Annotated in this window: 25 protein-coding genes and 2 pseudogenes (2 of these 27 cut by a window edge); 14 read left to right on the top strand and 13 right to left on the bottom strand. The window is 71.7% G+C overall.

Annotation, left to right across the window (positions count from 1 at the left end; all coding sequences use genetic code 11):
- Positions 1 to 1,218: part of an ATP-binding protein coding region (locus CAP_RS24705; protein ID WP_044245274.1), annotated on the top strand (this coding region is incomplete at its 5' end). 1,433 nt of the annotated region lie to the left of the window's left edge; the window shows 1,218 of its 2,651 annotated nt.
- Here CAP_RS24705 and CAP_RS24700 read toward each other — a convergent pair.
- On the bottom strand, positions 1,219 to 2,889 hold the full coding sequence (locus tag CAP_RS24700) for a M14 family zinc carboxypeptidase (RefSeq protein ID WP_044245232.1): 1,671 nt from the start codon (positions 2,887 to 2,889) through the stop codon (positions 1,219 to 1,221).
- An 83-nt stretch (positions 2,890 to 2,972) separates the two neighbouring features.
- Here CAP_RS24700 and CAP_RS24695 point away from each other — a divergent pair, with 83 nt between their 5' ends.
- Positions 2,973 to 4,550, top strand: coding sequence for a lamin tail domain-containing protein (locus CAP_RS24695; protein WP_081865225.1), 1,578 nt, complete (start codon positions 2,973 to 2,975; stop codon positions 4,548 to 4,550).
- A 142-nt stretch (positions 4,551 to 4,692) separates the two neighbouring features.
- Positions 4,693 to 5,268, top strand: coding sequence for a hypothetical protein (locus CAP_RS24690; protein WP_044245227.1), 576 nt, complete (start codon positions 4,693 to 4,695; stop codon positions 5,266 to 5,268).
- A 150-nt stretch (positions 5,269 to 5,418) separates the two neighbouring features.
- On the opposite strand, the gene CAP_RS24685 is transcribed toward CAP_RS24690, so the two are convergent.
- From CAP_RS24685 to CAP_RS24670, 4 genes are all read right to left on the bottom strand, one after another.
- Entirely contained in the window at positions 5,419 to 5,628 is a 210-nt protein-coding gene (locus CAP_RS24685; protein WP_044245226.1) for a hypothetical protein, read from the bottom strand.
- A 68-nt stretch (positions 5,629 to 5,696) separates the two neighbouring features.
- Positions 5,697 to 5,894, bottom strand: a complete 198-nt coding sequence (locus tag CAP_RS24680) for a hypothetical protein (RefSeq protein WP_044245225.1) — start codon at positions 5,892 to 5,894, stop codon at positions 5,697 to 5,699.
- Between the two features lie 259 nt (positions 5,895 to 6,153).
- Complete coding sequence (locus CAP_RS45490) at positions 6,154 to 7,092, bottom strand: GAF domain-containing protein (RefSeq protein WP_052375856.1); 939 nt, start codon at positions 7,090 to 7,092, stop codon at positions 6,154 to 6,156.
- Positions 7,093 to 7,193: 101 nt separating this feature from the next.
- A complete protein-coding gene (locus CAP_RS24670) occupies positions 7,194 to 8,528 on the bottom strand; it encodes a serpin family protein (RefSeq protein WP_044245223.1) in 1,335 nt (444 codons plus the stop codon).
- A 200-nt stretch (positions 8,529 to 8,728) separates the two neighbouring features.
- Between CAP_RS24670 and CAP_RS24665 the strand changes: the two genes are divergently transcribed.
- Positions 8,729 to 11,527, top strand: a complete 2,799-nt coding sequence (locus tag CAP_RS24665) for a DUF2169 family type VI secretion system accessory protein (protein ID WP_044245222.1) — start codon at positions 8,729 to 8,731, stop codon at positions 11,525 to 11,527.
- 76 nt (positions 11,528 to 11,603) lie between these two features.
- On the opposite strand, the gene CAP_RS24660 is transcribed toward CAP_RS24665, so the two are convergent.
- A complete protein-coding gene (locus tag CAP_RS24660) occupies positions 11,604 to 33,341 on the bottom strand; it encodes a non-ribosomal peptide synthetase/type I polyketide synthase (RefSeq protein WP_197041339.1) in 21,738 nt (7,245 codons plus the stop codon).
- Between the two features lie 1,568 nt (positions 33,342 to 34,909).
- Here CAP_RS24660 and CAP_RS24655 point away from each other — a divergent pair.
- Both CAP_RS24655 and CAP_RS24650 read left to right on the top strand, forming a co-directional pair.
- Positions 34,910 to 35,794, top strand: coding sequence for a hypothetical protein (locus CAP_RS24655; RefSeq protein ID WP_197041338.1), 885 nt, complete (start codon positions 34,910 to 34,912; stop codon positions 35,792 to 35,794).
- A 150-nt stretch (positions 35,795 to 35,944) separates the two neighbouring features.
- The gene (locus CAP_RS24650) at positions 35,945 to 36,190 is read left to right on the top strand and encodes an AbrB/MazE/SpoVT family DNA-binding domain-containing protein (RefSeq protein WP_044245215.1); all 246 of its coding nucleotides are present in this window, start codon (positions 35,945 to 35,947) and stop codon (positions 36,188 to 36,190) included.
- A gap of 337 nt (positions 36,191 to 36,527) precedes the next feature.
- On the opposite strand, the gene CAP_RS55835 is transcribed toward CAP_RS24650, so the two are convergent.
- The 3 genes from CAP_RS55835 to CAP_RS24640 all read right to left on the bottom strand — a co-directional run bounded on the left by CAP_RS55835 (position 36,528) and on the right by CAP_RS24640 (position 38,537).
- Positions 36,528 to 36,662: a tail fiber protein gene (locus tag CAP_RS55835; RefSeq protein WP_197041341.1), complete on the bottom strand. Its 135-nt coding sequence runs from the start codon at positions 36,660 to 36,662 to the stop codon at positions 36,528 to 36,530.
- A 235-nt stretch (positions 36,663 to 36,897) separates the two neighbouring features.
- Positions 36,898 to 37,779, bottom strand: coding sequence for a class I SAM-dependent methyltransferase (locus CAP_RS24645; RefSeq protein ID WP_156041113.1), 882 nt, complete (start codon positions 37,777 to 37,779; stop codon positions 36,898 to 36,900).
- Positions 37,776 to 38,537 (bottom strand): sugar transferase, encoded by a 762-nt coding sequence (locus tag CAP_RS24640; RefSeq protein WP_052375854.1) that lies wholly within the window; start codon positions 38,535 to 38,537, stop codon positions 37,776 to 37,778. Before CAP_RS24640 ends, CAP_RS24645 begins: the two co-directional genes overlap by 4 nt.
- A gap of 240 nt (positions 38,538 to 38,777) precedes the next feature.
- Between CAP_RS24640 and CAP_RS45485 the strand changes: the two genes are divergently transcribed.
- Together CAP_RS45485 and CAP_RS45480 are read left to right on the top strand one after the other, a co-directional pair.
- Positions 38,778 to 39,968: a glycosyltransferase family 4 protein gene (locus CAP_RS45485; RefSeq protein WP_052375852.1), complete on the top strand. Its 1,191-nt coding sequence runs from the start codon at positions 38,778 to 38,780 to the stop codon at positions 39,966 to 39,968.
- Positions 39,969 to 39,980: 12 nt separating this feature from the next.
- Positions 39,981 to 41,714, top strand: a complete 1,734-nt coding sequence (locus CAP_RS45480) for a carbamoyltransferase family protein (protein WP_052375850.1) — start codon at positions 39,981 to 39,983, stop codon at positions 41,712 to 41,714.
- 61 nt (positions 41,715 to 41,775) lie between these two features.
- Here the strand turns inward: CAP_RS45480 and CAP_RS24625 are convergent, their stop codons facing one another.
- Positions 41,776 to 43,659, bottom strand: a complete 1,884-nt coding sequence (locus tag CAP_RS24625; protein ID WP_044245210.1) for a hypothetical protein — start codon at positions 43,657 to 43,659, stop codon at positions 41,776 to 41,778.
- A gap of 158 nt (positions 43,660 to 43,817) precedes the next feature.
- Here CAP_RS24625 and CAP_RS24620 point away from each other — a divergent pair, with 158 nt between their 5' ends.
- The 6 genes and pseudogenes from CAP_RS24620 to CAP_RS24605 all read left to right on the top strand — a co-directional run bounded on the left by CAP_RS24620 (position 43,818) and on the right by CAP_RS24605 (position 52,632).
- A complete protein-coding gene (locus CAP_RS24620; RefSeq protein WP_231511670.1) occupies positions 43,818 to 44,435 on the top strand; it encodes a YqaA family protein in 618 nt (205 codons plus the stop codon).
- Between the two features lie 767 nt (positions 44,436 to 45,202).
- Positions 45,203 to 45,481, top strand: a pseudogene (locus CAP_RS55830) (SpvB/TcaC N-terminal domain-containing protein); the annotation flags it as partial.
- Positions 45,420 to 46,586: pseudogene (locus CAP_RS55825) on the top strand (FG-GAP repeat domain-containing protein); the annotation flags it as partial. The pseudogenes CAP_RS55830 and CAP_RS55825, both read left to right, overlap by 62 nt.
- Before the next feature lie 97 nt (positions 46,587 to 46,683).
- Complete coding sequence (locus tag CAP_RS24615; protein ID WP_081865223.1) at positions 46,684 to 51,720, top strand: toxin TcdB middle/N-terminal domain-containing protein; 5,037 nt, start codon at positions 46,684 to 46,686, stop codon at positions 51,718 to 51,720.
- The gene (locus CAP_RS24610; protein ID WP_156041112.1) at positions 51,681 to 51,974 is read left to right on the top strand and encodes a hypothetical protein; all 294 of its coding nucleotides are present in this window, start codon (positions 51,681 to 51,683) and stop codon (positions 51,972 to 51,974) included. The genes CAP_RS24615 and CAP_RS24610 overlap by 40 nt, the downstream gene beginning before the upstream one ends.
- Before the next feature lie 49 nt (positions 51,975 to 52,023).
- The gene (locus tag CAP_RS24605) at positions 52,024 to 52,632 is read left to right on the top strand and encodes a hypothetical protein (RefSeq protein ID WP_044245206.1); all 609 of its coding nucleotides are present in this window, start codon (positions 52,024 to 52,026) and stop codon (positions 52,630 to 52,632) included.
- A 43-nt stretch (positions 52,633 to 52,675) separates the two neighbouring features.
- Here CAP_RS24605 and CAP_RS24600 read toward each other — a convergent pair whose 3' ends face one another.
- The 3 genes in view from CAP_RS24600 to asnB are tightly spaced (at most 9 nt apart) and all read right to left on the bottom strand, a layout consistent with a single transcriptional unit that may run on beyond the window.
- Entirely contained in the window at positions 52,676 to 53,809 is a 1,134-nt protein-coding gene (locus CAP_RS24600; protein WP_231511669.1) for a DegT/DnrJ/EryC1/StrS family aminotransferase, read from the bottom strand.
- Positions 53,806 to 55,068 carry a glycosyltransferase family 4 protein gene (locus CAP_RS24595; RefSeq protein ID WP_044245205.1) on the bottom strand — a complete coding sequence of 421 codons (1,263 nt, stop codon included), beginning with the start codon at positions 55,066 to 55,068 and terminating at the stop codon, positions 53,806 to 53,808. The genes CAP_RS24600 and CAP_RS24595 overlap by 4 nt, the downstream gene beginning before the upstream one ends.
- Positions 55,069 to 55,077: 9 nt before the next feature.
- Positions 55,078 to 57,671, bottom strand: the 3' portion of a protein-coding gene (asnB, locus tag CAP_RS24590) for an asparagine synthase (glutamine-hydrolyzing) (RefSeq protein ID WP_044245203.1). 1,675 nt of this gene lie beyond the right edge of the window; the window shows 2,594 of its 4,269 coding nt (coding positions 1,676-4,269); its start codon lies beyond the right edge, outside the window — the gene reads right to left on this strand; the stop codon is at positions 55,078 to 55,080.

The following is a 57,671-nucleotide window of genomic DNA, read 5'->3' as shown; positions in this document are numbered from 1 at the left end:
CGCGCGGAGCGGGGCGTCGCGTGCGGGGCCTCGGGGGGCGAGCTGGGCGCGCTGCGCCTCGTCGAGGTGGAGGCGCACCTGTGGCGCGGAGAGCTGACCCGGGCCGAGACGCGCGCGGGCGAGGTGGCGAGGCTCCTCCGCCCGGGGACGTCGGGGTGGTACCGGGCGCTCCGGGAGGCGAGCCTCGCCGCCCAGCAGCTCGGCGCGGTGGACAGGATGGAAGAGTGGGTGGGGCTCGCGTGCAGCGCCGAGCCGGCGACGGACGCGGAGAGCGCGCTGCTCGTCTACCTGGCCAGCTCGGCGGCGACGCTCGCGCAGGTGGGCTGCTCGGCCGCCGCCGAGGAGCTGCTCTTGCGCGCCCAGCAGCTCGCGCGGCGGACGCCGGACGTGGACGACCAGGCGCGGGCGCTCCTCTCCGAGAGCGAGGCGCTGCGGGCGGCGAGCAACGGAGACCCGGCGGCGAGCCTGGAGATGTTCCAGGCGGCCCTCAAGGCGTTCGAGCTGGCGGGGGACCGCCGGTACGCCTGCTCGACGCGGAGCAACATCGGCTACCTGCTCACGGAGCTGGGCGACCCTGTGGGGGCCGAGGCGTCGCTGCGGCGGGCGCTGGAGGACGCCGAGCAGATGGGGCTCCACCAGATCGTGCCGACGGTGCAGGAGAACCTGGGCTACGTGCTGGCCCAGGTGGGGAGGCTCGACGAGGCGCGGTCGCTGGTGGAGACCGCGATCGCCGCCCTCAGCGAGCAGGGCAGCCAGCGGCTGGAGGGCATCGCCCGCACGTACCTGGCGCGCATCGCGCTCGCCTCGGGGGATGTGGAGGGCGCCGAGCGCGAGGCGCGGGTGGCTGCCGCCCTCCTGGAGGTGGCGCCTCCGGTGCGCGCCGCGGCCTTCGCGCTGCTCTCGCGCTCCCTCCTCGCCCAGGGGCGCACCCAGGAGGCGCTGGGGCCTGCCGAGGAGGGAAGCGCGCTGCTCACCGCGCTGGGATCGCTGGAGGAAGGAGAGGCGCTGGTGGGGCTGGTGCACGCCGAGGCGCTGGCGGCCGCAGGGCGCACGAGGGAGGCCGAAGAGGCCCTGGAGGCGGCGCGGGAGCGGCTCTACACGCGCGCCGAGAGCATCCGCGATCCGGCGCGGCGGGCGCAGTTCCTCACCCGGGTCCCCGACCACGCCGCGCTGCTCGCGGGCCCGGCCTCGGAAGAGACGCCTGCCGCGGCCGAGTGATCACTCGGGGCGAGGGCGCACGGCTTGCTCGGCGAGGAGGCGGTGGACGGGGTGGAGCGACCCGACCTTGATCAGCGCATCGAGCAGCTCCCAGCGGGTGAACCCATCGTCCGAGCACGGTTCGAGGAGGTAGACGGCCAGGGTCCCCGCGCGCTGGGCCGTGCGGACGAGCAGCGTCCCCTTGGGGAATGAAACGGTGCGGCGCTCGGGCCGCACCGTGACCACCGTCTCGAAGCGGCGAGGCGGCGGCGAGGCGCTCAGGGGAATCTCCGCCTGGCCGGGGGGAGGCACCAGGGCCGCAACATCGGGGCTGAAGGTCTTGTCCTGGGCGAGGACGAGGTAGCTCTCGACGTCGTACGCGGAGTCCTCGTCGAGGCGCTCGAAGGCGATGCCGTGACCTTCCAGGGCCTGGGCCAGCTCCGGGGGCGCGAGGTACGCGAGCGGGGTGCTGACGCTGGTCCTCGGGATGAAGGTCCGGAGGTGCGGCACGTGGTAGGTGACCGCCTTCTGGCCGGGGTAGCTGCGGGCGCCGAGGCTCTCCCGGTCGAAGGAGTGGATGGCGATGGTCTCGCCACGGCGGGCGTGCGCCGGATAGGAGAAGCGCAGCTCTCCCGCGGCGTCGCGGCCGGCGACCCCGTAATCGATGCCGACCTGGGGCCGGAGATCGAGGCGCTCGCCGCGGGCGATGATCCGCGCCTCCTCGGCCGCGGTGGCGCGGGCGATGCGGCGGCGGTGCCTGGCGCAGTAGCGGAGCAGCTCCAGGAGCCAGGCGTAGATGACGGCGCAGCGGCGCGGGAAGCTGATGTAGCTGTAGGTCTCGAGCAGCACGTCGACGCGGCCGAGGAGGCCCCGGTAGTGGCTGCCGAAGCGGGGGAGCGCGGGGTAGGTCTGCCACCCCGTCGAGGGGTCGTCCTCCTGGACGAAGTTGCCATACCACTGGCTGCGGAAGCCGTGGCGGGACGAGACCTTCGCGGCCACGTCCTCGAGAAGGCGGCGGGAGGTGCCGAGCAGCCCCCGGAAGAGGCGCTGGTTGCTGTGGGAGGTGTCGAAGGTGAGATCGTAGCTGTGGAGGCTGCCGTCGGTGGTGTGGCAGTCGATGAACACCTCGGGCCACCACGCCTGGTGAAAGCGGGCGAGGTTGCGGGTCTCGATGGCCTCCTGCTTCACGTTGTCGCGGTTCAGGTTCCAGCCCTCGCCCGTGTAGCGGGTGCCCACGCCCCCCTCCGGGTTGACCTGGCCTTCGAGGTTGGCGAGGTCGAGCCGGCGGTTGTCGCGGCTGATGCGGTCGTTCCCGTCGGGGTTGAAGTCCGGCACCACGACGATGCACAGGCGCGAGAGCAGGCGGCGGTGCCGGTCACCCAGGGTGAGGTCACGGACGAGGGCGAGCACGCTCTCCTTCCCCTCCACCTCGCCGGCGTGGATGTTCGCCTCGATCATGACCACGAGCCGGCCCTGACGGCGCGCCTCCTCCGGCGTGAAGCAGTGCCCATCGCTGACGATGAGCGCCGCGATGTCCTGGCCCTCGCCGCTCTTGCCGATGTTGACGCGGCGCACGCGATCGGTGCGGCTCGCGAGAGCGTCAATGAAGCGAAGGACATCATCGTGGGTGGAAGTCTCGCGGTAATCGGTGCGCTCGGCGCGGGTGCGGAGAGCCTCGTCGTGGTTGGCCATGGGGCGCGCATCATGCCACTTTTTTCGCCTCGGCCTGGCGTGATGTGGTCGGATTCGGCTCCCGAAACGACCTGGAGGCTCTCATGGTTGAACGTTCGATGCCCCGTCGCTTGCCGCTCCTGCTGGTCTCCGCGATCTTCGCGCTGATACCCGCAGGCCTCGCGCTCGGCGGCGTGGGCTGCGCGCCGGAGGAAGAAGACATCGCCGACGAGGTGCTGTCCGCCGAAGCGCCCCTGGCATCGCTGGCATCCCCGCTGCGGCTCCGCCTGATGGCGGCGAACCTCACCAGCGGCACTGGCCAGAGCTACGACCCTGGCCACGCCATGCGCATCTTCCAGGGCAGCGATCCTGACATCGTGATGATCCAGGAGCTGAACTACGGCGACGATTCGACGGCCGACATCCGCGATTTCGTCGACGAGGCCTTCGGTCCCCAGTTCTCCTACTACCGCGAGGGAAGCGCCCAGATCCCGAACGGCATCATCAGCCGCTACCCCATCGTCCAGTCGGGGGAGTGGAACGACAGCGCCGTCTCCAACCGCGACTTCGCGTGGGCGCGCATCGACATCCCCGGCTCGAAGGACCTGTGGGCCGTGAGCGTGCACCTGCTCACCACCAGTTCGGGAGAGCGCTCCACCGAGGCGCAGCAGCTTGTGAACTACATCAAGCAATACGTGCCCACGGGCGATTACCTGGTGATCGGCGGCGACCTCAACACCGGGAGCCGGACCGAGGCCTGCATCTCGAAGCTCGGGCAGGTGGTCGTCACCAGCGGCTCGTTCCCTGCCGACAAGAACGGCAACACCAACACCAACCGGAACCGCTCCGAGCCGTACGACTGGGTCCTCGTCGACACCGACCTTTCGGCCTACAAGACGGCGGTCACCCTCGGGTCGAGCACCTTCGCGAATGGCCTCGTCCTCGACACCCGGGTGTTCTCCCCCATCTCGGCGATCAGCCCTGCCCTCACCTCGGACAGCGGCGCGACCGGCATGCAGCACATGGGCGTCATCCGCGACTTCCTGATCCCCGGAGACGACATCCCTGGCAGCACGAGCAGCACCACCAGCGCCGTCAGCACCAGCGCCACCACCAGCGCCAGCAGCAGCGGCGGAGGCGGCGGCAGCGGCGGCTCGGGAGGCTCGGGAGGCTCGGGCGGCGCGGGCGGCGCGGGCGGCGGCTCGGGAGGCGCGGCCGCGGTGTTCATCAACGAGGTCCTGGCGAATGAGTCCGGGAGCGACACGGCCGGCGAGTTCGTGGAGATCGTCAATGCCGGGTCGGGCTCGGTAGCCCTCGGGGGGTGGACGGTCTCCGATAGCTCCAGCACCCGGCACACCTTCGCCGCCGGGACGACGCTCGCTCCGGGAGCCGCGGTGGTGGTGTTCGGCAGCGCCTCGGGCATCCCGGCCGGGACACCTTCGGCGGTGGGCGCGTCCACGGGCACGCTGGGGCTCGCCAACGGCGGCGACACCGTGATCCTGCGGGACGGAGGGGCCGCAGTGGTCGACAGCACCACCTACCCCTCGTCGCTGGCGAGCACGGACGGCGTGTCGATGAACCGCAGCCCGGACGCCACCCAGGGAGGCACGTTCGTGCTGCACACGACCCTGAACGTCAGCGCCTCGTCCCCGGGGAAGCGGGCCGGCGGCTCGACCTTCTGATCCCGCAAATCCGGCTCCCGCTGCGCGGGACGGGGCCCGTGACCGTCCTCGTGCACATTTCGCGGTCTCCCCGGGGGGCATCGTGCATCTAACCGGGAAAGCTGCCCACCTCACACCGGGTGGGCCTCCCGTGGAGACCTCCATGCCCCGTGTCGCCCTCGCCACCCCGCTCGCTGTCGCCCTGATGCTGGTCACCTCGGTGGCCAGCGCGGACATCGTCATCGGTGCCGAAGCAGACCTGGCCATCCCGGTCGGGGACAGCTCGGACGATCTCTCGGTGGGGTATGGCTTCCTGGGGAGGTTCGGGATCGCGCTCGGGGTGGGGCCGATCGAGATCACCCCGGAGATCGGCGGCGGTTACCAGGCCTTCCCGGTCGACGAGCTGGCGGTGTACACCGGGGCGCACCTGGAGTCCGCGCGCGAAGGGACCGCGGGCCTCGGCCGGGCCTTCGTGGGCGGTCGGGTGGCCCTCGACAAGGACATCTCCCCGGCCGTCTACGCGCGCGTGGGGCTCGGGTACATGTCCACCCCCGGCGACGATTACTTCGGACCGACCCTCGGCGGCGGCCTGGCGCTGGAATTCCGCTACATCCCGCTGCTGAACCTCGGGGTCCACGTGGGCTACGATTCCCTGATACTGGGAGAGAACGAGGCGGGCGTGGACGTGCCCCCCGTGCAATGGGTGGCCCTCGGCGCCCACGTTGCCCTCCAGTTTTGAGGCACCGCGCAGCGGCGCGCCCGCGTCCGCGCCCGCGCCCGCGCCCCTCGGACAAAACGCGAAGAGGCCGCGTCGAGACGCAGCCTCTTCGGCACCGATCCGGGAACCGATGATGAGCAGAAGAGCCGCGATCACGCAGCTCTCACCGGTTCACGGCATCGCTGCCAGCTTGCAGACGTTGCTCTGCCCGTCGCAGTAATAGATCTCGTTGGCGTACGGGATGATGAAGAAGCGGGTCTTCGTGTACCAGGCTTCGCCGGTCACGGTGGGGGTGCTCGGCTGGCCCGAGGTGATGAACGAGCAGCCAGAGAGCATCGCAATGCTGACAGCGCTGAGCAGAAGCACACCGATGGACTTCATGACGTAATTCCTCCTGAGTCTCGAGTTCATTCACGATCGCGCCGAGGCGTCTCAGCGCCTCGCGATCGTCACTCCTGCTCTTCCAGCTCCTTGCACACCGGCTTCCCGGACGTGGCGTCGCAGAGGAACATCGTCTGGTCGAAGATGCCGCTGCCCTTCACGAAGGCCTTCCCCTGCACCGAGGTGACTGCCGTGCTGTAGGTGGAGCATGCGGTGGTGCCGAGGGCGACCAGTGCGCAGGCCGCAAGCATGATGTTCTTGGTCATGGTCTTCGTCTCCCCACGAGATCCAGCAATGCCCACGGCAGCGCAAAAGAAGGGGTGTCCCGTGGAGATCGGGACGGGGCGCGCGCGCCGGCCTGGCTCGTGGTGAGAACGGTAGGTCAGCCCATTACAATGGGCCAACAACGTGCAGCGTGGAATTCCTCGGCGCCGGAAGCGGCGAGGTGCAGCGCCGGGGTGCGGTGGTGAGACTCAGCGCCGGGGTGCGGTGGTGAGGCTCAGCGCCGGGGTGCGGTGGTGAGGCTCAGCGCCGGGGTGCGGTGGTGAGGCTCAGCGCCGGGGGTGCGGCGAGCAGGGAGAGGGCTTCGCGCAAGGTGCGGGTCGCGCGGAGGCGGTGCTCGCTGCCGAGCAGGGCGACCGCATCGCGCGCGAGGGCGGGTGACATGCCGCAGACGACGCACCGGCTGCCCAGCAGCGACGTGGCGGCGGCGATGCGCGCGAGGGAAGCGATGGCCTCCGCATCGAGGGAGCCGAGGCCGGTCAGATCCAGGACCACGCCCTGGGCCCCGCGCGCGGTCACCTCGGCGAGGAGGCGCTCGGTGAGGCGGGAGGCCCGCTCCGGGTCGAGGCGGCCGGTGATGGGCACGAGGAGCAGGTCGGCGTCGAGGGCGATGACGGGGGCCGAGAGGGCGAGCAGCTCGTGCTGCTGGGCGCGGATGGTGGCGAGCTGCTCGTCGAGCTGCTTGAAGCGGGCGATGTTGACGTAGGCGACGGCGCCGAGGCGCGCGATGAGCAGGAGCGACTCGAGGTGCGCCTCGTTGAAGGCGTGAGGCCGCGACGAGGCGATGCCCAGGGTGCCGACGCAGCCCTCGTCCGTGAGGACCGGGACGAACATGCGGGCGCGCACCCTCACGGACCGCGGGCTGTCGCTGGTGAGGTGCTCCGGGTCCTGGTCCACGTCGGGCACGTGGAGCACCTGCCGGTTGCGGATCACCCAGCCGGGGTGCCGGTCCATGGCGGTGCGCTCGGCGGCCTCGCGCTCCTCGCGGGAGAAGCCCGTCGCCACCAGCATGCACAGCTTGCCGGTGCAGGGGTCGTTGAGGAAGAAGCCTGCGTACTCCACCGGCACCAGGCCGTGGAGGAGGGCCTCGAGCGCTGACGAGAGGGACGCGAGATCACCGGCGGCAGCGAGGTTCGAGGCGGATTGCGCGAGAAAGGAGATCAGCTCCAGGCCGATCTGCATCGGGGCACCCTAGCAGAGAGACGCGGATGACCGACGCGCGTTCGGCGCAGCGCGTCACCCGGCCCACACGGACCCCCCGTGAAGAGAGCGGACGGGACGGCTCAGGGAGCGGTGGGATCGCTGACGCGGCCCACGAAGAGGACGGTGCTGGTCTCGATGTCGCGGATGAGGAAGAGGAAGGGCCGGTCGAGCTTGATCTCCTTGAACTCGGGCGCCGCGCCATCCCCGACGATCACGGCGGTCGCCGCCGCGGCCTCGGTGCCTGCCTCGTTCACGCCGATGAAGGCCTCGTGGATGACGTCGGAGATCCTGAGATCCCCCTCAGGGCGGATGCCGTCGAAGTCGGCGCCATCCGAGAAGGCGACGCCCATGCCCAGGCTGGAGAGCGCGTCCTTCAGGCCGAACCGCGACTTGAACTTGAACCTGGGGAGGTACGTGTCCACGGAGGCCAGCTCCAGACCGTGGACGACCTCGTCGAGGCGGGCAGCGTCGAGGCCCTCCTCGAAGTCGGCGAGGTCCTCGGGCAGGATGATCACCATCCCCAGCTCGTTGCCGTCGTAGGGCAGCTCCACCGCCTTGTACCCGGAGCCCTCGCCGTAAGGCATGGTCGCGGAGCCGCGCATCGTCGGCACCTGGACCACGGTCCCCGCCTGCGTGGTGAAGGCGGCGTTCTGGGTCGACGACTCCTCGAAGGGGTTCTCCCAGGCCGCGTTGAAGTACACGGCGTTGGTGAGGACCAGCTTGGTGGAGGGATTGATGTTCTCGGGGGAGAGCAGCTTCTCGATCTTGCCCTCGGTGGCGTCGGAGACCCAGCCGTTGATGAGATCCAGGGACTGTGCCGGGGCGCCGGCGAAGTCGACGACGTGCATCCCCGCGCCGTAGCTCTCGGCGAGCACGTCGAGGAAGGGGGCCTGCAGCGCGTAGTTGATCTGCCCCCAGAGCGCGTTGGCGACGTTGAGCCGGAAGCCCTGACCATCGGTGCCCGCGGCCCCCTGGCCCCGGCTCTCCAGCGCCAGGTCGACCGCGTTGAACGCCGGGTGGAGGCGGTCCTGCGGGAGGGTGAAGTGCAGCGCTGCCGCCATGTCCTGCTCGGTCTGGGTGCGCGCGCCGGCCCACGTCATCGCCAGGGCCGAGGAGATGCTGTACGGCGAGTAGAAGAAGTTTCCAGGAGCCGCGCGGAGCTGCTTGTAGAGGTCGAGGGCGAGCCGGGTGTTGCCCTCGGCGACGGCTGCCACGTCGGGCTGGGCGACCGAGGGGCTCGTATCCCGCGAGAGCTCGGAGCTGACCATGCAGCCCGGGGTGGAGGCGTCGTAGCACTCCTCGACCGGAGGGTCGTTGGGGTCGGTGGGATCTTCGGGCCCTCCGGAGCTGGTGCAACCGATCGCGGCCAGGGAGGAGACTGCCAGGAGCAAGGAAAGGGTGCGGCGAGCGAACATGGGCGCCTGAATCGCAAGGAGCGTGCCGCGCGGAGATCAGGCGGCGGCGTCGGCGGCGGGACCGCAGGAGGACCGCAGGAGGACCGCAGGAGCGGTGCCCGACGCAGGCGGGGGAGACAGAGGGGTCGGCGCAGGCTGGCACAGCGCGTCGTGAGGAGTCACCACGTGGACCGCCTGGCGCGGGTATATGCTCCGCGCCCATGGAGGCAGTCTCCCTCTCGCCGCTCCCCGTCGCGTCGCTGCTCTGGCAATCCCGGCCTGGCACCTGGGTGCTGACGGTGGTCTGCAAGGCCACCTTCGAGTTGCAGCCCATGGAGTCGCGGCTGGCTCCCGAGCAGGAGCCCATCCACGTCACCGACCGGCACTGGAGCGATGACACCTCGTGGAGCCTCTACGCGCCCACCGACCTCGTTCCGTACCGCCCCCGGGCCGACGTGCTGCTCGTGGGGCACGCCTTCGCCGCGCGCGGGGCGCGGGTGCGCTCGCTGGTGGCGCGGATCATCGTGGGTGACCTCGACAAGGCCATCAAGGTGCACGCCGACCGCACCTTCGGGCAGGACGGGGTGCTCCAGGACGGGCCTCGCTTCTCGAAGATGCCCCTGCTCTGGGAGCGCGCCGGGGGCGGGCCCGAGACCTCCAACCCCGTGGGCATGCCGCCGACTGCCCGCGACATCTACGGCAAGCGCCCGGTCCCCAACCTCCAGCCCCCGGGGGTCAACGTCGCGGAGTCCGACGATCTCGTGGACCCCATCGGCTTCGGTCCCCTCGACCCCACCTGGCCCACGCGCCGCCAGCGCCTCAACAACCACGCGGCCACCTGGTCGCAGGCCGACTGGCACCACCACCCCCTGCCGCCCGACTTCGACGCCTCGTTCTTCAACGCCGCGCCCCGCGATCAGCAGGTCTCTGGCCTCCGCGACAACGAGCGCATCATCCTCGACAACCTCCACCCGGAGCACGCGCACCTGGTCACCAGCCTGCCCGGGGTCCACCCGCGCGCGTTCGTGGACCGCCCCGGCCAGGGTTACCAGGAGGTGGGCCTGCGCCCCGACCAGCTCTGGATCAACACCGACCGCTGCCTGGTCACCCTCACCTGGCGCGGTCAGGTGTCCCTCCAGCAGCGGAACGAGGCGGGGAAGGTGCTGGTGGTCATGGAGAACGCGGGCCAGTCGATCTCCTGGCAAGAGGTCCAGCGCCAGGCCGCGCACGCCGGCATCCCCATCGAGGGCGCGACGGACGACCCGCTCGACGACATCGAGGAGCTGGACCCCGGCCTCCCCGAGGACACCCTGCCTCCGACGGGCGCCATGACGGGCGGCACGACGCGCGGCATGATCGATGGCCACCGGACGCGCGATGCCTCGTTCGCGCGGCAGTTGAGCCCCTCGATCCTCCCCTTCAAGGCGCCCCAGGGCCAGGCCCCCGCGACGCCGTCGCCCGCGGTCCCTGCCCCCTCGCAGCGCCTCTCCGCCATGCCCTTCCTGCCGGCAGGCGCGAGCCCCGGGCAGCAGCCCGCGGTGCAGCACGCCTCCCTCGCCATGCAGCCACCCATGCCGGTGACGGACGGGTCGATGACCATGGTCCCCGCCCTGACCCCGGCCCCAGGGTCCGCGCTGCCGCCCGGCATGGGCATGTCGCTCGGGGGGCAGCTCTCCTCCGACGCTGCGCTCTCTCCTCCTCCTGCGCCCGTCGCCCCTGTCGCGGCGGTGCCTCCCGGCCCTGCGAGCGCGATCCCTCCCGCTCCGCGCTCGTCAGGCGGAAACAAGCTTTCTGCGGGAGGCAGCATCGCGCCCCCGCCCCCGCCTCCCCTGCGGCCCGCGACGGTGGCCCCACCGCCCAGCGTGGCCGCGAACGTCCCTCCACCCGCCGTCGTGGCAGCGCCCCCCGGCGCCCTGCCCCCAGGCATGCCCGCGCCCTCCGGCGCAGCGGCCCCACCGCCCGTGGTCGCGCCTCCCGCTGCGGTCACGGCTCCGCCTGCGGTCACGCCCCCTCCCTCGATCGCGTCTTCTCCCGCCGTCGCGCCCCCGCCCCTGATCCGCACGCCCGTCATGGGCGCTGCGTCCGCCGGCGTGGGCGGCGGGGTGCTCGCCTCCTCCAACGCGGCCGCTGGCTCCACGCCGACGCTCTCCCGCGAGGAGCCCGCGCCCGCCTCCACCAAGACGCCCGCGGTCCAGGCCACCGCGCGGAGCTCCCCCGTCTCGCGCGACGTGCTCGACCTGATCTGGTTCGATCAGCCGAGCGTCGCCCGCTTCCGCAAGATCACGGTGTGGCGGGAGCTGCTCAAGGAGATGGCGAAGAAGCCCGTCGACAAGCAGCTCGACGACCCGGGCCCCGGCGGCGACGCCGCGAACATCGAGGACCGCCGCGACGTGTTCGAGCTGCTCTCCCGCGCCGGCGCCATCGACGCCCTCGGGGTGCGCGAAGCCCTCTCGGACGCCGTGCGCGACCACGGCAAGTTCGCCCCGCCCCTGCGCCTGCTGGAGGGCGAGCTGACGTTCCCCTTCGACGAGGTGGAGCTGCTCAAGACCACCGTCGCGGTGGTGTCTCCGCTGATGGGCACCGACGAGACCTTGAAGGCCGCCGTCACCGCCGCGCAGGACGCCCAGAAAGGCGCCGACCTGCGCAACGCCCCCGCCGTGGCCGAGAGCCTGACCACCCGCATCCGCGAGGTCTGGAACGCGGGCAAGCGCGCCACCCCCGCGGGCTACCTGGAGACCCAGACGGACCGGGTGCTGGCCGGGGAGCGCCACTACCAGCGGCGCCGGGTGTTCAGCGGGCGGTTCATCCGGGCCATCCTCCAGCCCTTCGGCCCCGACGAGCTGCTCCCCACCTACCTGCCCGACGCCATCTCGGACGCCCTCCCGCTGTTCGCGAAGATCAAGGTGCGCCTCATCGCGGAGATCCACCTGCAGATCGATCCCAACGAAGCGCACTCCGCCGCGCTGCGGGTGCTGGCCATCGCCCGGAGCATGCCGCTCTTCCTGAAGGGCAAGAGCTGAAGGGCAAGCGCCGGGGCGAGGCGCCGCTCCAGCAGGACGTCTCGCCGTGGGTTTCTTCAGAGCCGCTGGGGGGGACTCACTTCTCTGGCGCGCGCGCGGAAGCCACGGCGCCGAGCCGCGCCTCGATGCACAGCGCCGGAGTCATCACGGCAGGCGGTTGCAGCATCCGGTTGTGGTCGCCGGGGACCAGCAGCACCTCGATGGGCCGGCCCAGGACCTCTCCCCATCCCAGGTCGGGCGCCACTTGGACATCCTTCGAGGCGCTGAGGAAGGTGATCGGCACCTCGACCGGACGCACCTGCCAGGACCCCATCATGCGGTGGCTTCTCTCCGCGGTGACGAGGATGCGGCGCAGGTAGTCGACCGAGGCCGCCGCCGGCGCAAACTCGCCCGCGTGGTCGGCCATCGCCGCGGCCACCCGTCGCAGCCCGCCTTCGACGCCCATCCCCTCCAGCGCAGCGCGGGTGAGGTCGTCCACGCCGAGCTGCTGGCCGAGCATCCCCACGAACTCCATGGCGTCGAACGTGCCGGAACCTCCAGGCAGACCGGCATCGAGCAGGAAGACCCGCTCCACCGGCCGCCCTCGCGCGAGGAGCTGGCGCGCCATCTCCACCGCCACCACCCCGCCGAACGAGTAGCCGCCGAGCCGGTAGGGCGCCGCGTCGGGCAGCGTGCGCTCCAGCTCCTCGACCCACAGCTTCGCGAGCGCCTCGACCGACGCCGGAGAAGAGGCGAGCCCGTCGAGGCTGGGCTGGTCGAAGCTCCACACCGGCAAGGTGGGACGCAAGGCGCGGGTGAGCGCGAGGAAGGTGAGGCCTGTCCCGCCGAGCGGCGGGGTGAGGATGAGCGGGCGCTCCGTCCCTGTACGGCGGAGCGGCAGGAGGCTCCCGGCCGCAACCTCGCCCGCGGGAGACTGGAGCGCACGCGCCAGGGCGGCGATGGTGGGGGACGCGAAGAGCTGCCGCGGGGTGAGCGCGAGGCCCGCCCGCGCCGCGCGGCTCACCACCTGGATGGTCAGGATGGAGTTCCCACCCAGCTCGAAGAAGCTGTCCTGCACCCCGACCTCCGGCACCCCGAGCACCGCCGACCAGATCTCGGCCAGCGCCACCTCGGTGGGGGTGCGGGGCGCGAGGTAGCCTTCAGACAGGGCCGCGCGATCCAGCTCCGGAGCCGGCAAGGCCTTGCGGTCTACCTTGCCGCTCGGGGTGAGCGGCAAGGCGTCGAGCCGCACGAAGGCGGCGGGGATCATGTGCTCGGGCACCATGGCGGCCAGGTGTGCGCGTAGCTCTCCGGTGGAAGGCAGGACATCGCCGACCATGTATGCGACCAGCCGCGTCTCGCCCGAGCTATCGGTCCTCACCACCACCACACAGTGCGCGACCGCAGGGTGAGCCAACAGCGCCGCCTCGATCTCCCCCAGCTCCACACGGAAGCCCCGGATCTTCACCTGGTCGTCGACCCGCCCGAGGAACTCCATGGCTCCATCGGCTCGCCAGCGGCACTGGTCCCCGCTGCGGTACATCCGACTGCCTGGAGGCCCGAACGGGTCGGGGAGGAATCGCTCCGCCGTCAGCGCGGGCCGGTTCAGGTAGCCCCGGGCCACGCCCACGCCGGCGATAACCAGCTCGCCGGGCACGCCGACCGGCACGAGTTCGAAGGCGCGGTCGAGCAGGTAGACACGGGTGTTGTCGATGGGCCGCCCGATCGGCAGGCTCTCCGCCGCTCCCTCGGTGCGCCAGGCCGTGGCCCAGACGGTGGTCTCCGTGGGCCCGTAGAAGTTGAGCAGCGACCGCCCCTGGGACCAGCGCCTCACCTCCGCCGGTGCGCATCGCTCTCCGGCGAGGGCCAGGCTCAAGCTCGCCGGGATCGTCGTCGGCGACAGGGCCGGCAACATCGCCGGGGGCAGCACGACCGCGTCCACCTCGGCGAGCAGGCGCGCCAGGGCCTCGGGCTCGCTCCGCACCCGCTCGGACGCGATCACCAGGCACGCACCCGAGCAGAGGGCACCGAGCACATCGGACACCGCGGCGTCGAAGCCGAACGCCGCGAACAGGAGGACGCGCCGCTCAGGCCGGAGGTCCTGCCACGCCGCGCGCGCCCGCACCAGGTTGGGCAGGCCGCGGTGCGTGACCGCCACCCCCTTGGGCTTGCCCGTGGAGCCCGAGGTGTAGATGACGTAGGCGAGGTCGTCGGGCCCGGCGAGCGGCGAAGGATCGGCATCAGGCAGCACCGCGAGCCTGGCTTCGAGGGCATCCAGCTCCACCCGGTGCATTCCCTCCAGTCCATCCGGGGCGAGGCCCGAGCGGGTCAGCAAGGCGCACAGGCCCGCGTCGCACGCCATGAAGCGCAGCCGCGCCTCCGGGTAGCTCGGGTCGAGGGGCACGTACGCGCCGCCAGCCTTGAGCACCCCGAGGATCGCCACCACCACCTCGGCGCTGCGCGGGAGGCAGATGCCCACCCGCGCCTCTGGACCCACCCCCAGCCCGTGCAGGTGGTGGGCGAGCCGGTTGGCCCGGGCATTGAGGTCGGCGTAGGTGACCTGCTCCTCCTCGAACACCACCGCCACCGCGTCGGGCGTGCGCGCCACCTGCTGCTCGAAGAGCTGATGCACGCAGAGGTCTTGCGGGGAAGGCCGCGCCGTATCGTTCCAGGTCACCAGGAGCTGCTGGCGCTCCTCCGCCATCAGCAACGACAGCTCCGAGAGCCGCCGCCCCGGCTCCTCGGCCATGCCCTTCAGCACCTCCCGCAGGTGCCCCGCCATCCGGCCGATGGTGTCGCCGTCGAAGCAGCGCCTGTCCCAGCTCAGCTTGACCTGCAGCGCCTCGCCGGGGATGACCGCTGCGGTGAGGGGGTAGGTGGTCTGCTCGAATCCCTTCACATCGCCCAGGTCCAAGCCGAGGTCGGAGACGTCGAGCGCATCGCCGACCGGGTAGTTCTCGAAGACCAGCAGGGTGTCGAACAGCGTGGTCGCCGCAGGGATGCCGGTGAGGCGCTGGATGTCGGCGAGGGGCATGCCCTCGTGCTCGCGGGCGCGCACCTGGCTGGATTGCAGGGAGGCGAGCCACGCGCACAGCACGGCCTCGGGGCGGACGCGGACGCGCAGCGGCAGGGTGTTGATGAACAGCCCCACCATCTGCTCGACACCCTCGACGCTGGCAGGACGGCCGGCAACGGTGACGCCGAAGCAGACGTCGTCGCGGCCCGAGTAGCGGGAGAGCAGCAGCGCCCACGCGCCCTGCAGCAGGGTGTTGAGGGTGAGGTGGTGCGCGCGGGCCAGCCGCTGCAGCGCGGCAGTCGCCTCCACGTCGAGGGAGAGGGTGTGCTCGCCCTGGCCCGGGTCGTGCTGCGCTGGCGCGGGCAACGCCAGCCGGAAGGGCTCGGTGACGTCGCCGAGCACCTCGCGCCAGAAGGCAGCGCCGGCCACGCGGTCCTGGCCTTCCAGCCAGGCGACGTAGCGCCGGTACGGTGCCGGGTCGGGCAAGACCATCGGCGTGCCGGCGCGGCGGGCGTCATAGAGACGCAGGACCTCGCCCATCACCACCGGCAGCGACCAGCCATCCATGCAGACGTGATGGTGGCTCCAGACCAGGTGCCGCCGTCCGCTGGCGTGGCGAAGCCAGGCGAAGCGCATCAGCGGCCCCTGGTCGAGCGTGAAGCCGCGCGCCCGGTCGGCGGCGAGCCAGGCCTGCAACCGCTCGGGCTCGCTCTCCACCGGCTCACCCTGCCAGTCGATCCGCTGCCAGGGCTGCGCGACCGACGCCATCACCGCCTGCATCGGGCGCGGCAGGTCGCGCCACACGAGGGCGGTGCGCAGGGCGGGGTGACGGGCCACCACGGCAGCGAAAGCCGCCTCGAAGGCGACCTCGTCCACCACGCCGCGCAGCTCGAAGCAGAGCTGCTCGAAGTAGGCGGAGGAGTCGGGATCGTGCAGGGCATGGAACAACATCCCCGCTTGCATCGGGGTGGCCGGGTAGAGGTCGACGAGCCCGGGTCGCTCGGCGCAGAGCCGATCGAGCGTGGACTGGTCGACACCGGCGAGGCGCACGTCGGAAGGCGTCAGCCCCCCGGCCTGGTCATCGAGGCAGTGCGCCACGAGGGCCTCCAGCGAGGCGCGGAACGCCTCCGCGAAGGCCTCGACCGCACCGGCAGCGAAGCGCTGCCCATCCCAGTCCAGCCGCATCTGCAGCGCGCCGTCGACCACGAGGCCGTTGATGCTCACCGGCGAGGTCGGGTGGTTCTCCGGGGCCATGGACAGGCCGGTTGGCCCTGCATCCGCGCCCAGCCCCGCCTGTCCTGCCTGCACCTGGCCCAGGTAGTTGAACACCACCTCGAAGCCGCGCTCGGGCAGCGCGAGCCGCGCCCCGTCCTCGCCCAGCCAGCGCAGCATCCCGTAGCTCGCTCCCTTGTGCGGCACCGCCCGGAGCTGCTCCTTCACCGCCTTGATCGCGCCGCCCAGATCGTCCTCGCCGACGCCGCCGAGGTCCAGCCGCACCGGGAACACGGTCGTGAACCACCCCACCGTCCGGCTCACGTCGAGGCCCCCGAGCAGCGCCTCCTCGCGGCCGTGCCCTTCCAGCAGCACGCCCACCGCGTCGCCGCCGGTCCACCGACGCAGCGCCTGGGCCAGCGCGCACAGCAAGAGATCGTTGATCTCGATCCGATACGCCTTGCCCGCCTCGCGCAGCAGCGCCGTGGTGCGCGCCATCGAGAGGCACACGGTGGTGTGCAGGGGCTCGGCGTCGCCAGGTGCGCCAGCTCCCACCTCCGCCCCCCGCGCCGGGAGCGCCGTCACGGGCGCGGCGAGCACCGCCTCCCAGAACGGCCGCTCCGCGTCCAGCGCCCCCGCGGCCACCCGCGCCTGCTGCGCTTCGGCCCACGTCTTCCACGCCGTCGTCTTCGCTCCCAGCGCCACCGGCTCGCCCGCAGCGATCGCGGTGCATGCCTGCATCAGATCCTCGATCAGGACCCGCCAGCTCACCCCGTCCACCACCAGGTGGTGAATCGCCAGCACCAGCCGCACCCCCTCCTCGCCCCGGTCCACCCGCAGCGCCCGCAGCAACGGCGGCGCATCGAGCACCATGCTGGCCTGCAGCCGGGTGCCCGCGGCCTCCATCCGCCGGTCACGCGCGTCCCTGTCGGCGACCGCGGCCAGGTCCAGCACCTCCACCAGCACCGCGGGCGGCAGCGGCGCATGCCATGCCCGGGCGCCATCGAACCCGAGCCGCAGCGCATCGTGCTGCGCCAGGAGCGCCCGCAGCCCCGCCCCGAGCACCTCCGCCGACCAGCCCGCGGGCACCGTCACGCACACCGCCTGGTTCCAGTGCTGCGGCGTCCGGAAGCCCCTTGCGAAGAACCGGCGCTGGATGGGCGTCAGCGGCGCCTCGCCTTCCACCGGCCCTTGCTCGGCCCTCCCCTGCTCGGGTCCCGGGGCCACCACCATCGCCAGCGCCGCCACCGTCGGACGCTCGAAGAGCTGACGCGGGCTCAGGTGCAAGCCGTTGCGCGCCGCGCGGCTCACCACCTGGATGGTCAAGATCGAGTCGCCACCCAGCTCGAAGAAGTTGTCGTGCACCCCCACCTCGGGCACGCCGAGCACCGCCGACCAGATCTCCGTCAGCGTCGCCTCGGCAGGGCTGCGCGGCGCGGTGTAGCCCGCGGACAGGGCGGCCCGATCCAGCTCCGGCGCGGGCAAGGCCTTGCGGTCGACCTTGCCGTTGGGGCTCAGCGGCAAGGCGTCGAGCGCCACGAAGGCCGCGGGTACCATGTGCTCGGGCAACGTCGCCGCCAGGTGTGCGCGCAGCTCGCCGACCGAGGGCACCGCCTCGCCGACCACATAGGCCACCAGCTTGGCCTCGCCCGGGCCGTCGGTCCGCGCCACCACCACGCACTGCGCGACCGCCGCGTGCGTCGACAGCGCCGCCTCGATCTCTCCGAGCTCGATCCGGAAGCCCCGGATCTTCACCTGGTGGTCGAGCCGCCCCAGGAACTCCAGGGTGCCGTCGCCGCGGAAGCGGCACCGGTCTCCGCTGCGGTACATCCGGCTGCCCGGGGGCCCGAACGGGTCGGGCACAAACCGCTCCGCGGTCAGCGCTGGCCGGCCGAGGTAGCCCCGCGCCACGCCCACGCCTGCGATGCACAGCTCGCCGCGGACGCCGATCGGCACCGGCCGCAGGTCCGCGCCAAGCACGTGGAGCCGGTTGTTGGCGCCCGGCGGGCCGAGCGGCACCGACGCCTCGGGCGACGGGCTCCCCTCCCAGTAGGACGCGGTGACGGTCGTCTCGGTCGGCCCGTAGGAATTGATGAACCGGCGCCCCGCGGCGAAACGTGCGGCCAGCGCGGGCGGGCACGCTTCACCCCCGACGCGCAGCAGCCGCAGCGCATCCAGGCGTGCCTCCCCGAGCAGCATCAGCGCGCTCGGAGGCACGTGCGCGACCTCGATCGCGTGCGCACGCAGCAGCGCCGTCAGCGCCGCGCTGGAGCGACGTTGCTCCGCGGAGGCGATCACCAGCCGACCTCCCTGGGTCAGGGTCGTGAAGATCTGCGAGACCGAGGCATCGAAGCCGATGGACGCAAACTGCAGCACGGCCGTCCCCCGCCGGACATCGAGCAGCTCGGCCTCGTGCGCGATCAAGCTGACCACCGCGCCGTGGATCGCGCCCACGCCCTTGGGCTTGCCGGTGGAGCCGGAGGTGTAGATCACGTAGGCGAGGTTGTCGGGCCGCGCGCATGGCGCAGGTGCCGTGTCAGGCAGCTTCGCCAGCGTCTCTTCGAGCGCGTCCAGCGCCACCCGCTGCGTCCCTTCCGGCCACCCGAAGGCGAGCGAGGAGAGGCTGAGCAGCACGCGCACCTCCGCGTCGTCGGCCATGAAGCGCAGCCGGGCCTCGGGGTAGCTCGGGTCGAGGGGCACGTACGCCCCGCCGGCCTTGAGCACCGCGAGCATGGCCACCACCACGTCCACCGAGCGCGGGAGGCAGATGCCCACCCGCGCTTCGGGCCCCACCCCCAGCGCGCACAGGTGGTGGGCCAGCCGGTTGGCCCGCGCATCGAGCGCCGCATAGGTGAGCAGCTCGCCCTCGAACGCCACCGCCACTGCCTCGGGCGCGCGCCCGACCTGCGCCTCGAAGAGCTGGTGGATGCAGAGATCCTGCGGGTAAGCCCGCGCTGTGTCGTTCCAGGTCACCAGGAGCTTCTGTCGCTCCTCGACCGTGAGCAGCGACAGCTCCGAGAGCCGCCGCCCCGGATCCTGCACCATGGCCCTCAGCACCTGTTCGAGGTGCCCGGCCATCCGCGCGATGGTCTCCGCCTCGAACAGGTCGACGCAGTACCCGAGGGAGCCCTGCAGCCCGGTGGGTGTCTGCACCAGGCGCAGGGTGAGGTCGAACTTGGCGCTGCCGGTCTCGACGTCGAGGGGCTCCATGGCCACCGCGCCGAGCTGCACGGCCGGGAGCGGCGCGTTCTGCAGCACCAGCATCACCTGGAACACGGGTGTTCTGCTGGTGTCGCGGGGAATGCCCAGCGTGTCGACCACCTTCTCGAAGGGCACGTCCTGGTGGGCGTAGGCGTCCAGCGTGGTGCGACGTACCCGGCGCAGGAGATCCTGCACCGTGGGGTCGCCGCTGAGGTCCACGCGCAAGGCCAGGGTGTTGACGAAGAACCCCACCAGCGGCTCCAGCTCGGTGCGGATGCGACCGGCGATGGGGCTGCCGATGACGAGGTCGTCCTGGCCGGCGTGGCGCGACAGCACTGTGGCCAGGGCCGCCAGCAGCAGCATGAAGGGCGTGACCCCGGCGCGCTGGGCAAGCGTGTCGAGGTCGGCGCTGAGCGTGGGACCGAAGGCGAGCGACAGGTCGGCGCCGCGGTCGGACTGCACCGCCGGGCGGGGGTGGTCGGTGGGCAGGTCCAGCACCGGCGCACCGGCCAGGGCCTCGCGCCAGTAGACCAGCCGGCTTTTCAGCGCCTCGCCCTGCAGCCATTGCCGCTGCCACACCGCGAAGTCCGCGTAGCCGAGGCTCGGCGCCGGCAGCGCCGGCGTGCGACCTGCCGCAAAGGCGGCATGGGCCTGCGCCAGCTCACCGAGCAGCACCCCGAACGACCAGCCGTCGAAGGCCACGTGGTGCACGCACAGCAGCAGCACATGCTCCTCCGGCCCGAGCCGCCACGCGCTGACGCGCAGCACCGGCCCCTCGGCCAGATCGAACGGCCGCCGCGCCTCCTCGGCGAGACGCTCCTGCAGCACCGTCTCGTCGGCAATGGCCTCGACTGGCAGCCGGAGGGTGCCTGCCGGGGCGATCTCCTGCCACGGCCCGGCCTCGTCGTGATGCAGCGTGGTGCGCAGCACCTCGTGCCGCTCCAGGAGCCACCCGAGCGACGCCTCCAGCGCCGCCACATCGAGCGGGCCGCGCAGCCGCAGCGCCAGCGGCACGTTGTACTGCGCCGTGCCGGGCCTGAGCCGATCGAGGAACCAGAGTCGCTCCTGGGCAAACGACAGCGGCAGCCGGCCCCCGCGCGCGACACGCCCGATGGGCCCGCCTCGGGTGCTGGCCTGCGCCCCTCCCACCAGGCGCGCCTGCGCCGCCACCGTGCGCGCCTCGAACAGCGCCCGCAGCGGCACCTCCGCCCCCAGCACCGAGGCGATGCGGCTGGCGAGCTGCGTCGCCCGCAGCGAGTGCCCACCCAGCTCGAAGAAGTCGTCCTCCACTCCCACCACCTCGACCCCGAGCACCGCCGACCAGATCTCCGCCAGCGCTGCCTCGGCATGGCTGCGTGGCGCGACGTACCCTGCCGACAGCGCTGCCCGATCCTGCGCTGGCGCGGGCAAGGCGCGACGGTCGACCTTGCCGTTGGCGGTCAGCGGCAAGGCATCGAGCACCATGAACGCGGCTGGCACCATGTACGCGGGCAATGTCGCCGCCAGGTGCATGCGCAGCTCCCCGACCGAGGGCACCGCCTCGCCGACCACGTAGGCCACGAGACGCGCCTCGCCCGGGCCTTCGCTCCGCGCCACCACCACGCAGCGCGTGACCGCCGGGTGGACCAACAGCGCCGCCTCGATCTCGCCAAGCTCGATCCGGAAGCCTCGGATCTTCACCTGATCGTCGGCGCGACCGAGGAACTCGAGGTCCCCGTCCGCGTTCCAGCGCACACGGTCACCGGTGCGGTACATGCGCTCGCCGCTCCCGAACGGCACGGCGACGAAGCGCTCGGCGGTCAACCCGGGGCGGCCCACGTAGCCCCGCGCAAGCCCCGCTCCCGCGAGGTAGAGCTCACCGGTGACGCCCACCGGCACCGGCAGCAAGCGCGCATCGAGGACATAGGCGCCCGTGTTGGCCATCGGCTTGCCAATGGGCACCGTGCCCTGGAGGCGGAGCGGGCGGCGCACGGCATGGCAGGTGGCGAAGGTCGTGGTCTCCGTCGGCCCATAGACATCGACGACGAGGGTGTTCGGGCACGCCTCCATCACGCGCTGGACCGACACTGGAGAGACAGCTTCCCCACCCGTCCAGACCTCGCCGACCGCGCTGAAGCAGGGCGCGCACTCCTCGGCCAGCAGATTGAACAGGGCCGAGGTCAAGAACACGCCCGTGATCTTCTCTCTGACGATCACGCGCGCCAGATCATGGGTGGACAGCTCGCCTGCGGGGGCGATGACGACCTGCCCGCCGCCGAGCAGGGGCACCCAGAGCTCGTACGTGGAGGCGTCGAAGGCAGCAGGTGAATGCAAGAGCACGCGTCGCTGGTGACCCGTGCGCCAGCAAGGGTCGAACGCCAGCGCGACGATGCAGCGATGGGAAGTGGCGATGCCTTTCGGGGTCCCCGTCGACCCGGACGTGTACATCACGTAAGCAAGCTGGTCCGGGTGACAGGTGACGGGGGGAGCCCCTGGGTCCACCTCGACGCGCCCGGCGTCGACCACGAGCGTCGGCACCCCGTGCGGCAGCGCCTCGTCGCCACCCGCGGCTCCCGTCAACAGCAGCGCCGCGCGCGTCTGCTGGAGGATGTACGTCGCCCGCGCCGGCGGATAGCGCGTGTCCAGCGGCACGTAGACCCCTCCGGCCTTCGCCACCCCGAGGATGGACACGACGAGCTCCAACGAGCGCTCCAGCCGTAGGCCCACCATGCTCTCCGGCCCGACGCCCAGCGTGACCAGACGGTGCGCGAGCTGATTGGCGCGGGCGTTGAGGTCGGCATACGTGATCTGCGCGCCCTCGAACACCACCGCCACCGCGTCGGGCGTCCGCGCCACCTGCTGCTCGAAGAGCTGATGCACGCACAGCTCCTGCGGGTAGGGCCGCGCCGTGTCGTTCCACGTCACCAGGAGCTTCCGACGCTCCTCCGCCGTGAGCAGCGACAGCTCCGAGACCCGGCGCCCCGGCTCCGCCACCATCGCCCTCAGCACCTCCCCGAGGTGCCCCGCCATCCGGACGATGGTGTCCCGCTCGAAGAGGTCGGTGCAGTACTCGATTCCGCCCTGCAGGCCCTCGGGCGTCTGCTCCAGGGTGAAGGTGAGATCGAACTTGGCGCTGGACGCTTCGAGGTGCAGCGGTTCGAGCGTCGCCGCGCCGAGCTGCGCCGCTGGCGGCGGGGTGTTCTGCAGGACCAGCATCACCTGGAACAGCGGCGTCCTGCTGGTGTCGCGAGAGATGCCCACCGCATCGACCACCTTCTCGAAGGGCACCTCCTGGTGAGCGTAGGCGTCCAGCGTGGTGCGACGCACCCGGCGCAGGAGATCCTGCACTGTGGGGTCGCCGCCGAGGTCCACGCGCAGGGCCAGGGTGTTGACGAAGAACCCCACCAGCGGCTCCAGCTCGATGCGGTCGCGGCCCGCGATGGCGCTGCCGATCACCACCTCGTCCTGCCCCGCGTAGCGCGACAGCAGCGTGGCCAGGGCCGCCAGCAGCAGCATGAAGGGCGTGACCTCGGCCCGCCGGGCGAGGGCGTCGAGGTCGGCGCTGAGCGCGGGGTCGAAGGCGAGCGGCAAGTGGGCGCCGCGGTCGGACTGCACCGCCGGGCGGGGATGGTCGGTGGGCAGGTCCAGCACCGGCGCGCCGGCCAGGGCCTCGCGCCAGTAGGCAAGCCCGCGCTCCAGCACCTCGCCCTGCAGCCACTGCCGCTGCCAGACCGCGAAGTCCGCGTAGCCGAGGCTCGGTGGCGGCAGCGCCGGCAGAAGCCCCGCGACGAAGGCCGCGTAGGCCTGGGACAGCTCGCCCAGCAAGACCCCGTCCGACCAGCCATCGAAGGCCACGTGGTGCACGCACACGAGGAAGGCGTGCTCCTCCACCGCGGGCGGCCCGAGCCGCCACAGCCGCGCGCGGAGCACCGGCCCCTCGGTCAGATCGAACGGACGCCGCACCTCCTCGTCGAGGCGCTCGGCGAGCGCGGCGTCGTCGGCGAGCGGTTCGACGGGCAACCGCACCTCGCCCGGGGGTGCGATGCGCTGCCACGGCCCGGCCTCGTCCTGGTGCAGCGTGGTGCGCAGCACCTCGTGCCGCTCCAGGAGCCACCCCAGCGAGGCCTCCAGCACCGCCACGTCGAGCGGGCCGCGCAGCCGCAGCGCCCGGGGGACGGTGTACTGCGCCCGGCCCGGGTTGAGCCGGTCGAGGAACCAGAGGCGCTCCTGCGCGAACGACAGCGGCAGCCGGCCTCCGCGATCCACCCGGGCCATCGGCAAAGCCTGGACGCCGCTCCCGGCCGCCTCCACCAGGCGCGCCTGCGCCGCCACCGTGCGCGCCTCGAACAGCGCCCGCAGCGGCACCTCCGCCCCCAGCACCGAGGCGATGCGGCTGGCGAGCTGCGTCGCCCGCAGCGAGTGGCCTCCCAGCTCGAAGAAGTCGTCTTCCACCCCCACCGTCTCCACCCCGAGCACCGCCGCCCAGATCTCGGCCAGCGCCGCCTCGGTGGGGGTGCGTGGCGCGACGTACCCTGCCGACAGGGCCGCGCGGTCCAGCTCCGGCGCCGGCAAGGCCTTGCGGTCCACCTTGCCACTCGGGGTGAGCGGCAAGGCGTCGAGCCGCACGAACGCGGCAGGGACCATGTGCTCGGGCAGCGTCGCCGCGAGATGCGCGCGCAGCTCTCCGGAGGAAGGCAGCGCCTCCCCGACCAGGTACGCGACGAGACGCGCCTCGCCAGGGCCGTCGCTCCGCGCCACCACCACCCCTTGCTCCACGGCCGGGTGGGCCGACAGCACCGCCTCGATCTCCCCGAGCTCGATCCGGAAGCCCCGGATCTTCACCTGGTCGTCGAACCGGCCGAGGAACTCCAGGGTGCCGTCGGCCCGGAAGCGGCACCGGTCTCCGCTGCGGTACATGCGGCTGCCCTCGGGCCCGAACGGGTCGGGCACGAACCTCTCTGCCGTCAGCCCGGGCCGGTTCAGGTAGCCCCGGGCCACGCCCACCCCAGCGATGCACAGCTCACCGGGGATGCCGATCGGCACCGGCCGCAGGGCCGCGTCGAGCACGTAGAGCCGGTTGTTCGCGCTCGGCGGGCCGAGAGGCAGCGTCGCCTCGGGCAGCGGCGTGCCCTCCCAGTAGGACGCCGTGATGGTCGTCTCGGTCGGGCCGTAGGCATTGACGAAGCGGCGCCCCGGGGCGAAGCGCGCGGCCAGCGCAGGAGGGCACGCCTCGCCACCGACCTGCAGCACCCGGAGTGCCTCCAGGCCTCGCGCGTCGAGCAACGTGAGCGCGCTCGGAGGCAGGTCGGCGACCTCGATCGCGTGCCCGCGCAAGAGCGCCATCAGCGCCGCGCTGGAGCGGCGTTGCTCGTCCGAGGCCACCACCAGCCGACCGCCGCGGCTCAGGGGCGTGAAGATCTGGGTCACCGACGGATCGAAGCCGATGGAGGAGAACTGCAGGACTGCCGTGTCCTGGCGGAGGTCGAGCAGCTCGGACTCGTACGTGATCAGGTTGACCGCGGCGCGGTGGAGGGCGCCCACCCCCTTGGGCTGGCCGGTGGAGCCCGAGGTGTAGATCACGTAGGCGAGGTTGTCGGGCGCGGCGAGGAGCGCGGGCGCGGTCTCCGGCAGCGCCGCGAGCGCCGCCAGCGTGGCGTCGCCGACGTCCAGCGCGTCCAGCGCATCCAGCGCGACCCGCTGCATCTCCGCGGGCCACGCCACGGCGCCGGAGACGACGTGGGCGCGGGTCAGCAAGGCGCGCAGGTCCGCGTCGCGCGCCATGAACGAAAGCCGCGCCTCCGGGTAGCTCGGGTCGAGGGGCACGTACGCGCCGCCCGCCTTGAGCACCGACAGGATGGCCACCACCATCTCCACGCCGCGCTCCAGGCAGATGCCCACCCGCGCCTCCGGACCCACGCCCAGCCCGCGCAGGTGGTGGGCGAGCCGGTTGGCCCGGGCGTCGAGATCCCCGTAGGTGACCTGCTCCTCCTCGAACACCACCGCCACCGCATCGGGCGTGCGCGCGGCCTGCTGCTCGAAGAGCTGGTGCACGCACAGCTCCTGCGGATAGGGCCGCGCGCTGGCGTTCCACGTCACCAGGAGCTGCTGGCGCTCCTCCGCCGTGAGCAGCGGCAGCTCCGAGAGCCGCTGCCCCGGGTCCGCGACCATCGCCGTCAGCACCTCCCCGAGGTGCCCGGCCATCCGCGCGATGGTGTCCGGATCGAACAGCTCCGCGTCGTACTCCAGGGACGCCCGGTAGCCAGCGGCGGTCCTGACCATCGCCAGCGACAGATCGGACTTGGTGGTGCCTTCGACGTCGCCGCTGACCGAGGCGCCGAGCAGCTCCCACGGGGCGCCAGCGAAGCGCTCCGGGAACCAGGAGCGCTCTTCGAGCACGAAGCCCACCCGGAACAGCGGGCTCTGCTCGGCGCCGCCGCGGCGCGCATCGGGGACGGCGCGCACGATCTCGTCGAAGGGGAGCGCCTGGTGATCGAGCGCCGCCCAGAGCTGCCCGCGCAGTCGCTCGATGAGCGCGCCCACCTCCGGATCGCCGCCCGCGCTGCAGCGCAGCGGCAGGGTGTTGACGAAGAACCCGATGACCTCCTCCAGGCCCGGCTGCTCGCGGCCGCTGGTGTTCACCCCGACGGTGACCTCGCTCTGCCCGCTGTAGCGGTGGAGCAGCGTCGCCCAGCCGGCGAGGAGCACGGTGAACGGGGTGCTCCTGGTGTCCCGGGCGAGGGCATCGATCGCGTCGGCCAGCCCGGCGTCGAGGTCGAACCCCAGGAGGCCACCGAGCCCGCGCCGCTCGGCGGGAGGCGGGTGGTCGGTGGGCAGGTCGAGCACCGCGACGCCTTCGAGCTGCGCTCGCCAGAACTGCCGGTGCGCGTCGGCTTCGGTCGAGGAGAGCCAGCCCCGCACCCGCTCGGCGTGGCGTCGGTAGGAGGGCGCGCTCTGCAGGTCGAGGGGCTGTCCAGCGGCCACGGTGGCGTAGGCCGCGGACAGCTCACGCACGAACAGCCCGAAGGACCAGCCGTCCGTGGCGATGTGATGCCAGGTCACCACGAGCGCGCTCTCCGCGGCGCCCAGCCAGACCAGCGCCATCCTCAGGAGCGGCGGCGTGGCCAGGTCGAAGGGCGTTTCGGCCTGGGCGCGGGCGAGCCGCGCAAACGCGCCTTCGCGCTCTGCCGCAGGCAGATGACGGAGGTCGACGACCTCCACCGGCACCTCGACCCAGGGCAGCACCCGCTGCCACGGCACCCCGTCTTCCTCCACCACGTGCATCCGGAGCTGCTCGTGCCTGGACACGAGCCCCTCCAGCGCCTGCCGGAGCAGCCGGGGTTCGAGCAGGGCGCCGATGCGGGCCGTGGCGTGAAGGTTGTAGGTCTCCCGGCGCGCGAGCAGGCGATCGAGGAAATAGAGCCGCGCCTGGCCCGGTGAGGTGGGCGCCAGGAGGGGCCGCAGCACCGCGGGCGCCGACGGCAGCACGTCCGGGAGGGAGGCGAGGGATCCGGCGGTGCCGGCCTGGTCCTGCGGGCGCTCCACGACGACCAGCGCGTCGAGCGCCTCCGCCAGCCGCGAAGGCGTCCCGAGCCGCATCACGGTGCCGATCGCCAGCCGGAGTCCGGTGCGGGTGACGAGCCGGCCATGCAGTTCGGCCGTCATCAGCGAGTCGAACCCCACCTCCTGGAGCGGCCGGTCGGGATCGATGGCCTCGCGCGCGGGCTGGCCGAGCACCGTGGCAGCCTCGGCGCGCACGAGATCGAGCAGGGCGCGCTCCCTCTCCTGGTCGGAGAGCGCAGCGAGGCGCGCGGCGAGCGTCGCCGGAGCGCCAGCGCCGGCGCTGGCCAAGGCGGGTCGACGCGCGGAGACCCGGAAGAGGCCTCGCAGGAGGGGCGGCACCGCACCTGCCTCGGCGCTCCACCCGGTGGCGCGGAGGCGCGCCGGCACGAGCGAAGCCTCGGGCCGCAGGAGGGCGGCGTCGAAGAGGGCGAGCCCCTCGTCCGCGGAGAGCGCCGCGATTCCCAGGCGCGCCATGCGCGCGAGGTCGGCGCTCTTCAGGTGACCTGTCATGCTGCTGCGCTCTTCCCAGAAGCCCCAGGCGAGCGCGGTGGCAGGCAGACCCTCCGCTCTCCGCCGATGCGCGAGCGCGTCCAGGAAGGCGTTGGCCGCGGCGTAGCTGGCTTGTCCCGCAGTGCCCAGCACACCGGCCATGGAGGAGAACAGCACGAAGGCGGACAGGTCGAGGCCTTGGGTCAGCGCGTGCAGGTGGAGGGCGGCATCGACCTTGGGCCGCAGGACGCGAGAGACCCGCTCGGGCGTGAGAGCACCGAGGATCCCGTCATCGAGCACGCCGGCCATGTGGACGACGCCGGTCAGCGGATGCTCCCGGGGCACGGACGCGAGGAGCGCCGCGAGCGCCTCACGGTCGGCCGTGTCACAGGCGACCACCGTGACGCGCGCACCCGAGGCGGTGAGCGCGCGCTGGAGCGCCTCTGCCCCCAGCGCGGCAGCCCCCTGCCGAGAGGCGAGCAGCAGGTGCCGGACCCCGTGCGCCTCCACGAGGTGCCGGGCAACCAAGGCGCCGAGCGTGCCCGTGCCCCCGGTGAGGAGCACCGTGCCTTCAGGGTTCAGGGGGCGCGGCAGGGCCTCCGCGGGACGAAGCGGGGCGAGCCTGGGCACGCGCAACGTCCCCTCCCGCAAGGCGAGCTGGGGCTCGCCGGAGGTAACGGCCTCTGGCAGCGCCCGGAGCGAGGCCTCGGCGTCGTCGAGGTCGAGGAGGATGAGCGCGCGATCGGGGTGCTCGGACTGAGCCGCGCGCGCGAGGCCCCAGAGGGGCGCGTGGACCAGGTCGAGGTTCTCGTCATCGAGGCCCGTCGCCGCGGCGCGCCGGGTGACCAGCACGAGCTTGCTGGACGCCAGACGCTCGTTCGCGAGCCAGGCTTGCAGGACCGCGAGCGCGCGGTGCGTGGCCACGTGCGCTGCCCGGGCCACCTCCGAGGCCTGCGCCGGATCACCCGCCCCGGCCACCCAGGTGACCACCACGATCTCGGGCGCAGCCTCACCCGCGTCGAGCGCGGCCTCCAGCGCGGCCATGTCAGCATGTCGATCGAGCCGCCCAGAGGCCCTCTCGAAGCCTGCCGCCAGCCCCATGTCGCCGTCGCCCAGCAGCGCCCAGTGAGCCGTGTGCGCGCCGGTGGGCGCTGGCACGGACGTGCTGGGGACCGCCGCCCAGTCGACGCGGTGGAGCGCGTCCTGCCGCGCCACGAGCAGGCTCCGGATCTTCTCCGCCGAGGCGACCCGGGTGTGCAGCGCCTCCACCTCCAGCACCGGCGCTCCCGAGGCATCGGCGATGCTCAGAGAGACGTCACCTCGGTCACCGCCGCGGGACAGGCGCACCCGCAGGCTGGAAGCCCCGGTCGCGCCCAGGGACACGCCCGCCCAGGAGAACGGGAGCACCACCTCGCCTCCCGCCTGGAGGATCGCGATCGCCAGCACGTGCAGGGCCGCGTCGAGCAACGCCGGATGGATGCCGAACGCCCCCGCCTCCCTCGCGGGACCTTCGGGGAGATGCACCTCGGCGAACAGGTCGTCGCCGCGCTTCCAGGCGGCGGACAGTCCCTGGAAGTCAGGCCCGTAGCTGAGCCCTGCTTCCCCGAGGCGCGCGTAGATGCCCTCCAGCGCGAGCGGCGCAGCTCCCGCCGGCGGCCAGGCGCGGAGGTCGAAGGCGAGAGGCTCCGCGGCGGGCGCGAGGCGACCCGTGGCGTGACGGGTCCAGGGCGCCGCGGCGGGCGCCCCCTCGGCCCTGGCGTGGAGGGCGAGCGCCCTGCGCCCCGCCTCGTCCAGCGCGCTCACGGACAGTTGCAGGTGGACGGCGCCCTCCGCGGCGAGCGCGAGCGGCGCCTCCAGCACGAGCTCCTCGACCCGGTCCAGGCCCACGCGGCGCGCGGCGCAGAGCGCCAGCTCGACGAAGGCCGTCCCCGGCAGGAGGACCGTATCGAACACCGCGTGCCCGGCGAGCCAGGGGTGACTCTGGAGCGACAACCGCCCGGTGAAGAGCACCCCATCGCCCTCGGCGAGGGACACGGCCGCCCCGAGCAGCGGGTGGTCTGCCGAGGCGAGGCCAGCGGAGGCCACGTCGGCAGGCTGCGCTCTCTGCACGTCGAGCCAGTAGCGCTCGCGCTGGAACGCGTAGGTGGGCAGCGGTGCCCGCGCGCCCTCGGGCAGCACCCTCGCCCAGTCCACCGCGAGGCCCTGGGTGAACAGCTCGCAGAGGGAGCGCAGGAGCCGCGCGAGATCCCCCTCGTCCCGCCGCAGCGAACCGACCACCACTGCCGGCAGCCCCGAGGCGTCGACGGTCTCGTGCAGCGCCAGCGTCAACACCGGATGGGCGCTGACCTCGACGAAGAAGCGGTGGCCCTGCGCCAGGAGCCTCCCCGCGGCCTCCTCGAAGCGGACCGTCTGCCGGAGGTTCCGGTACCAGTAGCCGGCATCGAGCTCGGCGCCGTGGACCTTCTCCCCGCTGACCGTGGAGTGGAGGGGAACCGTGGACGCGCGCGGCGCGATCCCCGCGAGATCAGACAGGAGCGCCTCGCGGACCGCCTCGATCTGGGGCCCGTGGGAGGCGTAGTCGACGCGCACCTTGCGGGCGAAGACCTGCGCCGAGGCAAGCTCTCCGAGCAGCGCATCGATGGCCTCCGGGTCACCGGAGACCACGGTGGAGCGAGGGCTGTTCAGCGCCGCGATGGCCAGCCGCTCGCCCCAGCGCGCGAGGCGGCGCTCCACCTCCTGCGCGGGCAGGTCCACGGAGGCCATGGCGCCGCGCCCTGCGAGTCGTGCCAGCGCCCGGCTGCGCCGGGCCACCACCCTGGCCGCGTCGTCGAGCGACAGCGCGCCTGCCACGTACGCGGCGGCGATCTCGCCCTGGCTGTGGCCGACCACGGCGTCCGGTTCGACGCCGAACGACCGCCAGACCGCGGCCAGCGACACCATCACCGCGAAGAGCGCCGGCTGCACCACGTCGACCCGTTCCAGGGGCGGCGCCCCCTCGTCGCCGCGGAGCACCGCCCGGAGCGACCAGTCCACGTGCGGCGCGAGCGCCCGCGCGCAGGCGTCCATGCTCTCGCGGAAGACCGCGGAGACCTCCAGCAGCGGCTCTGCCATCCGGACCCACTGCGAGCCCTGCCCCGGAAAGACGAACACCACCTTGCCCGCCGTGCGCGCCTCTCCGAGCACCAGCGCGGCAGCCGCCTGGCCCTGGGAATCCTGGGGACCGCGCGACAGGGCGTCGAGCGCGTCGCGCAGCGTCGCGCGATCGCGCGCCACCACCGCGGCCCGGCGCTCGAAGTGGGTCCGCGTGAACGCGAGCGCACGGGCGATGCTCGCCACCCCGAGATCCGGGTGATCGTCGAGGTGCACCCGGAGCCGCTCGGCCTGCGCCCGCAGCGCCCCCTCTGTCTTGCCCGAGAGCACCACCGGCAACGCCTCGCGCGCCTCCTCGTCCCCCGGGCGGACCTCGTCCCAGATCACCGACGCGCCGCGCACGTACAGGGCGCCCAGCGTGTCCAGCATCACCCCCCGCTCGTCCTCGTCACGCCGCAGCGAAGGCAGCACGACCCCGCGCCGGCCGGAGCGGCGCAGGTTGGACTCCACCGCAGGCGAGGCGAGCGGATGGGGGCTGACCTCGACGAAGACGCGGATGTCGTTCTCCAGGAGCGCATCGACCGCCGTCGAGAACAGCGCCGGATCGCCGAAGTTGCGGACCCAGTGCGCGGCGTCGAAGTACTCGCCAGCGAGCAGCGCGCCGGTCACCTCGGAGACGATCGGGATCCTCGCGGGGCGAGGGTGCACCGCGCGCAGCGCCTCGAACAGCTCGTCACGCAGCTCATCGACCAGCGGGCAATGGGGGGCCACGTCCATGGCCACGCGGCGGCAGAAGACGCTCCGGCGCTCCAGCGCCTGGAACAGCGCATCGAGCGCGTCCGGCGCCCCCGCCACCACCGTCGACTCCGCGCTGTGCTGGATGGCGCGGAAGAGCCGCCCTTCGTGGCCCGCCAGCGCCTCGGCGGCCTCTCTCCACGGCAACCCCACCACGCCCATCGCGCCCTTGCCCTTCTGGCGCCGGATGATGCGTCCGTAGGCGCAGATGGTCCGCATCGCGTCTTCGAGGCTCAGGACCCCCGCCACGTGCGCCGCAGCGATCTCGCCCGTGCTGTGGCCCACCACCGCATCCGGCACGATGCCCAGGGCGCGCCACTGCGCCGCGACCGCGATCTCGATGGAGATGATCGCCGGCAGGCTGACGTCGATCTCGTCGAGCCGCGACCTCTCCCAACCTGCGGTCAGCTCCTCCAGCAGCGACCAGCCCAGGAACTGCTCGATATACCGGCTGCACCGCGCGAGCGTCGCCCGGAACGCCGGCGCCCCGTGCAGGAGCCGCTGACCCATGCCGAGCCACTGCGCCCCCTGCCCGGCGAAGACGAACGCGATCTTCCGCGCGGCGGCGGGCTCGGCGCGGCCCACCGACACCCCGACGTGCGCCTTGCCTCCCAGGAAATCCTGCAAGCGCTGCGCGAGCTCCTGGCGCGACCCCGCGGTCACGGCGAGCCGGTGCTCCTCCGCGCCCACCCGCGCCGCCGCCCGCGCCGCCGCGGCGCAAAGGACGCTCAGCGAGGATGCACCTGCACCTGCACCTGCACCTGCACCTGCACCTGCACCTGCACCTGCGTCTGAAGCCAGAGCCTCCATCGTTCGCTGCGCCTCCAGGCGCAACGCCTCCGGGCTCTCCGCGGCGAGCGGCAGGACCTCGACCCGACGCGCCGGCCACTCCGCGAGCACGGCGTGGGCGTTCGTGCCTCCCAGCCCGAACGAGCTCACCCCGGCCACCAGCGGACGATCCATCTCCGGCCACGGATCCAGCCCGGTCTGCATCCGCAGGTTCAGGTCCGCGAAAGAAATGAGCGGGTTCGGCGTCTCGAAGTTCAGGCTCGGCGCGAGCTGCCGGTGCCGGATGGAGAGCACCACCTTGAGCAGCCCGACGATGCCCGCCGCCCCCTCCAGGTGCCCCAGGTTGGTCTTCGCCGAGCCCACGTGCAGCGGGCGCCCGGCGGGCTTCCGCGCGCCCAGCACCGCGCCGAGCGCCTGCGCCTCGATGGGATCGCCGAGCGGCGTGCCCGTGCCGTGCAGCTCGACGTACTGCACCTCGGCCGGGTCGATGCCGGCGCGCGCGTACGCGAGGCGCAAGACCGCCTCCTGGGCCTCCGGGCTGGGCGCCGTCAAGCCATTGCTGGCCCCGTCATTGTTCACCGCGCTCCCGCGGATCACGCAGTAGATCGGATCGCCATCCGCGAGGGCGCGCGACAGGCGCTTCAGCACCACCACGCCCCCACCCTCCCCTCGCACGTAGCCGTTCGCGCGCGCGTCGAACGTGTAGCAGTGCCCGTCCGGAGACAGGCCCCCGAGCTTCGAGACGCCGATGGTGCTCTCCGGGAGGATGTTCAGGTTCACCCCACCCGCGAAGGCCAGCGCCGACTCCCCCCGGCGCAAACTCTCGCAGGCCAGGTGCACCGTCACCAGCCCCGAGGAGCACGCCGAGTCGACCGTCATGCTGGGGCCATGCAGCCCGAGCGCGTACGAGAGCCGGTTCGCGAGGAGGCTGCGGTGATGTCCGAGCACCGTGTGCGGGGTGACCGCCCGCCCCTCGTTCCGGTAGAGCAGCGCCGCGTAGTCGTCCCAGATGGATCCGAAGAAGACTCCCGTCTGGCTCCCCTTCAGCGTGCCGGGCACGATCCCCGCATCCTCCAGCGCCTCCCAGCTCAGCTCCAGCATGAGCCGCTGCTGCGGATCCATGACCGTGGCCTCGCGGGGGGAGATGCCGAAGAACGCTGCATCGAACCCGTCGATCCGCTCCAGGAACGCGCCCGCGCGGGTGTTCATCTTCCCCGGCGCCCCCGGGTCGGCATCGAACAGCGCCTCCGCGTCCCAACGGTCCCGCGGCGTCTCCGTGATCGTGCTCACCCCGCCCCTCAGGAGACCCCAGAACGCCTCCGGGCTCGGTGCGCCCGGGAAGCGACAGGCCACCCCGATGACCGCGATGGGCTCGTCCTGCGCCCCGCCCCCACCCTGCGCCCCGCCCGCGGCCTGGGTGACGGCAGGGCGCTCCCCGGCGTGACCGGCCAGGTGACGCGCCAGGGTCTCCGGGGTCGGGTGCTGCCAGATCAGGATCGGAGAGAGGGAGCGCCCGAGCGCGTTGCCCAGCTCCGCGGTCAGGTGCACGGCCCCCAGCGAGTCGAGCCCGTGACGGCTGAAGGGCTGGTGGACATCGACCGAGCGCGGGTCGATGCCCAGCCGCTCCGCGAGGCGGGACGTGATCAACGCGAGGAGATCTTCCTCCGCGAAGGGGACCGTTCGAAGAGGAGAGGAATTCTTCATGATGCTGCTCATGCAGGAGGCGTGGAGCACCGCATCCTTCAACAGGACACGGCGACGGCAGCTCCAGGGACTCGGTGAAAGACACTCAGCAGGGGCGCGGGAGTCGGCTCGCTACCACCGTCCGCGCGGCACTTCTAGGCCGAGATCCCGCACCTTCGCGCCGAGGGTCCGTTGTGCAGCGAACCTCTCGGGGGCGCGGGAGGGCTCGATCAAATGATCGATCGCGGCTCGATCAAACGATCGATCGCGGCTCGTTCAGAGAATCGGATGGCGCAGCGCGCGCGACCGTGCCGCCTCGCCTCGCATCCTGGCCCAGGAAACTACATCCCTGCCCTGTCTGCGTCGCGCAGAGGTCGCGCCGGAACGCGCAGAGGTCGCGCGGCAAGCGGAGGAGGCCGTCCCACCTCGGCGCCGAGGTCACGCCCTTGGGCGCAGGTGCCCTCTCGCGCGGGGTAGGTGCCGCGCCGGAAACCGATGCCGCGGCGTCCACGGTCGGGAGACATGAAGGAGGAAGCCGGATCTTCCTCCGGCCCCGCGGGAGAGGTGCAGTCGGTTTCCGACGGTCCCAGGTCCGCAGGGGGAATACCTGCGTCGCCTTCCTGCGCCAGCGTCCTCCCGCACGGGGAGGCCTGCTGCTGGAGCGTCACCGCCCCTGTTCCCACGAGGAAGGCGTGCAGTCGGGAAGCTGCACCCGTTCCCCCCCGGGGAAATGAGACGTCGGCGCCTCCGGCGGTCTCTCGCGCGCGGAACAACGTCCGTCGGACAGCCGCCTCCAGGACCTCTTCCCGCCGGGGCAGGGCACCGTCGGCGACCCACCGTACCCCTTCCCGCCGTGGATAGAGGGCTGACGGAAACCCCCGTACCTCTTCCCGCGCGGGGCAAGGGGACGTCGGCGCCCCCCGTACCTCTTCCCGCCGCGGACAGGGTGCCGTCGGAAACCGACAGCACCCCTTCCACGCGCCACCGCGGCGGCCTCTCCTTCCGACAGCACCCCTTCCACGCGCCAGCGCGGCGGCCTCCCCTTCCGACAGCACCCCTTCCACGCGATGCCGCGGCGGCCTCTCCTTCCGACAGCACCCCTTCCACGCGCCACCGTGGCGAGCTGTCCTCCTGACGGCACCTCTCGGCGGCCCGGGGGCTCCCGGGCGACGCACGGCGCGCGTGGTGCGGCCTACCGGAACGGTGGTGCCGTCGGGCCCCGCAGAAGCCGCCGCGGCGGGGGTGATGTCCGACTCCTACCCACGTGACGCGTCCCCGCGCGGGGGGGCCGGCCAGCACTTTGTCGAATCAATTCAACTGCCTGACCTGCTGGCCGGCCAGTGGCCGGCCATTGCGGCCGCAATGAATACGATGGCCGGAGGGCACCGACGCGAGGTGGGAGCGTCATCGAGAAGCATTCGCAAAACACCGACGAAGCAACCCCCGCGCCAGCATCTGCGATTGCAATTCGTCACCGACGTGATGCTTCGGTCTTGCGTCGCAATGGTCCGTCGCTAAATAGGGATTCGCGGCTCGGCACCCTTTTCCTTGAACGCAAACCCGCCGGGCCGCTTGCTGGAGGCAATCCCATGGCACTCAGGACGTTGAAGTCATCCACGGCAATGCTCACCCTCATGCCGCATCCCACGTTCACCACCAGCCAGCTCAAGGCAGACCCGCACGGGGCGCCCTACGTGGCGCTCTTCGAGGCCCTGCGCGACGAGGGCAAGGAGGTGATCGTCCACGAGATCGAGCACGCGCAGGCGGTGGCCGAGGCGCAGGCGCTCGTGGTGCGCACCGACGCGAAGCTCGACGCCTTCGCGGGCCGGCTCTCGAAGAAGCTGCTCGACCTCGCGGGGAACGACCGGAAGAGTGGGCTCTATCAGCACTACTTTCCGAAGGCCCTCAACGAGACGACGCGGCCCGTGCTGGGCGACCAGCTCGACACCATGAAGAAGTGGCTGCTCTCGCTGACGAAGAGCAGCCACCTGGAGCTGACGGCGCTCGTGCCCGAGCTGACGGCCCTCCTCACGGAGGGGGACACGGTGAAGGCGGGGCGGGACGCCGCGCTCCACGCGAAGCGGGAGTTCCGCGACGTCGGCGAGCGACAGGAATGGCTCGACCGGCTCAACGCCGCCCGCAAGGAAGTGTACGGTCAGCTCTCCAAACTGCCCCACCAGCACAAGGAGCTGCCCAGCGATTTCGCCGAGCGCTTCTTCCTGGTGGATCAGCGCCGCGACGGCGAGGAAGAGGACACCGTCGAGTCGGTGCAGTCCGAGCTGGAGCTGCAGCGGCAGGCGGTCCTGGAGCTGGAGGCGCGGCTCCTGGAGGTGCAGGCCGCGGAGGCCGAGGCCCAGCAAGAGGCCGATGCGCGCGCCGCGCAGGAAGCGGCGCTCATCGAGATGGACAAGGCGGCCGTGGCGCTGAACAAGCAGCGCGCGCAGCTCCGGGCCCAGCTCGCCTCGGCGCGCTGATCAGGGCCGCGGGTCGACCATTGGCCCCCCCGTGCGCGGGCACGTTCGCTGAAAGCCAAAGCCAGCGTTCGTGCGCCGCGCGCGGGGCGGGCGCGTCCCTGGGACCATCGGCTTGAAGGTCCGTCTCGAGAGGTAGAAAGTACCTCCGCGATGAAGAGGCGGCAGGTGAGCACGGGAAACTCCAGGGGCGTTCGTCCCCCCAAAGCGCCCATCGAAGAGGTGGGGCTGGTCGATGAGGTCGAGGGGCGCGTGCGTGACGGGGTGCTCATCACTCCGCTTCACACCCCCAGGGCAGGCTGGGCAGAGGCGGCCCAGCGGCTCGCAGCCGAGGATGACCAGGGGCTGCTGCTTGGCCATGTCGCCACGCGCTTCGAGGATGACGAATGGCAGTGGTGAAGCGTCCCGTCCCCCGGGTGAGGTGAAGTTCACCTGGTCGCTCTCGACCCCACCGGCAAGCTCTCGCCTCAGGCGATCGACGCGCTGCTCGCGCTGCTGTGAGAGATGTTCGCCCTTGGGTATCTACCGATACCGCAGGGAGCTGCGTAACTCACTCGGTGCGACGACCAGCACAGGCGCTGGTACTGGATCGGGCGACGGAGGTACAGGCGATGGGGAGGCGTCGTGCGGCAGCGAGGGCCGGAGAGATGCCCTCCCGGCTCAGGGAGACGGGCTGGCCAGAGCGAAAGCCAGACCCGCTGCAAGCGGTCATCATTAACGCTGGGGGTAGATTCCATCAAGAGCGATGATGGTCGTGGATGGTGCCCTCCGCAGCAGCCAATGGCGACAGCTTGGGCAGTTTGAACGTCTGCTTTCCGTCGCCGCCGTAGGTGGTGCCGAGGAGGCTGAAGAGCGCGTTGTACTGCGAGATTTGCCGTTCTTGTCCTTCGCAGGCAGCCTAACCCTGTGGAACCATGTTGCCGGCGAAGCGTGTGATCGTACCAAGGAGCTGATTCATGAAACTGTCCTCCGTTTCGGGTGCGACTTGCTCACGCCATCTACATTGGCCCGCTCTGCCCGTCCATTGGCTGCCCTGCTGCACCGCTCCAACGGCTTCTGAGCGTTTGGTCAGGGCGTTCCCGTAGGAGCCCTGCTGGGAAAAGCTCTTAGCTCTGCGGCATCAGCACGGCGTTCGGGTAGCGGGAGGCGTCGCGCTCGTGGTGGGCGATGCGGTAGCCGCAGGCGGCGGCCTCCTCGGCCAGCTCGGCTTCGCTCACGCAATGGACGAAGAGGCCGGCGCGCCAGACGGTGCCGGGTTCGACGGGGGGCATCCGGAGAAGCTTCGTGCGCAGGAGGCCGCGCGTCGTGGCCTGGACGCGGGCGAGGGGGGTGCCTTCGAGGGGGGCGTCGGCGAGGGGGGCGTCGGCGAGGGTGAGGCTGGTGTGCTCGCCGAGTTCTTCGGGGTCGAAGACGGGCTCGCGACGCCAGAAGCTGAGGAGGACCGGGCCTCGGGGGCAGGCGGAGCGGAAGGCGCGGAGGGCGGCGAGGCGGTCCTCGCGGCGGAGCAGGTGGCTCCACACGCCCCAGCCCGTGAAGATGCCTTCGTAGACGCCGATGGGGGCGGCAGACCAGGCCTCCAGGCTCTCGCGCCACACGGAGCCGTCGCCGCTCCGCCCGCGCATGGCGAGGGCCTGGCGCGCGGCGTCGGCGAGGCGGGGCGCGGGCTCCAGGGCGTCGACGGAGTAGCCGCGGTTGAGGAGGGCGAGGAGTTCGCGGCCGCCGCCAGCGCCAGGGACGAAGAGGCGCGCGGGGGGGCGGGGGAACCAGGCGGAGAGGGCGCGCTCCTCGAAGGGATAGAGGCCGATGGCCTGCGCCTGACCGGCGTCGTAGCTCCGGGTGCTGTCGTAGTGCGCGTCGGTGGCGTCGCGGTCGAAGCCGGGAGGGCAGAGCGCGACGGCGGCCTCGGAGAGGAGGCGATCGAGGCGCAGGGTGGCGCGGTGGGCGCTCGCGAGGCCGCGGTGCAATGCCCGGAAGAGCAGGGTTTTCATCCGCGCACCGGGGTGCCGTTCAGAGGGACGGAGGTGCCGTTCAGAGGGACGGGGGTGCCGTTCAGGTGGACTGCGCTGCCGGTCGCGGAGGCGGCGGTGGAGGGCCTGGCGGCGTGGGCGCGGGCCTCGTCCATGGCGGCGGTCCCGGCGCGCTCGCCGCGCAAGATCACGCCGAGGGTCCGCAGGAGGATGCGCAAGTCGAGGGCGAGGGACCAGTGGTCGACGTACCAGACGTCCATCTGGATGCGCTCGTCCCAGGTGTAGAGGGTGCCGCCGTTCACCTGCGCCCAGCCGGTGCAGCCCGGGGGGACCTCCAGGCGGCGGCGCTGGAAGGGGGTGAAGGTCGCGGCGTGCTCGGGGTAGGTGGGGCGGGGGCCGACGAGGCTCATCTCGCCGCGGAGCACGTTGAGGAGCTGCGGAAGCTCGTCGATCTTGGTGCGGCGGAGGATGCTGCCCACGCGGGTCACCAGGGGGTGGTCCTCGCGCACCTGGCCAGTCTGCTGGATGGTGAGGGTGTTCTCCCGCATGGTGCGGAACTTGAGCATGTCGAAGAGGCGCCCCTCGCGCCCGACGCGGCGCTGCACGAAGAGCACGGGGCGGCCGTCCTCCAGGGCGATCAGCGCGGCGGTGACGGCCATGACGGGGAGCGCACCGACGAGGGCCACCCCGGCGAGGGACACATCCATGACGCGCTTCACGAGGCGCGCGCTCCGATCGTCTGCCGGCTCCTCCCGCTGCATGCGGAGACGGTAGTTCACGGCGCGGGCCGGCACAAAGGTGGATCCCGGCTCCGCCTGGCTGACCTCCGCCGCCGGCGCCGCGCCTCGCCGTCGCCGCTGTCCGCCTCCGTCCCGCCGCCTCCTGCCGTCCGCCGCTGTCCGCCGCTGTCCGCCTCCGTCCCGCCGCCTCCTGCCGTCCGCTCCTGTTCACCTCCGTCCCGCTCGCGTGCGCCGCGCCTACCCCACGCGCGCGGGTCGTGCTACTTCGTGCGGCCGCCGATGAAGCCGCGCCTCCTCGCGATCGTCCCGGATCCCGACGGCGCGTTTGCCCAGGCGGGCGGCGTGCTCTCGGCGACGCGTGCCGTGCTGGGGCCGGAGGTCCGCGCGGCGTTCGAGGTGGACCTGGTGGACACCACGATGCGCGCCTTTCCGAAGCCCGACCTGCGGGAGCGGCTCACCGGGGCCGCGCGGCGGGGGGCGGAGGTCGCGGGGCACATCGCCCGCCATCGGCCCGACGTGGCGGTGGCGTTCTGCAGCGAAGGGACGAGCTTCTACGAGAAGTCGTCGCTGCTCTTGCTGGCGAAGGCGGCGGGCGCGCGCACGTTCCTGAGCCCGCGCTCGGGGCGGGCGGAGGCGTGGCTCCAGCGGAGCGCGGCGGCGCGGCGGTGGGTCGCGCAGATGGGTGGGGCGATCGATGGGTTCCTGGTGCAGTCCGAGGGCTGGCGTCAGGTGTACGCGGCGGCGGGGGTTCCGGGGAGGAAGCTCCACGTCTGGCCCAACACGGTGGACACGGCGGCGTGGGCGCCGATCGCGGCGGCGCGGCGGGATCCAGGGGTTCCGCGGGGGAGGCCGTTCCGGTTCCTGTTCCTGGGGTGGGCGATCGAGGCCAAGGGGCTCGGGGAGCTGCGCAAGGCGGTGGAGGTGCTCGCGGCGCGGCCGGGGCCTCCGTTCGAGCTGGCCGTGGCGGGAGACGGGGCTGCGGGCGAGGCGCTGCGGAAGGAAGCAGGGCGGGGGAGGTTGCCGCGCGCGATCTCGCTGCTCGGATGGGTGAAGGGGGAGGCGCGCGACAGGGAGCTGGCCCGGGCGGATGCGCTGGTGCTCCCCACGCACGTGGACGGGTTTCCCAACGTGATCCTGGAGGCGATGGCGTGCGGGCTGCCGGTGATCGCGACGCCGGTGGGCGCCATCCCGGACGTGGTGGTGTCCGGGGAGACGGGCTTGCTCGTGCCGGTGCGCGAGGTGGAGAGCCTGGTGGCAGCGATGGACCGGCTCCGGCGCCATCCCGAGGAGACGCGGGCCATGGGGCGCGCGGGGCTCGACCGGGTGCGGTCGCGGTTCGATCGGGCGCTCGGGGTGGCGAGGCTCGTGTCCCTCCTGCAGGGTCACGGGGATGTCGGCGGCGGTGAGGCCGGCGGGGCGCAAGGCGTGAATGTCGGGGAGGCGGGGCGCTCCCAAGAGGCCAGCAGCTAGGGTGCAACGACCATGAAGATCCTTGGAATCTGCCACGATGTCCTCATCTGCTCCGCCGCCGTGGTGGTGGATGGCCGGGTCACCGCGGCCATCCCCGAGGAGCGGCTGGATCGGCAGAAGCAGAGCCGGGTGTTTCCGAACCTGGCCATCCAGCGCTGCCTGGAGATGAGTGGGCTCAAGCTCACGGACATCGACGAGATCGCGGTGGCGTGGAACCCGGCGATCGATATGGAGACCATCCCCTCGGGCTACCTGACGGCGCGGCGCTGGCGCACGGAGCACCTGAGCCAGGTGCCCGCGCGGTTCATGCAGCTCCTCGGGACGCGGGCCGAGGACAGCTTCACGGTGCAGGGCGGGGCGCGGAGCTGCCCGCCGATCACCTACCTGAACCACTACCACGCGCACATCGGCAACGCGCTGATGGCGTGCCCTCACGAGGAGGTGGCGGTGCTGGTGATGGACGGGCGCGCGGAGAAGCAGACCAGCCTGCTGGCGGTGGCGCGCGGGGCTTCGGTCGAGAAGCTGTGCGAGGTGGACTTCCCGCACTCGCTGGGGCTGTTCTACGGCACCGTGACCCAGTTCCTCGGGTTCAAGGCCGACTCCGACGAGTGGAAGGTGATGGCGCTCGCGGCGTTCGCCGAGGAGGACAACGCGTTCATCGCGCCGCTGCGGGAGCTGATCCGGGTGCACGACGATGGGTCGTTCGAGCTTGCCCTGGAGTACTTCTCCTTCTTCAACTTCTTCGAGCGGCGGATGTACTCGGAGCGGTTCGTGCAGCGCTTCGGTCAGCCGCGGGCGCGGAACGGGGCGCTGACGCAGCGGGACTACAAGCTCGCGGCGGCGATGCAGGTGGTGTTCGAGGAGACGGTGACGAAGATCGCCACCATCCTGCACCGGCGCACGGGGCTCCAGCACCTGGCGGTGTCGGGGGGCTGCTTCATGAACAGCGTCTTCAACGGGAAGATCACCGAGGTGACGCCCTTCGAGACGTGCTCGCTGTCGAGCTGCCCCGACGACTCGGGCACCTCGGTGGGCGCGGCGCTGTTCCTCCATGCGCAGCGCGCGGCGGAGCGGGCGGCGGAGCGTGGGGAAGGGGCTGCGCCGCCGCGGGAGGTGGTGCGTCACAGCTACTGGGGGCCGGAGTTCAGCGACGAAGCATGCCTCGATGTGGCGCGGCGTTACCGGCTGCCCAACGTGGAGGTGGTGGAGGATCCGTCGGCGCGCGCGGCCCAGGATCTGGCCGAGGGGCGGATCCTCGGGTGGTTCCAGGGGCGGATGGAGTTCGGGCAGCGGGCGCTCGGGAACCGCTCGATCCTGCTCGACCCGCGGCGCAAGGACGGCAAGGACGTGGTGAACGCGGCGGTGAAGTTCCGCGAGGGGTTCCGGCCGTTCGCGCCGGCCATCCTGGCGGAGCGGGTGGGCGAGTGGTTCGCGTGCCCGCCGGAGACGCGGGTGCCCTTCATGGAGCGGGTGCTCCTGTTCAAGAAGGAGCGCCTGGAGCAGGTGCCCGCGGTGACGCACGCCGACGGGACAGGGCGGCTGCAAACGGTGGAGCGCGAGACGGCGCCGCGTTTCCATGCGCTGATCGAGGCCTTCGAGGCGCGGACCGGGGTGCCCATCGTGCTCAACACGAGCTTCAACCTCAACGGCGAGCCCATCGTGTGCGCGCCCGAGGACGCGATCCGGACCTTCTACACCTGCGCGCTCGACGTGCTGTACCTGGGCAACGTGCGCATCGCCAAGTAGGCCACCTGCGCGCGGGGGCCGGGGCGCAGGAGCGTGAGGGCGCAGGCGCGCGGGGACCAGGTCAGCGCATGACGCGCGCGATGATGTCGTGAATGAGAGGGCTGGAGAGCCGGACCCGGAGGCCCCAGCGCGCGGCGCCGCTCGGGTAGACCTCGGAGACGACCGTCCAGGGGATCTGGATCTCGCCGCGGGAGGGGAGCGATGCGAGGCCGGAGAGATCCTCGGCGGCCTCGTCGAGCGCCTCGGGCGTGTCGCCGCTGGCGAACAGTCCGGTGATGCCCGCCATGGACAGGAGGCCGCCGGTGGTGGCGCCAGGCTGCCGCAGCGCCGCCATCGCCGGCTCGGAGGCGAGGGTCTGCGCGCTGCGGGAGGGGTCGAGGGCGATGCGGAGGTGATCGAGGACGGCGGCGCTGTCTTCACCGACGCCGATCCAGAGCCGCTCGCCCTCGGGCACGGCATAGAAGTGGGTGGTGTGGGCGGGCGGGGCGTCCTTGGTCAGGGGCTTGGTGCGCTCCTCGATGTGCAGGGTCCCGGCGGGCAGCGTCGCCGGAGCGCGGCCGAGGACCAGCTTCGACGTTTCCTTGCGCTCCCGGTCCGCCTTCGAGGGCGACGGCGTCGCGGGCTTCTTGTGGGTGCGATCGATCTCCTCGTTCAGGGCCAGCATCTGCTTCACCTCGGCGATCCAGGGGCCGGGAGGGGTGTCGATGCCGACAACCCCCCAGCCGGCCAGGGAGCGCCGCGCCGCTTCTCGCGCCTTGGGGGCGTTCTTCTTGCTCTGGTAGGCCGCGAGGGCCTTGTCGGCGGCAGCGCGATCCATGCCGGCGGCGAGGACGAAGGGGCCGCCGCCGAGGAAGAGCGCACCCATGCGCTCCAGCAGCTCGCTGGACTTGCCCTGGTCGTAGCCATCGGTCACCACGGACGCGACGAGCGTCTCGTGGAGGAGCTTGCGCAGCGGGGTGAGCTCCTCGCGTGACGCGCCCTGGCTGTGGAAGGCGAGGCCGGCGTCACGCGGGAGGCGGAAGAACATCTCGGGGGCCGGCTGGTCGGGGCGCGCGGCAGGGACGAGCGCGAGGGCGAGGGGGGAGCGCCGGCTGGAGAAGCGGACGCCCAGGCCGACGTCGATGTTCTGACCGGCCCGGCTCAGGTCCACCGTCATGCCCGCGACGTCCGACATGAAGTCCCCGAAGACCTGGGCGCCCACGCGCGCGGCCGAGTTTTCGTCGTCGGGCCTGGGCTTGCTGCGCTGCTCGGCGAGGACGGTGGAGAAGAGGGTCGTGGGGAACTCCAGGCGGGCGTCGACGTCGAGGGGCTCGCGCGCCACCACCTGGGTGAGGTAGGGCGCCGCAGAGAGGGCCTCCTTCTTCGAGGCGCACACGAGGCGGGCGCTGCCCTGCCGGTCGCCCATGTCGAGCGCACACGGGAGGGGCGGGGTCTCCCCGCGCTGCCCCGCCATGCGGAAGCCCTCCACGCGGAAGAGGCCATCCTGCTCGCGGAGCGTGAAGCGCTCCTGGAGGCGCGGCACGTCGCGCTCGGCCACGGAGAGCGAGACCACGAAGGTGCTGGCCGTGGTGTCGAGGAGGGCGACGTCGAGGGGCTTCTCCAGGTCGACGATGTTGGCGAGCGCGGGGCCGAGGCTGCTCTCGATGAACAGCTCGGGCCCGAGCTGTCCCGCGGTCATCAGCAGCCCCCCGAGGGGCGTGGACGCGAACATCATGGTCACGTCGCCCCAGGTGCGCAGGGGGTTGTCGATGCGGGCGATGGCGACGAGCCCGCTGGGGGCCGTGGGTGGTGCCGCCTCGACCACGGCCACGGGATCCGGCTGCGGCGCGGCGACCATGAGGGGGCGAATGGGCGGGTCGGAGAGCCCGGAAGGCGGGGCGTCGGGCGGCGGGGTTCCAGCGCATGCAGCAGCGAGGAGGAGGGGGAGCAGGGCGATGCGCGTCATCGTGGGGAATCGTCGCGCCTCGGCAGGACCGCTGGCAAGCACACGGTGGGCAAAGGATGCGAGCGCGGGCTTGTTCGGTGGACCGCACGATCCGTCTGCGCCACGATCCTCACGAAGCGGTCCCGGATCCGTCACCCCACATGCCTCAGTCCCCCCCTGTGTCCACGCCTGCCCCCACACCGAGCCCTCCCGGCGAGGCGCCGCGTCCCACGAACCGTCGGGAGCTGTTGCGGGCCAGCGTGCAGCTCGTGGTCGGGCTCGCGGCGCTCGCCGGGGCCGCCGCACTCGCCGGGTTTCTGCTGCGCGACGAGCTGGACGGCCTCGGGCGCGCGTTCGTGGGGCGGTTCGGGGTGGTCGGGATGTTCGTCGGGACCTACGTCGCCGATGCGTTCACGTTCCCGATCCCGCCGGTGTTCTACCTGTTCACCGCGCTCACCTCCGACGTGTCGCAGGTGCTCGCGGTGGCCGCCGTCTGCGTGGCGTCCATGGCCGCAGGGGAGACGGGCTACCTGCTGGCCAGCAAGCTCGCGCAGTTCGAGTTCTTCGCGCGCCGGCTCGACGCGGCGCGGCCCAGGGTCGACGCGCTGTTCGCGCGGTACGGCACCTGGGCGATGGTGGCCGGGAGCCTCTCGCCACTGCCCTACTCGCTGCTCTGCTACTTCTCCGGCATCTACCGGGTGCCGCAGCGCATCTTCGTGGTGCTGATCCTGCTGCGCATCCCGCGGCTGGTGGTGACGTACGCGCTGATCCGGCTCGGCTGGGCGACGGGGGCCTGAGGCTGAACAGCCAGCTCCGCGCCTGTCAACGCACGGCCTCCCTGCCCTCGCCCCGCGCTCCATCCACCCCCCCGGCGTCGATCTGCTCCCGCGGGGCGATGGTACTTCTCCCCGTTCTGCCCGATGCCACTGCACCCCTCGTGCCCGCATGCCGGAGAGCACGGTGGCGCGACGAATCACGCGTCGGCGTGCGCTGCGCTCGGCGCCGTAGCCGGCCCGGAGAGGGCACTGGCGGCCACCAGCATGCAGGCGTCGCTGGAGCAGCGGTGACTGCGAGGCTGACGGCATGCCCGTGCCGCGTGGATCTGGAAGCACGACCTCCGCGAGCGGCTCTTCGTCATGGAGAGGGCAGACGGCGGTGTGCACCTACCGCCTCACTCCACCACGGCATCTCGACATTGCCAATCCACTGCGGTGGCCGCAGATGGCCAGCCGCGAGAGCTTCTCCTGGTGAGGACGGTGAGGACAACAAGGGCGCACGCCGCGACAATGGCGTTTCGATGGTAACGCCTACATTGATTAGGGCACAGAGCGTACAGCACACTGCAATCGTAAACGGCGTTCCGCCATTGGCATTGCCCGAGCGCGATGACTGGATGCCTGGGTGCCAAGACGGGTGCATTTGATGTCCGTCCTTTCGATGCCGCGCACTCCACGCAGCAGACGTCAACAAGAGGCCATTCATGAACGACGATCGAAGCTCCCGCGGGTTTCATGGTGGCGCGGCGCTCCGCGCTCCTTTTGGCCCGACCGCGACCTCGACCACCGTGACAGCGGCCGGCGGCTTCTCGTCCGTGAAGGCGCCCGCGCCCTCGCTGCCCAAGGGTGGCGGCGCGATCCCACTCACCCCGGGGAGGCAGGGATTTGGCCCGTCGCTCTCGCTGTCCTACGACTCCGGCGCGGGCAACGGCTGCTTCGGCCTCGGTTGGCAACTCGCGGTCCCGGCAATCACCCGCAAGACCGACAAGGGCGTCCCTCGGTACGATGACGCCGGCGAATCGGACATCTTCCTGCTCTCCGGCTTCGAGGAGCTGGTCCCTGGCCTGCGCGCCGACGCCCGACCCCGCGCCCGACCGGCGATGGCACGCGCGCCGCGACCCCTTCTCGCAGTACCGCGCCGGCTTCGAGCTGCGCACCCACCGCCTGTGCCAGCGCGTGCTCATGTTCCACTGGTTTCAGGAACTCGGCCCCGAGGCCAGCGCGGGCCTCGATCCCGAGCGCGTCCCGGCGCGGAGCGCGGTGGCGACCTTGGTCCGATCCGTGGACCTCACCTACGACGAGAATCCCTCCCTCAGCCGGCTGATCTCGGTCACCCACAAGGGATACCTGCGCCCTGCGGGCAGCACCGGCCCCTGCACCGTCAAGGCGTTCCCTCCCGTGGAACTCGGCTACACCAAGGCGTACCCCCAGCGGCAGGTGAAGCAGCTCGACCGCGACACGGCCGAGGTCCTCACCAGCCGCACCTTCGAGGGCCATCAGTGGGTCGACCTGGAAAGTGAAGGGCTCCCGGGCGTCCTCTCCAAGCAGGGTGGCGCCCTGTTCTACCAGCGCAACGAGGGCGGGGGACACTTCGCCCCGCCCCGGCGCCTCCGTGACCGCCCGGTGATCGCGGCGGGCGTCTCACCGCAGATCCTCGACCTCGGGGGCGACGGCCAGCGTGAGCTCGTGCAGGTCGCGCCGCCCGTCGCCGGCTACCACGCGCGCACCGCGGACGACGGCTGGGGTCCCTTCATCCCGTTCGCATCGCAGCCAAACATCGACTGGAACGACCCCAACCTGCGCTTCATCGACCTCAGCGGGGATGGGCTCGACGATCTGCTGCTCGTCGGTGCCACGAGCTATGTCTGGTATCCGTCGCTGGGGAAGCGTGGCTTCGGTCCGGCACGCACCTTCCCGCGCGGACGCGACGATGAGCGGGGTCCGACGGTGGTCTTCTCCGATCCACGTCAGACAGTGTTCCTGGCCGACATGAGCGGGGACGGGCTGACGGACCTGGTGCGCATCGACAACGGGAGCGTGTGCTACTGGCCCAACCTCGGCCACGGCAAGTTCGGGGCGAAGGTGGTGATGGCGAACGCCCCCCGCTTCGCGCCGTCGACCCAGTTCGACGCGCGCCGCATCCGCCTCGGCGACATCGACGGCTCCGGCACGACCGACGTGCTCTACGTGGGCGGCGAGGGCGGGGTGCGGGTGTGGTTCAACCAGGCCGGCAACGGCTGGAGCGGCGAACAGCAGCTCGCAGCTCGGGGTGTTCCCCGACGCGAGCGCGCGGGTGGACGTGGTCGACGTGCTCGGCAGCGGCACGGCGTGCCTGGTGTGGCATTCGCCGCAGACCAGGGCGATCTACTACCTGGACCTGTGCGGCGGCCAGAAGCCCCACCTGCTGGAGCGCATGGTCCACAACCTGGGCCTGGAGCGGCGGATGGCCTACGCGCCGTCAACGCAGTTCTACCTGGCCGACCGGAAAGCTGGAAAGCCGTGGGTGACCCGGCTGCCTTTCCCGGTGCACGTGGTGACGCGGGTGGAGAGCTACGACCACCTGAGCCGGGTGCGCTTCGTGTCGGAGTACCGCTACCACCACGGCTACTTCGACGCTGAGGAGCGGGAATTTCGAGGCTTCGGGCTGGTCGAACAGGTCGACACCGAGGCGTTCTCGGCGGCGCGCGGGAAGGGATTGTTTCCCGAGGTGACGGCAGTGAACGGGGAGCTGCCGCAGCCGCCGGTGCTGACGAAGACGTGGCTGCACACCGGGGCGTGGCGCAGGGGCGCGGAGATCAGCCGGCAGTACGAGAAGGCGTACTTCTCGGGAGAGGTCGGGTCTGGTGGTGGCGAGGTCGGGGCGGGGGCCGGGGAGAGTGCGGGAGAGCCGCGGCTATCGGACACGATCTTGCCGGAAGGGCTGACCGTCGACGAGATGCGGCAGGCTTGCCGCGCGCTGCACGGTCAGACGCTGCGCCAGGAGGTGTACGCGCTCGATGGCTCGCCCGAGGCGGCGATCCCGTACTCGGTGGTGGAGAGCAGCCACGCCGTGCGCATGGAGCAGCCTGCGCAGGGCAAGACACCGGGCGTCTTCCTGGTGTCGTCGCGGGAGGCGATCTCCCTGTACTACGAGCGCCACCGTGACTCCCAGGGCAGGCTCGACCCGGGCGTGACGCACGCCTTCACGCTCCAGGTCGACGCGTACGCGGTCGTGCGTCAGAGCGTCGCCGTGGCGTACCCGAGGCGCCACGGCCCGTGCGTGGTGGAGGCGCAGAACGCGCTGCACGCAACGCTGACCGAGGTGGAGGTCGTGCACCTCGCGGAGGCCGCCGAGGGCTACCGCCTGGGCATCCCTACCGCCACGCGCACCTACGCGCTTCACGGCCTCACGGTGCCTGAGCGCGTCTACACCTTCGCGGAGATCGCCGCGGCCGTCGCCGAGGCGAACGGCAAACCCGCGCGGCCCTACGAAGACTGGCCTCCCCCCGCAGGCATTCTGGTGCCCCCGCGCCCGCAGCGGCGTCTCATCGAGGACGTGCGCGTGCGCTACCAGGACAGCGCCAACCTGCCGGCGCCCCTCGCCCTCGGCCAGGCCGACTTGCGCGCACTCCCCCACGAGAGCTACCAGCTCGCCCTCACTCGGGGGCAGATCGACGCCACCTTCAACGACGACCAGACGCGCGTCACCTCCGCCATCCTGCTCGAAGGCGGCTACGTGCAACTCCCGGGCGAAGCTGGCTGGTGGATCCCCTCCGGACGGCAGAGCTTCGACGCTGCGAAGTTCTTCCTCCCCACCTCGGTGATCGACCCCTGGGGCGCTACCAGCAGCGTCACGTACGACCCGTACGACCTGCTGATGGAGCGTACCGAGGACGCCCTCGGCAACACCGTCAGCGTCACCAACGACTACCGGGTGATGTCGCCCGTGCAGAGCACCGACCCCAACGGCAACCGCAGCGCCGTGCGCCTCGACGCGCTGGGCATGGTGGTCGCCACCGCGGTGATGGGCAAGGCGGGGAGCCAGGATGGGGACACGCTGGAGGACCCGACCACCACCCTGGAGATCGACCTCTTCCGCTACCTGAACGCCGGCAAACCCAGCGTCATCCACGCCCGCGCCCGGGAGACCCACGGCGACCCGAACACCCGCTGGCAAGAGAGCTACACCTACGCCGACGGCTCCGGCCGCGAGCTGATGCGCAAGGTCCAGGCCGAACCCGGCCCCGCCCCAGTCCTCGACGCGGAAGGCCAGCCCGTGCTCGTCGAGGGCACCCTGCAGAGGGCTGATGCGCCCCACCGCTGGGTCGGCACCGGGCGCACCATCGTCGACAACAAGGGCAACCCCATCAAGCAGTACGAGCCGTACTTCAGCAGCACGTTCGAGTACGAGGACGACGAGGCGCTCGTGCACTGGGGCGTCACCCCTGTCCTCCGCTACAACCCCCTGGGCCGGCTCGTGCGCACCGATTTCCCGGACGGCACCTGCTCGCGCGTGGAATTCACGCCTTGGTCGCAGACCTCCTGGGACGCGAGCGACACCGTGCTCGACGACGGCAACCTCTGGTACGCCGCCCGTCAGGCCGGCGCCATCCCCACCCCCAGCCTCGCCGACCAGCGCGCCGCTGATCTGGCCGCAGCCCACGCCCGCACCCCCTCCGTGGTGCACATCGACCCGCTCGGGCGCGCTGTGGTGAGCGTCGCCGACCTGGGAGGCGGCACCGAGCTGCTCACCAAGACCACGCTCGACCTCGAAGGCAACCCGCGCGTCATCAGGGACGCCCGCGGCAACGACTGCATGGTCCACACCTTCGACGTGGCTGGCCGCAAGATCCGCCAGCACAGCATCGACGCCGGCTCCCGCTGGATGCTCTCGGACGTGCTCGGGAATCCCTTGCGAGGATGGGACAGCCGGGGCCACACCGTCCGGAGCACGTATGACGTCCTCCGGAGACCGACTGGGCTGTGGGTGCAGCAGGGCACCGACCCGGCGGGTGAGCCCGGCGTGCTCGCCGAGCGCACCGTCTACGGCGAGGGCGTCCCCAGCGCGGCCTCCCTCAACCTGCGCGGCAGGGCCTACCAGCAGCACGACGGCGCCGGGTTCGTCACCAGCACCGGCTTCGACTTCAAGGGCAACCTGCTCGGAAGCACCCGCACCCTGGCCGTCGACGTCCAGAACCAGCTCGACTGGGCTGCGACGCCGGCTCCTGCCCTGCAGACGGAGACCTTCACCAGCACCACCGCGTACGATGCCCTCAACCGGCCCATCAGCACCACCAAGCCCGATCAGAGCGAGACCCGGCCGACGTACAACGAGGCCGGCTTGCTCGAAGCCGTCGACGTCCGGCTGCGCGGCGCCTCCACCTGGACCTCCTTCGTCGTCGACATCGCCTACAGCGCCAAGGGGCAGCGTGAGCGCATCGCCTACGGCAACGGCGTGCTCACCGAGTACACCTACGACCCGCTCACCTTCCGCCTCACCCGCCTCAAGTCCACCCGCGTCTCCGATGACGTGATCCTGCAGGACCTTCGCTACACCCACGATCCCGTCGGCAACATCGTCCTCATCGAGGACAAGGCCCAGCAGAGCCTCTACCACAACGGCCAGCTCGTCGAGCCCGTCTCCAGATACGAATACGACGCGCTCTACCGGCTGACCCACGCCGAGGGCCGGGAGCACGCGGGTCAGAACGCCGACATCCAGCAGGACGCCGAGGGCTTCCCGCTCGTGCAGGCCCCGCATCCCAACGATCCGCAAGCGCTCCGCGGCTACGCGGAGTCGTACGAGTACGACGAGGTTGGCAACATCCTCACCATGGCGCACCAGGCCATCGGCGGCGGGTGGACACGCCATTACGAGATCGACGCGAACAGCAACCGGCTGCTCTCCACCAGCCTTCCGGGCGACCTGCCGTCAGGGCCTTACTCGGCGCACTATACCTACGACGCCCACGGCAACATGACCTCGATGCCGCACCTGGTGCGCATCGAGTGGGACTTCAAGAACCAGCAGCGCGAGGTCGACCTCGGTGGCGGCGGCACCGCGTACTACGCGTACGACGCTTCCGGGGAGCGCGTCCGCAAGGTGTGGGAGCACAGCGGCATCACGGAGGAGCGGATCTACCTCGGTGGCTACGAGGTGTACCGCCGGAGAGAAGGGGCGAATGCAGTCCTCGTCCTGGAGCGAGAGACGCTCCACGTGATGGATGATGCGCGGCGCATTGCCATGGTGGAGACCAAGACGGTGGAGGCGTCCATTCCAGTGCCGTCTCCCCAGAGTCGCGTCCGCTGTCAGCTTGAGAACCATCTCGGCTCTGCTGCGATGGAGTGCGACGAGACAGGACTGGTCATTTCCTACGAGGAGTATCCTCCCTACGGGACGACAGCGTATGCCTCAGGGGCAAGCGCGGCGGAGGTGAGTCGGAAGCGATACCGGTATACGGGCAAAGAACGAGACGAGGAGACGGGACTCTACTACCACAGGGCGAGGTACTACGCCTCGTGGCTTGGGAGGTGGACGAGCGCGGATCCAGCGGGTATGGCGGACGGGCCGAACTTGTACGTGTACGTGCGCAACAACGCCATCGCGAAGATTGATCCGAACGTTCGTCATAGTGGCAATGCGCAAGACATGATGATGAGCATGACGTGGGAGCAACTGGGACGTGAACTGGGCGCTATCGCCGAGAGCGTCTTCGGCGGTCGCGCCTACGTCAGCCCAGCCGCCAACCGGGTCGACTATTCAGGACCCGAAGGTGGGGTTGGCGGTATCGCAGGAGGCATCCTTCGAGCGGCCACCTTGCGCGCCGTACCGATCGAGGACAACCCTACCGTGCCCAGCCTCATCGGGATGGAAACGGGCGCTGGGACCGTGCCTATCCTGGATCCCGCCGCGCGCCTCGTCACCGGCAACACCGTCACCGGTCAGGAGACGAGTCGGATCGAGGCTGCTGCTCATCTGGCCCTCGACCTCACTCCGGTGGCACTGGAGGCACATGCGTCTGTAATGGCTTCAAGAGAAGCGCGCCTTGCCGCCCGTCTGGAGGAGTTCCTTCCACAAGCGAGGGAGCGAATGGCGCAGGCGTATGCGAAATATGGCGGCGAAGGGGTCTACAATATGGCCAAACCAAACCGCTGCCCCCCGCAGGTGGGAGCAATCCGCCAGAGGGGCGGTTCATCGTGGGGGGTCAAAGAGGTGAACCTGGCACCCCCAAACCCAGACCCTACCCTCAGGACATCACCGTGGATAAGAGGGGTGGAGACATCCCCATGTACATACAACATGTCCCGAAGAACCACCCGGAGCTGATCGGGACGGCACCTGAAGTGTATTTCGAGAGAGTGCCGCCAAATGCGGGCCTGAACCAGCAGAGTCTGCAAGCGGCTCGGCAGCTGGTCGATCCGTCCGGGCAGGTGCGCGTCCTGACGATCCCGGACATGGCCGACTCTGCCAGGAGTATCATCAAGCAGTCAGGAGCCGAGATCGTGAGTGAAGGTGCCGTTGAAGTCACGACCGATGTCGCCACCACGGTTGGATATGAATTCATGCTGAGGTACAAGTGAGACGCACCTCTGGGCACTCAGTGTAAAACGAGAAGCAGGAGTCACCGAGATGTCAACGCACGATTATCAAACCGAGATTGAGGATCTGCGGGACATGTCTGAAATGTTTAAGCATGTGATGTCCACGAGAGTCGCGCCTCTCAGCTCGCCCCTGCTGAATATGCTGGTCTCTCGTGTCGTGCGGGCGATCGATGAAGGCATGCCGATCTTCGAGAGCGAATGCTCTCGCCGGATGCCTGCCATGTCCACAGCCGAGGATCAGGGGAGTGATGGCACCCTCCTTCATGCGCTTGAGCTCGATCTGAACCGGGAAGAGAACACTGTGCTCCGCTGGCTCCTGATCGCCTTCTGGGTCGTGCCGTGCAACTTCGACGGTATCAGCGCGAACGTCGAAGCTCTGGTGGCGGATCCGGACCAACTGACCTGGCTGGTTGCTGGTGCGCTCTGGGTTCAAGCGGCATCCGGCCAACCCACGGAACATCAACTCAGGGCAGCCCTCGCTCGGGTCCGGGCACGTCACTCCGGGTTCGATGTGCAGCTCGCGGCAGTCCTCGCGGGTCCACCGAGCGCTGCCCGGGAGGCGGCGGAGATCACAGAGCGCCTGTTGGCGGAACCGTCGGCGACCTTGCCGACGCATGTGGTGTGGCGCGTAGATTGAAGTCCTGAACCGGTAACAGGGTCGCAACCACGCAGCAGAGGGCTTACCTGCGCGGGCGGGCCACGGCGCGGACGACGGCGATGATCCGGGCGAGGTCCTCGTCGGTCAGGCTGGAGGAGCTGGGCAGGCAGATGCCGCGCTGGAAGAGGTCCTCGGCGATCTCGCCGCCGTGATGCTCCGCGGCCGCGTGGAGCGGCTGCAGGTGCATGGGCTTCCAGACCGGGCGGGACTCGATGTCGTCGGCGGCGAGCGCCTCGATGATGGCGTCGCGGTCTGCCCCGAGGCGCGCAGGGTCGACGAGGAAGACGCTCAGCCAGTTGGTGTGCAGGCCCCAGGGGGCCTGGGGCATGAGGGTGAGGCCGGGGAGGTCGGCGAAGGCGTCGCGGTAGTGGAAGGCGATCTCGCGCCGCCGACGCACGCGGTCGTCGAGGACCCGGAGCTGTCCGCGCCCGATCGCCGCGAGCACGTTGCTGAGGCGGTAGTTGTAGCCCATCTCGGTGTGGTGGTAGGCGATGCCCGGGTCACGCGCCTGCTGCGACCAGAAGCGCGCCTTCTCGACCCAGCGGGGGTCGAGGGCCGAGAGCATGCCGCCACTCGTGGTGGTGATGATCTTGTTGCCGTTGAAGGAGACGGCGCTCACGGACGCGAGGGACCCGGCGGGGCGGCCCTTGTACTCGGCGCCGAGCGCCTCGGCGGCGTCTTCGAGGACGGGGACCTCGTGGCGCTGGCAGACCTCGAGGATGGCGTCCATGTCGGCGGTCTGGCCGTAGAGGTGGACGACCATCACGGCCCTGGGGAGGCGGCCCTGCGCGGCCCTGGCGGCGAGCAGGTCGGCGAGGCGCTGGGGGTCGAGGTTCCAGCTCTCGCGCTCGGCGTCCACGAACACGGGCCGGGCGCCGAGGTAGACGATGGGGTTCACGCTGGCCACGAAGGTGAGGGTGGGGCTGACAACCTCGTCGCCGGGGCCGACGCCGAGGAGGCGCAGGCCGAGGTGGAGGGCCGCGGTGCCGCTCGCGAGCGCGACGCAGGGGCGGCCGGTGCGGGCCGCAAACTCGCGCTCGAAGGCGTCCAGCTCGGGGCCGACGGTGGAGAGCCAGTTGGAGGCGAACGCCGCCCGGACGAAGGTCTCCTCTTCGCCGCCCATGTGCGGCACGGACAGGTAGATGCGCTTCTTCACGACGCCACCTCCACGCGACCGCGCGCGCGGTCGTGCACGAGGCCCTCCAGGATGCCGAGGTAGCGCTGGGCGAGCGCCTGCCGGGTCGCGTTCGCGAGCACCCACGCCCGGCCATTGCGGCCCATCTCGGCGGCGCCGGCAGGGTCGTCCGCCATCTGGCGGATGGCGGCGGCGAGGGCCTCGGGGTCCTCGGGCGTGGCGAAGACGCCGGCCCGGGCGTCGTCGCAGACCAGGGTGCGGGCCACGCCGTCGATCGCCAGGAGCGTGGGGCGCTCGCAGGCCATGTAGTCGAAGACCTTGTTGGGGTAGACGGTGCGGAAGGTGGGGTTGTTCTGCAGGACCGCGGCGCCAACGTCGCAGGCGCGGACGAAGGCCGGCATGTCCTCCTTGGGCTGGGGGCCGCAGAACATGACGTTGTCGAGGCCCCGGGAGCGGGCCAGGGCGTCGAGGCGGGCGCGCTCGGCGCCGTCGCCGACGGTGACGAGGAGGATGTCGGGGCGGTCGCGCAGGAGCGCGGCGGCGTCGAGGAGCTGGCCCACGGCGTTGGCCCGGCCGTGCGCCCCGGCGTACATGACCACGAAGCGGTCACCCCACCCGAGGCGCCGGCGCACGTCGTTGTCGCGCAGGCCCGGGGTGAACTGCTCGGCGTCGGCGCCGTTGGGTACGAAGACGATCTTGCCGTCGGTGGCGAGGCCGCGCCGGAGGAGGCTCTCGCGGAAGGCGGGGGTGAGGACGTTGACCTTGTCCGCGACGCGGCACCCCCAGCGCTCCAGGCCGTAGAGCAGGCGCGAGAGGGCGGAGCCTTCGCGGAGGACGCCGGTGGTGATGGCGCTCTCGGGCCAGAGGTCGCGGATCTCGAAGACGAAGGGGGCCGCCTTGAGCCGCGAGAGCAGGTAGGCCGGGATGGCGATGGTGAGCGGGGGCGAGGTGCCGATCACCACGTCGGCGCTGGGCACCCGCAGCACCGCCGTGCACGCGGCCGCCGTGAAGCCGAAGAAGGCCCACATCCTGCCGGCGTAGCTGTCCCGGTACGTGGAGGGGACGTGGCAGCGGAGGACGCGCACGGGGCCGTCGTGGGTTTCGAGGATCCAGCGGCCCCGGTACTCGGGCGGGGTCTCGCCGGTGGTGTAGTTGAGGGTCCCCGCGACCACCGTGACCTGGTGCCCGGCGTCGCTCCAGAGGCGGGCCAGCTCGTTGTAGCGCGAGCCTCCAGGCTGGCCGGGGCCGAGGTAGTACTGGTGGAAGACGACGATCTCCATGGGGGGTTCTCAGCCTTGTCGGGGGGCGACGGGCTCGCCGAGGGTGACGTCGTGGATGCGCCCCTCCAGGACCTGGAAGGACGCCGTCAGGGGCTCGCCTGAGGGGCCAGATGGCCAGGAGGAGACGGTGACCCGGTCCCCGTCGATGCGGATCTCGGGCCGGCCGGCGGAGAGGACGCTGAGGAAGGTGAGCGGGGCGGTGCCGTGCTGCACGACGGCGAGGGAGGGGACGGGGACCTTCTCGGCGTAGTGGCGTGACAGCCAGCCGCGCGGGGGGTCCTCCTGGCCGCGGGCGACGTCACCTGCGAGCGGCGCCCCGGTCATGCTGGTCACGGTGACGCAGAAGGGTCCGGAGGGCGTGGTGAGGGTGAGCGTTCCGGCGGCAGGGTCGTGGTGGTGCGGGAAGTCGCCGCCGAGCCAGTGAAGGCGGGCCGTGTGCTGTCCCTCGCCGGTGACGAGATCCACCACCACCCAGAGGTCGCCGTCGACCTGGAGCACGGAGCGGCGGTGCACGCAGCCGCCCGGGTGGCGCGCGTAGCCATGGTGCTCGCCCGCGACGAGGGCGTAGCGGTCGTGGTGGACGAAGGAGAGCCGCCTGGCCGGCGCGGGGTAGAGGTTCTTGAAGCGCCGGTAGAGCATCATCTGGTCGCGGCCGTCGACCGTGAGGGTGTTGTGGGCAGCGGTGCCCACGAAGTGCTCGTGCCAGCGCGCAGGGCCGTTGTAGAGGTAGCTGCCAGGGTCGACGAGGACGTTGTGGCCACGCCAGGCGACGTCGAGGCTGAGCATGTCGATCTGCGAGAAGCGGTGGCGCAGGGTGCCGCAGCGGAGGACGCAGAAGCTCCCGGGGTCGTCGAGCCGGAGGGCGTGGTAGCCGGTGACCGCGAAGGAGACCGAGGTGCGCGCGCGGGGCCGGAGGGGGGCGTCGAGGAGGGCGCGGGGGCCGGCGAACCAGGCGGCAGGTTCGTCCCAGGGGCCAGGCTCGTAGAGGCGCTCGCCGCGGGTGATCACGCTGAGGGCCTGGAGCACGGGGCGGAAGTCCGGGTAGTCGCAGGTGGAGAGGGGGGCGGGCAGGGCGCCGTCATTGGAGCCGAAGTTGGGCAGCCATCCGGCAGGGGCCTGCTGGGCGTACAGGAAGTCGAGGGAGCGCTCCATGGCGCCGGTCCAGGCGGCAGGTAGCTCCTTGCCCTGGCGACGGAGCAGCGCCGAGGCCCAGAGGTAGGTGTGCATCGCGACGCGATGGTAGGTGTGGGACTGCTGGATGTAGCCGCCGTCCTCGTACACCTGGGCGTCGCTCTGCTCGTCGAGGAGATGGATGCCGAGCGCGCGGAGGCGGTCGGCGGCAGGGGTGCCGGGGAGGACGGTGGCGAGGAGGAGGATGCCGAACGCCTCGGAGATGAGGTGGTTGTTGTAGACGGCGTGGCGGGCGTAATCGAGGTGGCGCTCCAGGTGCACGAGGGCTTCGTGGAGGGCCCTCCCCAGCTCGGGCGCGAGGGCGACGAGCGCCGGGTCCGGGCCGAGGCTGGCGAGGCCGAAGAGCCAGGCCATGCCGCGGAAGGCGATCTCCTGGCCCGAGGCCCAGTGGATGCCGCGGCCGTAGGGGTTGTCGGCGATGAAGGCGCGGATCTGGGAGGCGAGGGCGGCGGCGAGGTGAGGGCGGTCGGCCGGGAAGAACGCGGCGGCGCGGCCGAAGTGGTAGGCCTGCGGGAAGCGGCCGATCTCCCAGGTCAGCTTGACGTCGCCGACTTTTCCTTCGTCCGCGAGCGCGCGCGACCAGTGCTTGCGGTCGTCCCACCTGCGGCCGTTGAGGGGGTTGCGCTGCCAGTCGATGCGCCCGTCGGCGGTGCTGTAATCGCCGACCCAGCGGCTGAAGCAGAGCACGCGGCCGCGGGTGGCCTCGTGGGCCAGGCGGCGGAGGTGCGCGAGGCGCTCGGGAGGCATGCGGTCCCGCAGCGCGTCGGCCACCGCGGGGCCATGGTCGAAGGGGATGGGGCGCACGAGCGCGGCGAAGCTGGGGACGTCGCCGAGCGCCGGGGGAGGGTCGCGCTCCTCCAGCGCCACGGCGCCGCTCCGGAGGCCGAGCTCCCATTGCACCCGGAAGGCGAAGCCCGTGGGGCCCAGCTCGCGGGCCTCCTGGACGGCATCGCGGGCGCGTTCGAGGAGGGGGCGGGAGGGGGCAGGCAGAGGAGGCGAGGCGCCGACGCTTGAAGGCGCAGGCGCAGGCGCAGACGCGGCGTGCGGGGTCTGGGTGGGCGGCGGGGGGGGAGGCTCGGAGAGCCGTGCGAAGAGGAGGTCGGGATCGCTGGAGAGGGAGCGGGGCACGTCCTCCTCGGCCGGGGTGGCGTCGAGGAAGATCTGGGCCCACGCCTCCAGCGCCACCGCCTTCCAGGTGAGGTCGACCCAGAAGGGCTGCCCGGGCTGATCGAGGAGCGCCGTGAGGCCCCGCATGTCCCAGAGGCCCCGGTTCCGGGCGCGGCTCCCGAGGAGCAGTTCGCGGACGAAGCCGTGGTGCCGGTCCCGCATCCAGCGCTCCACGGGGGTGTCGAAGCCGACCTTGCGGCGGCCCAGGATCTCCTGGGGGAGCAGGTCGGCCACGGCGCGGCGCA

Source organism: Chondromyces apiculatus DSM 436, from assembly GCF_000601485.1.
GTDB lineage: Bacteria > Myxococcota_A > Polyangia > Polyangiales > Polyangiaceae > Chondromyces > Chondromyces apiculatus.
Note: the sequence above shows the minus strand (reverse complement) of the source record. Positions and strands in the feature narration are given on the sequence as shown.

Bases quoted from the DNA above. Each gene is read 5' to 3' on its own strand.
- CAP_RS24700 (WP_044245232.1), bottom strand. From the start codon at position 2,889: ATGGCCAACCACGACGAGGCTCTCCGCACCCGCGCCGAGCGCACCGAT.
- CAP_RS24655 (WP_197041338.1), top strand. From the start codon at position 34,910: ATGGCACTCAGGACGTTGAAGTCATCCACGGCAATGCTCACCCTCATG.
- CAP_RS24665 (WP_044245222.1), top strand. From the start codon at position 8,729: ATGGAGGCAGTCTCCCTCTCGCCGCTCCCCGTCGCGTCGCTGCTCTGG.
- CAP_RS24595 (WP_044245205.1), bottom strand. From the start codon at position 55,068: ATGGAGATCGTCGTCTTCCACCAGTACTACCTCGGCCCCGGCCAGCCT.
- CAP_RS24605 (WP_044245206.1), top strand. From the start codon at position 52,024: ATGTCAACGCACGATTATCAAACCGAGATTGAGGATCTGCGGGACATG.
- CAP_RS45490 (WP_052375856.1), bottom strand. From the start codon at position 7,092: ATGCAGATCGGCCTGGAGCTGATCTCCTTTCTCGCGCAATCCGCCTCG.
- CAP_RS24625 (WP_044245210.1), bottom strand. From the start codon at position 43,659: ATGACGCGCATCGCCCTGCTCCCCCTCCTCCTCGCTGCTGCATGCGCT.
- CAP_RS24670 (WP_044245223.1), bottom strand. From the start codon at position 8,528: ATGTTCGCTCGCCGCACCCTTTCCTTGCTCCTGGCAGTCTCCTCCCTG.
- CAP_RS24645 (WP_156041113.1), bottom strand. From the start codon at position 37,779: ATGAAAACCCTGCTCTTCCGGGCATTGCACCGCGGCCTCGCGAGCGCC.
- CAP_RS24685 (WP_044245226.1), bottom strand. From the start codon at position 5,628: ATGAAGTCCATCGGTGTGCTTCTGCTCAGCGCTGTCAGCATTGCGATG.
- CAP_RS24610 (WP_156041112.1), top strand. From the start codon at position 51,681: ATGTACATACAACATGTCCCGAAGAACCACCCGGAGCTGATCGGGACG.
- CAP_RS24690 (WP_044245227.1), top strand. From the start codon at position 4,693: ATGCCCCGTGTCGCCCTCGCCACCCCGCTCGCTGTCGCCCTGATGCTG.
- CAP_RS24695 (WP_081865225.1), top strand. From the start codon at position 2,973: ATGGTTGAACGTTCGATGCCCCGTCGCTTGCCGCTCCTGCTGGTCTCC.
- CAP_RS24680 (WP_044245225.1), bottom strand. From the start codon at position 5,894: ATGACCAAGAACATCATGCTTGCGGCCTGCGCACTGGTCGCCCTCGGC.
- CAP_RS45485 (WP_052375852.1), top strand. From the start codon at position 38,778: ATGAAGCCGCGCCTCCTCGCGATCGTCCCGGATCCCGACGGCGCGTTT.
- CAP_RS45480 (WP_052375850.1), top strand. From the start codon at position 39,981: ATGAAGATCCTTGGAATCTGCCACGATGTCCTCATCTGCTCCGCCGCC.
- CAP_RS24660 (WP_197041339.1), bottom strand. From the start codon at position 33,341: ATGAAGAATTCCTCTCCTCTTCGAACGGTCCCCTTCGCGGAGGAAGAT.
- CAP_RS24650 (WP_044245215.1), top strand. From the start codon at position 35,945: ATGAAGAGGCGGCAGGTGAGCACGGGAAACTCCAGGGGCGTTCGTCCC.